The 57671-nt window shown below is 63.6% G+C and carries 47 protein-coding genes and 4 tRNA genes (1 of these 51 running past the window's edge); 36 read left to right on the top strand and 15 right to left on the bottom strand.

Annotated features, from left to right (window positions below; all coding sequences use genetic code 11):
* Window positions 1-160 precede the first annotated feature (160 nt).
* The 3 genes from PFU01S_RS16785 to PFU01S_RS16795 all read left to right on the top strand — a co-directional run bounded on the left by PFU01S_RS16785 (window position 161) and on the right by PFU01S_RS16795 (window position 2192).
* A complete protein-coding gene (locus PFU01S_RS16785) occupies window positions 161-595 on the top strand; it encodes an acyl-CoA thioesterase (protein WP_027916481.1) in 435 nt (144 codons plus the stop codon).
* A 50-nt stretch (window positions 596-645) separates the two neighbouring features.
* Window positions 646-1617, top strand: coding sequence for a tRNA dihydrouridine synthase (locus PFU01S_RS16790; RefSeq protein ID WP_027916482.1), 972 nt, complete (start codon window positions 646-648; stop codon window positions 1615-1617).
* Window positions 1618-1748: 131 nt separating this feature from the next.
* Complete coding sequence (locus PFU01S_RS16795; protein WP_027916483.1) at window positions 1749-2192, top strand: Hsp20 family protein; 444 nt, start codon at window positions 1749-1751, stop codon at window positions 2190-2192.
* A gap of 66 nt (window positions 2193-2258) precedes the next feature.
* On the opposite strand, the gene PFU01S_RS16800 is transcribed toward PFU01S_RS16795, so the two are convergent.
* Both PFU01S_RS16800 and PFU01S_RS16805 read right to left on the bottom strand, forming a co-directional pair.
* The gene (locus tag PFU01S_RS16800) at window positions 2259-5543 is read right to left on the bottom strand and encodes a sensor domain-containing protein (RefSeq protein ID WP_028688129.1); all 3285 of its coding nucleotides are present in this window, start codon (window positions 5541-5543) and stop codon (window positions 2259-2261) included.
* A 56-nt stretch (window positions 5544-5599) separates the two neighbouring features.
* Window positions 5600-6478 (bottom strand): LysR family transcriptional regulator, encoded by an 879-nt coding sequence (locus PFU01S_RS16805; RefSeq protein ID WP_028688130.1) that lies wholly within the window; start codon window positions 6476-6478, stop codon window positions 5600-5602.
* A gap of 130 nt (window positions 6479-6608) precedes the next feature.
* Here PFU01S_RS16805 and leuC point away from each other — a divergent pair, with 130 nt between their 5' ends.
* The 21 genes from leuC (at window position 6609) to PFU01S_RS16910 (ending at window position 26655) form a co-directional block, all read left to right on the top strand.
* Complete coding sequence (gene leuC, locus PFU01S_RS16810; protein ID WP_027916486.1) at window positions 6609-8042, top strand: 3-isopropylmalate dehydratase large subunit; 1434 nt, start codon at window positions 6609-6611, stop codon at window positions 8040-8042.
* A complete protein-coding gene (leuD, locus tag PFU01S_RS16815; protein ID WP_027916487.1) occupies window positions 8039-8683 on the top strand; it encodes a 3-isopropylmalate dehydratase small subunit in 645 nt (214 codons plus the stop codon). Before leuC ends, leuD begins: the two co-directional genes overlap by 4 nt.
* Before the next feature lie 139 nt (window positions 8684-8822).
* Window positions 8823-9587 (top strand): class I SAM-dependent methyltransferase, encoded by a 765-nt coding sequence (locus PFU01S_RS16820; RefSeq protein ID WP_028688131.1) that lies wholly within the window; start codon window positions 8823-8825, stop codon window positions 9585-9587.
* A gap of 54 nt (window positions 9588-9641) precedes the next feature.
* Window positions 9642-10724, top strand: a complete 1083-nt coding sequence (gene leuB / locus PFU01S_RS16825; protein ID WP_028688132.1) for a 3-isopropylmalate dehydrogenase — start codon at window positions 9642-9644, stop codon at window positions 10722-10724.
* Between the two features lie 62 nt (window positions 10725-10786).
* A complete protein-coding gene (gene asd / locus PFU01S_RS16830) occupies window positions 10787-11899 on the top strand; it encodes an aspartate-semialdehyde dehydrogenase (RefSeq protein WP_027916490.1) in 1113 nt (370 codons plus the stop codon).
* Window positions 11900-12092: 193 nt separating this feature from the next.
* Window positions 12093-13097 carry an aspartate-semialdehyde dehydrogenase gene (locus PFU01S_RS16835; protein ID WP_028688133.1) on the top strand — a complete coding sequence of 335 codons (1005 nt, stop codon included), beginning with the start codon at window positions 12093-12095 and terminating at the stop codon, window positions 13095-13097.
* Window positions 13098-13168: 71 nt separating this feature from the next.
* Window positions 13169-15787: a motility hub landmark protein FimV gene (locus PFU01S_RS16840; protein ID WP_028688134.1), complete on the top strand. Its 2619-nt coding sequence runs from the start codon at window positions 13169-13171 to the stop codon at window positions 15785-15787.
* A 111-nt stretch (window positions 15788-15898) separates the two neighbouring features.
* A complete protein-coding gene (truA, locus tag PFU01S_RS16845; RefSeq protein WP_027916494.1) occupies window positions 15899-16753 on the top strand; it encodes a tRNA pseudouridine(38-40) synthase TruA in 855 nt (284 codons plus the stop codon).
* A 58-nt stretch (window positions 16754-16811) separates the two neighbouring features.
* A complete protein-coding gene (locus tag PFU01S_RS16850; protein ID WP_027916495.1) occupies window positions 16812-17432 on the top strand; it encodes a phosphoribosylanthranilate isomerase in 621 nt (206 codons plus the stop codon).
* A gap of 221 nt (window positions 17433-17653) precedes the next feature.
* Window positions 17654-18547, top strand: coding sequence for an acetyl-CoA carboxylase, carboxyltransferase subunit beta (gene accD, locus PFU01S_RS16855; protein ID WP_023535975.1), 894 nt, complete (start codon window positions 17654-17656; stop codon window positions 18545-18547).
* Entirely contained in the window at window positions 18547-19854 is a 1308-nt protein-coding gene (gene folC, locus PFU01S_RS16860) for a bifunctional tetrahydrofolate synthase/dihydrofolate synthase (RefSeq protein WP_028688135.1), read from the top strand. Before accD ends, folC begins: the two co-directional genes overlap by 1 nt.
* Window positions 19838-20494, top strand: coding sequence for an SPOR domain-containing protein (locus tag PFU01S_RS16865; protein WP_028688136.1), 657 nt, complete (start codon window positions 19838-19840; stop codon window positions 20492-20494). The genes folC and PFU01S_RS16865 overlap by 17 nt, the downstream gene beginning before the upstream one ends.
* A 159-nt stretch (window positions 20495-20653) precedes the next feature.
* Entirely contained in the window at window positions 20654-21211 is a 558-nt protein-coding gene (locus tag PFU01S_RS16870) for a CvpA family protein (protein ID WP_028688137.1), read from the top strand.
* A 42-nt stretch (window positions 21212-21253) separates the two neighbouring features.
* On the top strand, window positions 21254-22759 hold the full coding sequence (purF, locus tag PFU01S_RS16875) for an amidophosphoribosyltransferase (RefSeq protein WP_023535974.1): 1506 nt from the start codon (window positions 21254-21256) through the stop codon (window positions 22757-22759).
* 17 nt (window positions 22760-22776) lie between these two features.
* Entirely contained in the window at window positions 22777-23988 is a 1212-nt protein-coding gene (locus PFU01S_RS16880; RefSeq protein ID WP_027916499.1) for an O-succinylhomoserine sulfhydrylase, read from the top strand.
* The gene (locus PFU01S_RS16885) at window positions 23985-24758 is read left to right on the top strand and encodes an SDR family oxidoreductase (protein ID WP_027916500.1); all 774 of its coding nucleotides are present in this window, start codon (window positions 23985-23987) and stop codon (window positions 24756-24758) included. Before PFU01S_RS16880 ends, PFU01S_RS16885 begins: the two co-directional genes overlap by 4 nt.
* Window positions 24759-24965: 207 nt before the next feature.
* Window positions 24966-25041: transfer RNA gene (locus PFU01S_RS16890), tRNA-Val, on the top strand.
* 66 nt (window positions 25042-25107) lie between these two features.
* Window positions 25108-25184, top strand: a tRNA-Asp gene (locus tag PFU01S_RS16895).
* A 98-nt stretch (window positions 25185-25282) separates the two neighbouring features.
* Window positions 25283-25359 (top strand) — tRNA-Asp (locus tag PFU01S_RS16900).
* Between the two features lie 132 nt (window positions 25360-25491).
* Window positions 25492-25568, top strand: a tRNA-Asp gene (locus tag PFU01S_RS16905).
* 196 nt (window positions 25569-25764) lie between these two features.
* On the top strand, window positions 25765-26655 hold the full coding sequence (locus PFU01S_RS16910) for a DUF2242 domain-containing protein (RefSeq protein WP_042139716.1): 891 nt from the start codon (window positions 25765-25767) through the stop codon (window positions 26653-26655).
* A 49-nt stretch (window positions 26656-26704) separates the two neighbouring features.
* Here PFU01S_RS16910 and PFU01S_RS16915 read toward each other — a convergent pair whose 3' ends face one another.
* The 4 genes from PFU01S_RS16915 to PFU01S_RS16930 form a co-directional block, all read right to left on the bottom strand.
* A complete protein-coding gene (locus PFU01S_RS16915; RefSeq protein WP_028688138.1) occupies window positions 26705-27364 on the bottom strand; it encodes a 3-oxoacid CoA-transferase subunit B in 660 nt (219 codons plus the stop codon).
* Between the two features lie 9 nt (window positions 27365-27373).
* The gene (locus PFU01S_RS16920; protein WP_028688139.1) at window positions 27374-28066 is read right to left on the bottom strand and encodes a 3-oxoacid CoA-transferase subunit A; all 693 of its coding nucleotides are present in this window, start codon (window positions 28064-28066) and stop codon (window positions 27374-27376) included.
* Between the two features lie 440 nt (window positions 28067-28506).
* On the bottom strand, window positions 28507-29547 hold the full coding sequence (locus tag PFU01S_RS16925; RefSeq protein WP_028688140.1) for an AraC family transcriptional regulator: 1041 nt from the start codon (window positions 29545-29547) through the stop codon (window positions 28507-28509).
* A 4-nt stretch (window positions 29548-29551) separates the two neighbouring features.
* Window positions 29552-30670 carry a nitrilase-related carbon-nitrogen hydrolase gene (locus PFU01S_RS16930; RefSeq protein WP_028688141.1) on the bottom strand — a complete coding sequence of 373 codons (1119 nt, stop codon included), beginning with the start codon at window positions 30668-30670 and terminating at the stop codon, window positions 29552-29554.
* A 186-nt stretch (window positions 30671-30856) separates the two neighbouring features.
* Between PFU01S_RS16930 and PFU01S_RS16935 the strand changes: the two genes are divergently transcribed.
* Entirely contained in the window at window positions 30857-32893 is a 2037-nt protein-coding gene (locus PFU01S_RS16935; RefSeq protein ID WP_028688142.1) for an NADPH-dependent 2,4-dienoyl-CoA reductase, read from the top strand.
* 42 nt (window positions 32894-32935) lie between these two features.
* Window positions 32936-33826 (top strand): 1-aminocyclopropane-1-carboxylate deaminase/D-cysteine desulfhydrase, encoded by an 891-nt coding sequence (locus PFU01S_RS16940; protein ID WP_028688143.1) that lies wholly within the window; start codon window positions 32936-32938, stop codon window positions 33824-33826.
* Here PFU01S_RS16940 and PFU01S_RS16945 read toward each other — a convergent pair.
* Both PFU01S_RS16945 and PFU01S_RS16950 read right to left on the bottom strand, forming a co-directional pair.
* Entirely contained in the window at window positions 33817-34362 is a 546-nt protein-coding gene (locus PFU01S_RS16945; RefSeq protein ID WP_028688144.1) for a cytochrome b, read from the bottom strand. The genes PFU01S_RS16940 and PFU01S_RS16945 overlap by 10 nt on opposite strands.
* Window positions 34363-34490: 128 nt before the next feature.
* Window positions 34491-35420, bottom strand: a complete 930-nt coding sequence (locus PFU01S_RS16950) for a DUF1853 family protein (protein WP_104926003.1) — start codon at window positions 35418-35420, stop codon at window positions 34491-34493.
* A 90-nt stretch (window positions 35421-35510) separates the two neighbouring features.
* Here PFU01S_RS16950 and PFU01S_RS16955 point away from each other — a divergent pair, with 90 nt between their 5' ends.
* The 10 genes from PFU01S_RS16955 (at window position 35511) to PFU01S_RS17000 (ending at window position 47194) form a co-directional block, all read left to right on the top strand.
* Window positions 35511-36401 carry an NAD(+) kinase gene (locus tag PFU01S_RS16955; RefSeq protein WP_027916509.1) on the top strand — a complete coding sequence of 297 codons (891 nt, stop codon included), beginning with the start codon at window positions 35511-35513 and terminating at the stop codon, window positions 36399-36401.
* Complete coding sequence (locus PFU01S_RS16960) at window positions 36401-37372, top strand: metallophosphoesterase (protein WP_027916510.1); 972 nt, start codon at window positions 36401-36403, stop codon at window positions 37370-37372. Before PFU01S_RS16955 ends, PFU01S_RS16960 begins: the two co-directional genes overlap by 1 nt.
* Window positions 37369-38256: a rhomboid family intramembrane serine protease gene (locus PFU01S_RS16965; RefSeq protein ID WP_028688146.1), complete on the top strand. Its 888-nt coding sequence runs from the start codon at window positions 37369-37371 to the stop codon at window positions 38254-38256. The genes PFU01S_RS16960 and PFU01S_RS16965 overlap by 4 nt, the downstream gene beginning before the upstream one ends.
* A 13-nt stretch (window positions 38257-38269) precedes the next feature.
* A complete protein-coding gene (locus PFU01S_RS16970) occupies window positions 38270-38530 on the top strand; it encodes a YeaC family protein (protein ID WP_023533690.1) in 261 nt (86 codons plus the stop codon).
* Window positions 38527-39357, top strand: a complete 831-nt coding sequence (locus tag PFU01S_RS16975; RefSeq protein WP_027916512.1) for a DUF2797 domain-containing protein — start codon at window positions 38527-38529, stop codon at window positions 39355-39357. The genes PFU01S_RS16970 and PFU01S_RS16975 overlap by 4 nt, the downstream gene beginning before the upstream one ends.
* Before the next feature lie 13 nt (window positions 39358-39370).
* Window positions 39371-42028, top strand: coding sequence for an aminopeptidase N (gene pepN, locus PFU01S_RS16980; protein WP_028688147.1), 2658 nt, complete (start codon window positions 39371-39373; stop codon window positions 42026-42028).
* Window positions 42029-42309: 281 nt separating this feature from the next.
* Window positions 42310-43335, top strand: a complete 1026-nt coding sequence (locus PFU01S_RS16985; RefSeq protein WP_027916514.1) for a WD40/YVTN/BNR-like repeat-containing protein — start codon at window positions 42310-42312, stop codon at window positions 43333-43335.
* Window positions 43336-43355: 20 nt separating this feature from the next.
* The gene (locus PFU01S_RS16990; protein WP_028688148.1) at window positions 43356-45731 is read left to right on the top strand and encodes an efflux RND transporter permease subunit; all 2376 of its coding nucleotides are present in this window, start codon (window positions 43356-43358) and stop codon (window positions 45729-45731) included.
* A gap of 76 nt (window positions 45732-45807) precedes the next feature.
* Window positions 45808-46098, top strand: coding sequence for a DUF5629 family protein (locus PFU01S_RS16995; protein ID WP_027916516.1), 291 nt, complete (start codon window positions 45808-45810; stop codon window positions 46096-46098).
* The gene (locus PFU01S_RS17000) at window positions 46064-47194 is read left to right on the top strand and encodes a lactonase family protein (RefSeq protein WP_028688149.1); all 1131 of its coding nucleotides are present in this window, start codon (window positions 46064-46066) and stop codon (window positions 47192-47194) included. The genes PFU01S_RS16995 and PFU01S_RS17000 overlap by 35 nt, the downstream gene beginning before the upstream one ends.
* A gap of 24 nt (window positions 47195-47218) precedes the next feature.
* Here PFU01S_RS17000 and PFU01S_RS17005 read toward each other — a convergent pair whose 3' ends face one another.
* The 7 genes from PFU01S_RS17005 to PFU01S_RS17035 form a co-directional block, all read right to left on the bottom strand.
* Window positions 47219-47812, bottom strand: a complete 594-nt coding sequence (locus tag PFU01S_RS17005; RefSeq protein ID WP_028688150.1) for a glutathione S-transferase — start codon at window positions 47810-47812, stop codon at window positions 47219-47221.
* Entirely contained in the window at window positions 47809-51453 is a 3645-nt protein-coding gene (locus PFU01S_RS17010) for an AAA family ATPase (protein WP_028688151.1), read from the bottom strand. Before PFU01S_RS17010 ends, PFU01S_RS17005 begins: the two co-directional genes overlap by 4 nt.
* Complete coding sequence (locus PFU01S_RS17015; RefSeq protein ID WP_028688152.1) at window positions 51450-52685, bottom strand: exonuclease SbcCD subunit D C-terminal domain-containing protein; 1236 nt, start codon at window positions 52683-52685, stop codon at window positions 51450-51452. The genes PFU01S_RS17010 and PFU01S_RS17015 overlap by 4 nt, the downstream gene beginning before the upstream one ends.
* 132 nt (window positions 52686-52817) lie before the next feature.
* On the bottom strand, window positions 52818-54446 hold the full coding sequence (locus PFU01S_RS17020; protein ID WP_027916521.1) for a BatD family protein: 1629 nt from the start codon (window positions 54444-54446) through the stop codon (window positions 52818-52820).
* Entirely contained in the window at window positions 54443-56161 is a 1719-nt protein-coding gene (locus tag PFU01S_RS17025) for a tetratricopeptide repeat protein (RefSeq protein ID WP_027916522.1), read from the bottom strand. The genes PFU01S_RS17020 and PFU01S_RS17025 overlap by 4 nt, the downstream gene beginning before the upstream one ends.
* Complete coding sequence (locus tag PFU01S_RS17030; protein ID WP_027916523.1) at window positions 56158-57234, bottom strand: vWA domain-containing protein; 1077 nt, start codon at window positions 57232-57234, stop codon at window positions 56158-56160. Before PFU01S_RS17030 ends, PFU01S_RS17025 begins: the two co-directional genes overlap by 4 nt.
* Window positions 57227-57671 carry the 3' portion of a DUF4381 domain-containing protein gene (locus tag PFU01S_RS17035; protein ID WP_027916524.1) on the bottom strand. 50 nt of this gene lie beyond the right edge of the window, so the window shows 445 of its 495 coding nt (coding positions 51-495); its start codon lies beyond the right edge, outside the window; its stop codon occupies window positions 57227-57229. Before PFU01S_RS17035 ends, PFU01S_RS17030 begins: the two co-directional genes overlap by 8 nt.

Consider the following 57671-nt stretch of genomic DNA (forward strand, 5'->3'; position numbering starts at 1 on the left):
CGTTTACCCGCGTTTTGCGGGACTTTAAAGGCTCATTCGCATATTGAATGGGCCTTTTGTTTTTTCTACCAAAAAATCCCTAACGCCGCTCTCCCTTCTGGGGTGGACATTTCTGGTCCGCTCACTGCTAAATCCCCTTTTTGCCCCATGGGACATGAACATGAGCTGGGACCTGCCCACACCTTTCATAATCGACGTGCTTGTCGGCAGCGAAGACATCGATGGACTGGGGCATGCCAACAATGCCGTCTACGTCACTTGGCTGGAACGTTGCGCCTGGCGACATTCCCAACGCCTGGGGTTGGACCTTGCGGCGTATCGCCTGCTTGATCGCGCCATGGCGGTGGTCCGTCACGAAATCGATTACCTCGCCGCCGCTTACGAAGGTGACGAATTGGAGTTAGCCACCTGGATCGTCGACTGGGATCAGCGTCTGCGCATGACCCGACGGTTTCAGCTGCGTCGTGCGCGTGATGGGATGACCTTGCTTCGCGCCCGGACCACCTTTGCGTGTATCGAGCTGTCTACTGGCAAACCCAAGCGCATGCCTGCCGAATTTCTGGACGGCTACGGGCCAGCGCTGATGCCCGCCTGAAGCACGCCTAAATTTTGCTAGACTGCCGCCTTTTGCGCCGAGATCATTCCATGCAAATTGCCCTGGCCCCCATGGAGGGGCTGGTCGACAACATTCTGCGAGACGTACTGACCCGCGTAGGCGGCGTCGATTGGTGCGTCAGTGAATTCATCCGCGTCTGTGATCGCCTGCTGCCAGCCTCCTCGTTCCATAAATTGGCCCCCGAGCTGAGCAACGGCGCGCATACGGCGGCAGGCGTGCCCATGCGCGTGCAACTGCTGGGGTCCGACCCAGCGTGCCTTGCCGATAACGCTGCATTGGCCTGCGAGCTGGGCGCCCCGGTCATCGACCTCAACTTTGGCTGCCCCGCCAAGACGGTGAACAAGTCCCGGGGTGGGGCGGTGCTGCTCAAGGAGCCTGAGTTGCTCCACGCCATTGTCCGCGAGGTCCGGCGCGCGGTGCCTGCCGCGATCCCCGTCACCGCCAAGATGCGCCTGGGTTTCGACACCCCGGATGGGGCGCTGGACTGTGGCGTGGCCCTGGCTGAGGGCGGGGCGGCCCATTTGGTGGTACATGCCCGGACCAAGGTTGAAGGCTACAAGCCGCCTGCGCACTGGGAGTGGGTGGCGCGCGTGCAGGACGTGGTCAAGGTGCCGGTGTTCGCCAATGGCGAGATATGGACGGTCGACGACTGGCGTCGCTGCCGGGAAGTCAGCGGCGCTGAGCACATCATGCTGGGGCGTGGCCTGGTTTCTCGCCCTGACCTGGGTGTGCAGATTGCCGCAGCCAATGCCGGAACGCCCTACCAGGCCATGGGTTGGGAGCAATTGCTGCCGCTACTTCAGGCGTTCTGGCTTCAAGCCCAGGCCAAACTATCACCCCGATACGCCCCGGGACGAATGAAGCAATGGGTCGCCATGTTGACGCGCAGCTACCCTGAGGCCGTGCTGCTGTTCGCCGAGCTGCGCCGCGAAGATGACTGCGCGCGCATCGGGCGCTTGCTTGGCGTGGCGTCGACGGCAGATCAAGCGCAGGTGGCGTGACCACCTGGCACAGGCGAAATTTTTTTTGCACGGCCCTTGAAAGCGCCTTGATGGACCTTATCTCTTGAGTACGCGATGCCGAATTCGGGTCGCGTAATGACTTACTTGCTGATATCTCAGGAGTTATGACCATGACTACCGCTTTCTCTCTTGCACCACTGTTCCGCCACTCCGTTGGTTTCGACCGCTTCAATGACCTGTTCGAATCCGCGGCACGTAATGAGGCTGGTAGCAGCTACCCGCCCTACAATGTGGAAAAGCACGGTGATGACCAGTACCGCATCGTGGTTGCCGCGGCTGGTTTCCAGGAAGAGGATCTCGACCTTCAGGTCGAAAAAGGCGTGCTCACCGTGACCGGTGGCAAGCGTGACAATGGCTCGGCAGAAGTGACATACCTGCACCAGGGCATTGCCCAGCGCGCCTTCAAGCTCTCCTTCCGTCTGGCTGACCACATCGAGGTCAAGGCTGCGGGCTTGGCCAACGGTCTGCTTAGCATCGATCTGCTGCGTATCGTGCCTGAAGAAGCCAAGGCCAAGCGCATCCCGATCAACGGCGAGCAACCCGCGCTGAACTGATCCAGCGCATCACCAAGAAGGGCACCCCAGGGTGCCCTTCTTGCGTTGTGCAGGCGCGCGGTCACTTCAGGGCGCTTGCAACAGTTGCCGGAACGCCTGCAGCGGCAAAGGCCGGCTGTGCAGGTAGCCCTGGTACAGGTGACACCCCAATTTTTCCAGAAACGCCAGCTGTTCGGTCAGCTCTACACCCTCGGCGATTACCGCAAGCCCGAGGCTAAGCGCCATGGCCACGATGGCGCGGACGATTTCAGCATCGTTGGGGTCTATCGTTACGTCACGGACGAATGTCTGGTCAATCTTCAGTGCATCGACGGGCAGGCGTTTGAGGTAGGTCAGCGAGGAATACCCCGTGCCGAAGTCGTCCATGGCAAACGTTACCCCGTGGCTTTGCAACGCCCGCATCTTGGCAATGGTGTCTTCCAGGTTCTGAATGACGATACCTTCGGTGATTTCGAGCTTGAGCACTTTCCTGGGCAACTGACTGTCGTCGAGGCTGCGCAGGACGCGGCCAACAAAATCTTTCTGGCGAAATTGCCGCGGGCTGATGTTGACGCACAGGCTGAAATCGTCGGCATCTATCAAGCCGTCGGCCAGCAGGTGGGCGCAGGCAACGCAAGCCTCATCGAGTACCCAATTGCCCACCTCCAGAATCAACCCGCTTTCCTCAAGGACCTGAATGAACTGGCCCGGCGACTGCTGGCCGAGTTGAGGGTGGTGCCAGCGCAGCAGCACCTCGGCACCGACGATCCGGTTGTCGCGGGCGTCGATCTGCGGTTGATAATGCAGGGCCATTTCGCCACGGGCCAGCGCCAGGCGTAAATCACTCTCCATGCGCAGGCGTTCGCTGGCCGCCTTCTGCATGCTGGCATGAAACAGTTGAGTCGTATTGCGCCCGGAGTCCTTGGCGCGATAAAGCGCGATGTCGGCGCGTTTGAGCAGGTCGGCAGGCGTTGTGCCGTGGTCCGGGATCAAGGCCACGCCAATGCTGGGTGTCACCTGCAGGCGTTGGCCGTCGAGTGACATGGGCTGGGCCAGCAGCGCGCGTAGGGTGTCAGCCAACTGGCGAACCGTATCCTCGACCTCATCACGATCGCCTTCCAGGCCGCTGAGCAGTACCACGAACTCGTCACCGCCCAGCCGTGCCACGGTATCCTCTACACGTACACTGGCCTCTAGTCTGGCCGTGATGATCTTGAGCACTGCATCACCGACCGGATGGCCCAGCGAGTCGTTGATGTGCTTGAAATGGTCCAGATCGAGGAAAAGCAGGGCGCCGCGCAGATTGCGCTGCTTGAGCAAGGCGATCTGCTGACCCAGCCGCTCCATCAGCAGAGCACGGTTCGGAAGATTGGTCAGCGGGTCGTGGTAGGCAAGGTGACGGATCTGTGCCTGGGCGTGTTTCAGTTGGCTGACGTCCCGCGCGGTCATCAGCAGGCACTGCACGTCGTTGAGCAGGATCTGCTCCACGGACACCTCTACCGTCAGGAGATCGCCGCGCTTGTTGCGCCCCAGCATTTCTCGGTGGTGTACCCGGCCATGCTCGCGCAGTTCGGCCAGCAGGGTGGTTCGCTGTTGCGCATCGGTCCAGATGCCGATGTCGAAAACGGTGCGCCCGACGACCTCGCCCGCCGAGTATCCGGTCAAACGGCAGAAACCGTCGTTGATTTCCAGGTAACGCCCGGTTGCGCATTCAGTGATGGTGATGGCGTCCGGGCTTGAGTGAAACGCCTTGGCGAATTTCTCTTCGCTGGATTTGAGCGCTGCCTCTGCCCGCTGTTGTTGGGTGATGTCGCGCAGCGTGGTGACGCTGCAGGGTTGGCCGTCCACTGTGATCAGGCGGCTGGAGATCAGGCAGGTCAAGGCGTCGCCACTGCGGTGATGGACGACCAACGCAACATTGCTCAGGGCCTGCTCGCGGATGACCCGTTCGATGCGGTGCGCACGCAGGGCCGATTCGGCCCACAAGCCTATTTCTTGGGCCGTGCGGCCGATCAACTGCTCGGTCGTCCAACCGAAGGTATGGGTGAAGGCGGGGTTGATCTCGATGAATTGTCCCGTGTCCTGGCGCGTTACGCAGATAGGGTCGGGGCTGACTTGAAACAGGCTGGCAAACTTTTCCTCCGAGGCACTCAGGCGAAGCTCGCGCTCAACCTGGTCGGTGATGTCGAGCAGGGTGCCGGCCATGCGCAGAGGGTTGCCGTGATCGTCGCGATACAAGCGCGCACGGCTTTCGATATACCGCGAAACGCCATTCTCCAACTGTACCCGGTAGGTGAACTGATAATTGCCAGCCGGCCCTTCGCGCAGGCTGCTGTAGGCCTTGCGCATGGAGAGGCGTTCCTGTTCCGGAACGCCTTCAAAAAACGCATCGAAGGACTCGTGAAAGGCTACTGGCGGCAGCCCGTGTAATTGTGCAGCCCGGGCCGAGCCGTAGAGCATGCCGCTAGGAATGTGCCAGTCCCACGTGCCTAGCTGGGCCGAATCCAGCGCAAGGTCCAGGCGCTCCTGGCTGTCCTTGAGGGCAAGATCCGCGCGCTTTCGCTCGGTGGTGTCGACGAAAGTACTGAGCTGATAGGTGGTGCCTTCAAGCTCGATGCCCTGGGTGCAAAGGATGCCGTCGTGGACCTTGCCGTCGCTGCCGCGAAACTGCACCTCCATGGTCAGCGGGCCGCCGTTAAGGCGCGAAGAATCGAGCATGTGCTGGCGTTGCGCGGCGTCGGCCCACAACCCCAACGCCACGCTGGTACGGCCGATGACCTGGCTGGCGGGCCAGGCGAATGTATCCTCGAAGTGCCGATTGACTTCGAAGATCATGCCGTCGTGACGTCGGGTCAACAAGATGGCATTGGGGCTCAGGTGGAAGAGGGTGGCAAGGCGCTTTTCAGAGTTCATCAGCGCAGTTTCCCGCTCGCGCTGGCGCGTGATCTCGCGTACCACCCCAATCATCTGCGGCCTGCCGTGCGGGTCGCAGGTCAGGCTGCCATTGATCTCCAGCCAATGCAGGCTGCCGTCTGGCCAGCGAATGCGGTGGCGCATGGCCCGCCCTACCGGTTCGCCATCGAACACCGCCTGGAACGCCTTGCGTGTTCGCGCGCGGTCCTCTTCGGCAAGCAGGTCCAGGTAATCGATGTCTCCGGGCAGGGCGCGCAGCGGGTCGAAACCGAACAGGGCCTGGGTGCCCCGGGACCAGCTTACCCGGCCGCTTTCAATATCCCAAAGCCACGCACCCAGGCGCGCACCATTCAAGGCGGCCAACAGCTGCGGCGCACTCTGCCAGGCCTGCTCCGACGCCTCGGGGTCTGCCGCATGGATTCGCGGCAGGCGCATGAAGCGGTTTGCTGATTTGGGCATGGTTACCAGACCTTTGGCATGGGGCACATCCTTGAAGGGGCCGGGCAGACGGCTGTTCAGACGCTTGCGGCATGGCCATCGAGCAGGGCCATGAACGCCTTGGCGGCGTTGGACAGGGTCCGCTCGGTGTGCAGAATGTAGCCTAGCTGGCGGGACAACCCAATGCCGGGCAAGGCGATGGGTGCCACCTGGTCGTCAAGCATCGTGCGCGGCAGCACGCTCCAGGCCAGACCGATCGATACCATCATCTTGATGGTTTCCAGGTAGTTGGTGCTCATGGCGATGTTCGGTGTCAGGCCTTGGCTTTCGAACAGACGCTGGACAATGTGGTGGGTGAACGTATTGCCTCCTGGAAACACCGCAGGGTGGCAAGACACATCGGCAAGGGTAACGGCGTCGTTGTTGGCCAATGGGTGCTCGGGGGCGGCTACGAAATCCAGCGCGTCCTGCCATACCGGTACCGCGTTGATCAGGGGGTGGGGCTCAGGTGCGAGGGTAATGACCGCCAGTTCGGCACGACCATGCAGAATCTCATCGTAGGCCTGTTCCGAATCCAGAAACTGAATATCCAACGCCACTGCCGGGTATTGGCGGGTGAAAGCCCGCAATAATGGGGGAAGGCGGTGCAGGCCGATGTGGTGGCTTGTGGCCAGGGTCAACCGCCCCCCCACTTCCCCTGACAAATTGGTCAGCGCCCGTCGGGTATCCTCAAGCACGTTGAGAATTTGGTAGGCCCTGGGAAGCAGTGCACGCCCGGCTTCGGTCAATGTCACCTCGCGGCCCAGGCGGTCGAACAACCGTGTGCTCAACTGCTGCTCCAGGCCAGCAATGCGCTTGCTGACGGCAGGCTGGGTCAGGTACAGACGCTCGGCTGCACTGGAAAAGCTGCCGATTTCCGCAATGGCGATAAATGCACTGAGATTGGCCAAGTCCATTGGGAGAATTCCTTTCGGTTATCCAAAGGATAAAAATTATGAATTTGAGTTATTCACTCTAACCCCCTAGCATCGCCCATACAAGCCAAGGGGTCTTTGGCATAGAAAGACGCTGATGAGGAACAGTCTGATGGCTGGCAAAACGCTCTACGACAAACTCTGGGAAGCCCACGAGGTCAAGCGCCGTGATGACGGCTCGTCCTTGATCTACATCGACCGTCACATCATCCATGAAGTGACCTCGCCGCAGGCTTTCGAAGGGCTGCGCCTGGCCAAGCGCAAGCCATGGCGTATCGATGCCAACATCGCCACGCCCGACCACAACGTGCCGACCACCCCGGAGCGCAAGGGCGGGATCGAAGCCATTGTCGACCAGGTGTCGCGCCTACAGGTGCAGACCCTCGACGAGAACTGTGATGAATACGGCATCGTCGAATTCAAGATGAACGACGAGCGCCAGGGCATCGTCCACGTCATCAGCCCCGAACAAGGCGCTACCTTGCCAGGCATGACCGTGGTCTGCGGCGACTCACACACCTCCACCCACGGCGCCTTCGGTGCGCTGGCCCACGGCATCGGCACCTCCGAGGTCGAACACGTACTGGCTACCCAGTGCCTGGTGGCCAAGAAGATGAAGAACATGCTGGTGCGCGTCGAAGGCCAGCTGCCGCCGGGTGTCACGGCCAAGGACATCGTCCTGGCGGTGATCGGCAAGATCGGCACTGCCGGTGGCAACGGTCACGCGATGGAGTTTGCGGGCAGTGCCATTCGCGAGCTGTCGATGGAAGGCCGCATGACCATCTGCAACATGTCCATCGAAGCCGGTGCCCGTGTTGGCTTGGTGGCCACCGACGCCACCACCATCGCTTATGTCGAAGGCCGCCCTTACTCGCCCAAGGGCGAGCAGTGGACGCGTGCTGTCCAGGCGTGGAAAGACCTGGTGTCCGATGAGGATGCCGTTTTCGATACCGTGGTCGAACTCGATGCCACGCAGATCAAGCCGCAGGTCAGCTGGGGTACCTCGCCAGAAATGGTGCTTGCCGTCGACCAGCGGGTGCCGGACCCGGCTGCCGAAGCCGACCTGGTCAAGCGTGGCTCCATTGAGCGCGCCCTGAAGTACATGGGCCTGAAGGCCAACCAGGCGATCACCGATATCCACCTGGATCGCGTGTTCATCGGCTCGTGCACCAATTCGCGCATCGAAGACCTGCGCGCGGCAGCGCAGATCGCCAAGGGCCGCAAGGTGGCGAGCAGCGTCAAGCAAGCCATCGTCGTTCCCGGCTCGGGCCTGGTGAAGGCTCAGGCCGAGCGTGAAGGCCTGGACAAGATATTCGTCGAAGCCGGCTTCGAATGGCGCGAGCCAGGCTGCTCGATGTGCCTGGCCATGAACCCGGATCGGCTGGAAAGCGGCGAGCACTGTGCATCCACCTCCAACCGTAACTTCGAAGGTCGTCAGGGCGCAGGTGGCCGCACGCACCTGGTGAGCCCGGCCATGGCCGCCGCGGCCGCCGTCACCGGCCACTTCATCGATGTCCGCGAGTTGATCCAAGGGAGCGCAGCATGAAAGCTTTCACTCAGCACATAGGCCTGGTTGCGCCGTTGGACCGTGCCAACGTCGATACCGACCAGATCATCCCCAAGCAGTTCTTGAAGTCGATCAAGCGCACAGGCTTTGGCCCCAACCTGTTCGACGAGTGGCGTTACCTGGACGTAGGCCAGCCCTATCAGGACAACAGCAAGCGCCCGGTAAACGAAGAATTCGTGCTCAATCATCCGCGCTATCAAGGCGCCAGCGTGTTGTTGGCGCGCGAGAACTTCGGTTGCGGGTCCAGCCGTGAGCATGCCCCCTGGGCCCTGGACGAGTACGGCTTTCGGAGCATCATCGCGCCAAGCTTTGCCGATATCTTCTTCAACAACAGCTTCAAGAACGGCTTGCTGCCGATCATCCTCAGCGATGAAGAAGTCGATGAGCTGTTCAAGCAGGTAGAAGCCGCGCCAGGTTACCAGCTGACCATCGACCTGCAGGCCCAGGCGGTGACACGTCCGGACGGCAAGGTGCTGCACTTCGAGATCGACGCATTCCGCAAGCATTGCCTGCTCAATGGCCTGGACGACATTGGCCTGACCCTGCAGGACAGCGATGCGATCAAGGCGTTCGAGGGCAAGCACCGTGCTGCGCAACCCTGGCTGTTCCGTGACGCCTGACTGAAGCGAACGCGCTCACCGGCCTGCTTGCCAGCAGGTCGGTGCAAGCCGGATCGCCCACGCTCTCTGGCGACAGCCTGTACCACTGCCGCCATGGTCGATCCCGTATCGGCAACTCCTCCATCACCAGGACATCCCAATGACTCGTACACAGCATACCGATGTGGTTCAGCGCCAATTTGGCGATCAGGCGGGTGCCTACCTCAGCAGCGCCGTGCATGCTCAAGGCAGCGAGTTCGCGCTGTTGCAGGCCGAGTTGCAGGGGCAGGGCGATGCACGCGTGCTGGACCTGGGCTGCGGGGCAGGTCACGTCAGCTTCCAGGTTGCGCCGCTGGTGGCGCAGGTGGTCGCGTACGACCTTTCCCAGTCCATGCTGGACGTCGTCGCCAACGCTGCCGCCGATCGCGCGCTGACCAATATCATGACCGAGCGTGGCGCGGCAGAATCGCTGCCATTTGCCGATGCGTCGTTCGACTATGTGTTCAGCCGCTACTCAGCCCATCACTGGAGCGACCTGGGCCTGGCGCTGCGCGAGGTGCGCCGCGTGCTCAAGCCGGGCGGCGTGGCGGCATTCATCGACGTCATGTCGCCTGGTAGCCCGCTGCTGGACACGTACCTGCAAGCGGTAGAAGTGCTGCGCGACACCAGTCATGTTCGCAATTACTCTGCTGCCCAGTGGCAGCGCCAGGTCAGCGAGGCTGGCCTGCGTGTTCGCAGTCATGCCCGGCAGTCACTGCGCCTGGAATTCGGCAGTTGGGTCGAGCGCATGCGCACCCCTGAGCCGATGCGCCTGGCCATCCGCGAACTGCAGCAAGCCATGGGCGAAGAAGTACGGCAGTATTACCAGATCGAGGCCGATGGCTCGTTCAGCACGGATGTGCTGGTGCTGTGGGCAGAACGTTAAGCCTTTTTCGGCGCGGCCCGATTCGCCGCGCTGCGTGAATGCATAGAGGAAAGCATGAGCAAGCAGATTTTGATTCTTCCGGGTGATGGCATCGGTCCTGAAATCATGGCCGAAGCCGTCAAGGTGCTGGAGTTGGCCAATGACAAGTACCAGCTCGACCTCAGCCTGACCCATGACGTGATCGGTGGCGCAGCCATCGACAAGCACGGGGTGCCGCTGGCCGATGAAACCCTGGAGCGTGCACGCCAGGCCGATGCCGTGCTGCTCGGCGCCGTAGGCGGTCCCAAGTGGGACAAGATCGAGCGTGACATTCGTCCTGAGCGCGGCCTGCTGAAGATCCGCTCGCAACTGGGGCTGTTTGCCAACCTGCGCCCGGCCATTCTCTATCCGCAGCTGGCCGATGCGTCCTCGCTCAAGCCGGAAATCGTCTCTGGCCTGGACATCCTCATCGTTCGCGAGCTGACCGGCGGCATCTACTTCGGTGCCCCACGTGGTCAGCGCGAGCTTGAAGGTGGCGAGCGCCAGGCCTATGACACCTTGCCCTACAGCGAAAGCGAAGTGCGGCGTATCGCCCGCGTCGGTTTCGACATGGCCCGGGTGCGTGGCAAGAAACTGTGCTCGGTGGACAAGGCCAACGTTCTGGCTTCCAGTCAGCTGTGGCGGGAAGTGGTCGAGAGCGTGGCACAGGATTACCCGGATGTGGAACTGAGCCACATGTACGTCGACAACGCGGCGATGCAGCTGGTGCGCGCACCGAAGCAGTTCGACGTCATGGTGACCGACAACATGTTCGGCGACATCCTGTCGGATGAAGCTTCCATGCTGACCGGTTCCATCGGCATGCTGCCATCGGCGTCGCTGGATGCCAACAACAAGGGCATGTACGAGCCCTGCCACGGCTCGGCGCCGGATATCGCCGGAGCAGGCATCGCCAACCCGTTGGCCACCATCCTGTCCGTGTCGATGATGCTGCGCTACAGCTTCGACCAGTCGGCTGCTGCCGAGGCCATCGAGCAGGCTGTCAGCCTGGTGCTCGACCAGGGCTTGCGCACTGGCGACATTTTCTCCGAGGGCTGCCGCAAGGTCGGCACGCAGGAAATGGGCGACGCAGTAGTCGCAGCGCTGCGGAATCTGTAATCTCTCTGGCCCGCCATCCCCAATCCCGATGGCGGCCCACTTTTAGCAAAGGTGTAGTTGCGATGAAACGTGTAGGTCTGATCGGTTGGCGCGGCATGGTTGGTTCCGTGCTCATGCAGCGAATGCTGGAGGAGCAGGATTTCGACCTTATCGAGCCCGTGTTCTTCACCACCTCCAATATTGGTGGCCAGGGCCCGAACGTGGGCAAGGATACCGCGCCGCTCAAGGACGCGTATTCCATCGAAGAGCTCAAGACCCTCGACGTGATCCTGACTTGCCAGGGCGGCGACTACACCAATGAAGTGTTCCCCAAGCTGCGCGAAGCAGGCTGGCAGGGCTACTGGATCGATGCGGCCTCGTCCCTGCGGATGCAGGATGATGCGGTCATCGTGCTCGACCCGGTCAACCGCAAGGTCATCGACCACCAGCTTGATGCCGGTACCCGCAACTTCATCGGCGGCAATTGCACGGTCAGCCTGATGCTGATGGGCCTTGGCGGGTTGTTCGAGGCCGGTCTGGTGGACTGGATGAGCGCCATGACCTACCAGGCAGCGTCCGGTGCAGGGGCGCAGAACATGCGCGAGCTGATCAAGCAGATGGGTGCCACCCATGCGGCGGTCGCCGAGGACCTGGCCAACCCGGCCAGCGCCATCCTCGACATCGACCGTAAAGTGGCCGAAGCCATGCGCAGCGATGCCTACCCGGCTGAAAACTTCGGCGTCCCATTGGCCGGCAGCTTGATCCCCTGGATCGACAAGGAGTTGCCCAACGGCCAGAGCCGCGAAGAATGGAAGGCGCAGGCCGAAACCAACAAGATTCTGGGTCGCTTCAAGAACCCGATTCCGGTGGATGGCATCTGCGTGCGCATCGGTGCAATGCGTTGCCACAGCCAGGCGCTGACCATCAAGCTGAACAAGGACGTGCCGATCGCCGACATCGAAGGCATGATCAGCCAGCATAATCCTTGGGTGAAGCTGGTACCCAACCAGCGCGAAATCAGCATGCAGGAACTGACCCCCACCAAGGTGACCGGCACGTTGAACATTCCGGTTGGTCGTCTGCGCAAGCTGAACATGGGTTCCCAGTACCTGGGGGCGTTCACGGTAGGTGACCAACTGCTGTGGGGCGCTGCCGAACCGCTGCGTCGTATGCTGCGGATCCTGCTGGAACGTTGATACGGCCCCATCTGTACCCGAACCCGCGCTGCTCCCAGCGCGGGTTTTTTATTTTGAGGCGTGCGGTGAAGGTGGCAGGGGATACGAGGCTGCGCACAGGCAGGTGGCGACTACCTGCGACGGGTCGGCGTTGGCCTCGCTTGTGTAATGCGGGTAAAGTGCCGCTCCCGTTTCGCCAGAGGCAGCCTGCAATATGAAACCTTCATTCGATATCGCCGTCGTCGGTGCCACCGGCAGCGTCGGTGAGGCGTTGGTCCAGATTCTCGAAGAGCTGGATTTCCCGGTCGCCACCCTGCATCTGCTCGCCAGCATCGAATCGGCGGGCAGCAGCGTGATGTTCGCCGGGAAGAAGCTCAAGGTACGTGAAGTCGAGGGGTTCGATTTCGCGCAGGTCAAGCTGGCGTTCTTTGCAGCCGGTGCCGCGGTCAGCCGCAGCTTCGCCGCCCGAGCTGTGCAAGCGGGCTGCACCGTCATCGACCTGTCCGGTGCCCTGGACAACGCCTTGGTTGTCGTTCCAGAGGCCAACGCCGAGCAGGTGGCGGGGCTCAAGCGGCCCGCGCTGATCACAAGCCCCTGTTCAGGAGCCGTGGCCGCCGCCGCCGCGCTGGCCCCGATCAAGCATTTGCTGGACATCGAGCATGTTCAGGTGGTGGCGTCTTTGGCGGTATCGGCTCAAGGCCGTGAGGCAGTCAACGAGCTTGCGCGGCAAACGGCCGAGTTGCTCAATGCCCGTCCGTTGGAACCGCGTTTCTTCGATCGCCAGGTCGCCTTCAACGTGCTGGCCCAGGTCGGCAAGGTCGACGAGCAGGGTCATACCGCCGTGGAGCGGCGGATGGTGCAGGAGCTGCGCGAGCTGCTGGGCCAGCCTGAACTGAGTATTTCAGCAAGCTGCATTCAAGTCCCGGTGTTTTTCGGCGATAGCTTCAATGTGGCGGTGCAGTGCCGCCACGCCGTGGATTTATCGGCCGTCAACCAGGCCTTGGACGTGGCGGCAGGCATCGACCGGGTAGATCCGGACGACTATCCAACACCGGTTGGCGACGCAGTGGGGCAGGACGTGGTCTATGTTGGACGTGTACGCCATGGCGTTGATCAAACCCGGCAGCTCAACCTCTGGTTGACCACCGACAATGTGCGCAAGGGCGCGGCGCTCAACGCTGTGCAGGTGGCACAATTGTTGATTAAACACGGTCTGTAAAAGATACTGGCAGGCACTTTTGTCCTGCTCTGCCTGCACGTTTCGGGACGATCCATACAAGGGAAGAGTTCATGCTTCGAATCCGCAAACTGGTTCTGGCCATGGCAGCAGCCTCGGCGCTGTCCTCGGGCATGGCCAACGCTCTGGGCTTGGGAGAGCTGACCCTGAAGTCGGCGCAGAACCAGCCACTGGAGGCCGAAATCGAACTGCTCGATGTGCGTGACCTGACCGCGGCGCAGCTGGCACCAAGCCTGGCCCCGCCTGAAGAGTTCGCCAAGGCAGGCGTGAACTTCTCCAGCGCCTTGCAGGACTTGCGCTTTACGCCTGTGATCAACCCCAATGGCCGAAGCGTGCTTCGCGTGACCTCCAGCCAGCCCATGCCGGGGCCGGTGGTCAAGTTCCTGGTACAGGTGATGTGGCCTCAGGGCCGCCTGTTGCGTGACTACAGCGTCCTGTTGGATCAGGCCAAGGCCCAGGGCCCGCAGGCCGCAACGGGCACTGTCGCCGCTGCGACCACCGGCCCTGGCAGCTATACGACCCAGCGCCGCGATACCCTGTGGCAGATCGCGGCGCGCAACGCCCAGGGCGGGTCGATCCAGCAAACCATGATCGCGATCCAGGCGCTGAACCCGGATGCGTTCATCGGCAACAACATCAACCAGCTCAAGGTAGGCCAGGTATTGCGCCTGCCCGATCAGCAACAGATCCAGAGCATCGCCCAAGGTGAAGCCAATCGCGAGGTCGCCGAGCAGTACGCGGCCTGGCGCGAGGGTAGACGCCTGGGGCCACGTGCCCGCCAGCTCGACGCCACCCGCCGTGGTGCAGCAGACGCCGCACCCGCTGCCATCGCCCAAGGCGACAACCTGCGCCTGGTCAGCCCTGGCAACCAGCCGGGTACCGGTCAGGCCAAGGCGCTGAATGACAAGCTGGCAGTGGCGCAGGAAAGCCTGGACACCAGCCGCCGTGACAACGAAGAACTCAAAAGCCGCATGTCCGACCTGCAGAGCCAGCTGGACAAGCTGCAGCGCCTGATCGAGCTCAAGAACGATCAGTTGGCCCGGCTGGAAGCTCAAGGTGCGGCTACCCCTGCGCCAGCAGCGGCGGTCCCTGGCGAACCCGGTCAGCAGGCCCTGGCGCCTGCGCAGGCGGCTGTGCCTGTGACCGACCCGGTCCCGACGGCGAGCCAGCCGGCCGTTCCCGATCAACCCGTGATCGCGCCAGCGCCCTCGGCTGCGCCAGACGCCCAACCCGCGGCCGCAGACACCCAGGCGGACAGCAGCCTCGACGACGTACTGGCAAGCCGCTGGTTGCTATGGCTGATCGCCGGTTCTACCGTCCTGGTCCTGGCGCTGCTGCTCTGGCTGCTGGCGCGTAAGCGCAGGGCCCAACAGGAAGCCGAGAAGCATTTGCGCATGGCGCGCGCTCTGGAAGAGGAGCAGATCGAGGGTTTCGATCCAGAGGATGACAGCCTGGATGGCGTCGAAGTCGTGTCCCCGACCGTTACGCTCTCGCCAGCGGCGGTCGCCGCCTCGGCGGCAGCGGCAGCGGCCTCTGAAAAACCCGTTGCACAACCTGTGCGTGAGCCCGCGGCAGACCCTTATGGGCCCTTGTTGGCGCAGGCCGAGGTGTGCATTGCCGAGGGTCGCCTGAACCGTGCCACGGAGCTGCTGGAGCCTGCAGTTGCCAGCGCGCCCAGGCGCGATGACCTGCGCTTGAAATTGATGGAGGTCTACGCTCGCCAAGGTGATCAAAGCGCCTTCGCCGAGCAGGAGCGCCAGTTGCCGGCGACGGCGGGGAACACCGCAGAAGTGGCCGGCCTTCGCGAACGTTACCCGGCGATGCTGGCCTTGGCGGCGGCCGGTGTGGGCGCTGCTGCCTTGGCTGCCAAGCTGGACGAGCAGTATGTGCAAGGGCTGCTCGATGATCAGCCGGTTTCATCACCTGCAGTGGCAGCGGAGCCGCAGGCTCAGGCCGCTGCCGATTCGGACGCCTTCGGGGATATTCCGACGCTCGATACTGCGCAGCTGGATGATCCGGCGCTGGATGACGATTTCGACTTGAGCCTGGACGAGCCTTCTCCCGAGCCCGCGACATCGGCTGCCAGCCCGACCACTGATGCGCTCGCTTCAGAGGCCCAAATGCAAGACCCGGCCGATGCAGACTTCGAAACCTTGCTGGCGCAAGCCAGCGCTGAAGCCACGCCAGCCCAGGATCTGTCCGATTTCGACCTGGACATCGGTGAACCCGAGGGGACGGGTGGTCGGGATGACGCAGCGCCCAGTGCAATCGATCCGGTACCGGCCTTTGATCCGGCCACCGATTTCGACCTGCCGGCCGATTTTGATCTCTCCCTGCAGGACGATTCGCCAGGCGCGCAACAGTTCGCCTCCGAACTCGATGACGTCAACGCCGAGCTGGACAAACTCTCGCAAAGTCTGGAGTCGCCCTCCCTGGAGCCGCACTTCACTGAAGAGGATGCCGCCGCGCAACCTGAACTCGAACCGATCGACGACCTGGATTTCGACTTCTTTTCGGGCGCCGACGAGGTGGCCACCAAGCTCGATCTGGCCCGCGCCTACATCGACATGGGCGATCACCAAGGCGCCCGCGACATCCTCGACGAAGTGGTCAAGGATGGCGATGAACGTCAGCGCGAAGAAGCAGAGGATATGCTTTCGCGTCTGGTCTAGGCCTTCGCGTGGAGCCCTTTGGTCGTAACCCGTGAACCCGATGGCAGCCCTGTACGGCTGCCATTGTCGTTATAATCCCCGGCATTTCGTACACCAACAGGTTGCAGATTCTTGGACATCATCGACACCGCCTCGGCCGAATCCGCTGCCGAAGGCTGCACGCGTATCGCCTTGGGTGTGGAATACAAGGGCGCCCGCTACCGCGGCTGGCAACGCCAGGCCAGCGGCGTGCCCAGTGTTCAGCAAGCCTTGGAACAGGCACTTTCCAAAGTGGCCAACGAGCCCATTTCAGTCGTCTGCGCCGGCCGTACCGATGCAGGCGTACATGGCTGTGGGCAGGTCGTGCATTTCGACACCCATGCGGTGCGTGACGAACGCGCCTGGACCATGGGCACTAATTTCAACCTGCCCCATGACATCAGCGTCGTATGGTCCAAGCCCATGCCAGCCGATTTCCATGCGCGCTTCAAGGCCTGTGCCAGGCGCTATCGCTACGTGATCTACAACGATCCGATTCGGCCTGCTCACCTGGCCGAGGAGGTGACCTGGAATCATCGTCCGCTGGACATCGAGCGCATGGCGCAGGCCGCTTCGAGCCTGCTTGGCACCCATGATTTCAGCGCGTTCCGCGCTAGCCAATGCCAGGCCAAGTCGCCGATCAAGCACATCTATCACCTGCGGGTTACCCGTCACGGGCAGATGATCGTGCTGGATATCCGGGCTACCGCGTTCCTGCATCACATGGTACGCAACATCGCCGGCGTGCTGATGGCTATCGGCGCGGGCGAACGGCCGGTGGAGTGGGCGCGTCAGGTGCTCGAGGGGCGGGACCGCCGCGAAGGTGGCGTCACGGCCCACCCCTATGGGCTTTATCTGGTCCAGGTGGAGTACCCGGAGGCCTTTGCGCTGCCCGAGCGTTACATTGGCCCGCACTTTCTGACGGGCTACGACGCATTGGCTGACTGACGCACGAAGCGCCATTTGCTAAGATTCCGCCTTTGACCGCGCAAACAGGTTGCTGTCCATGAGCATCGTTCGCAGTAAAATCTGCGGGATCACCCGCATCGAAGACGCACTGGCGGCTGCCGAGGCTGGGGCCGATGCCATCGGGCTGGTCTTCTATGCCAAGAGCCCGCGTGCCGTGACCGTACAGCAGGCACGCGCCATCATTGCCGAGCTGCCGCCCTTCGTGACCACGGTCGGGTTGTTCGTCAATGCCACGCGTTGCGAGCTGAGTGAAATACTCGAAGCGGTGCCACTGGACCTCTTGCAGTTCCATGGTGATGAAACCCCGCACGATTGCGCAGGCCATCACCGGCCGTGGATCAAGGCCTTGCGGGTACGTCCGGGTGACGACCTGAAGCTTGCGTGCCGGCAATATGCCGACGCATCCGGCATCCTGTTGGACACCTTCGTGCCGGGTATCCCTGGAGGCACGGGCGAAGCGTTCGACTGGTCACTGGTGCCTGCCGGCCTGGGCAAGCCGATCATTCTGGCCGGTGGTCTGTCGGCGGACAACGTCGGGCAGGCGATCGCCCAGGTGCGCCCGTACGCGGTCGATGTCAGCGGCGGTGTCGAGCAGGCCAAGGGCATCAAGGACGCGGCCAGGATCGAAGCATTCGTACGCGCGGTGAAACAGGCTTGAGCAGATGTGACGGCAGGCAGCGCGCCATCGTCCATAGCTATCTCAGCCCCATGGGCCAGCCGGCCCTGCGTGGGGCGGTCAACCGAATTGTTCAGGGTGGTGCGGCAGGGGTGATGAACCCGGGTTGCCGCATCACCTACGTTTCATAAGCATTTGAGCTCAAAAGGGCAGGGCAGGCCGGCTACGCTGGTCCCCTCCCGCCGATACTGGAGAAAGAAAGCATGAGCAACTGGTTAGTCGACAAACTGATCCCTTCCATCATGCGTTCCGAGGTGAAGAAGAGCTCGGTACCTGAAGGCCTGTGGCACAAATGCCCGTCCTGTGAGGCCGTGCTGTACCGTCCGGAGCTGGAAAAGACCCTGGACGTATGCCCCAAGTGCAACCACCACATGCGCATCGGCGCACGTGCACGCATCGATATCTTCCTGGATGCCGAGGGCCGTGCCGAGCTGGGCGCCGACCTGGAGCCGGTCGACCGGCTGAAGTTCCGCGACGGCAAGAAGTACAAGGACCGTCTGACCGGCGCGCAGAAGCAGACCGGTGAAAAAGACGCCCTGATCTCCATGAGCGGCACCCTGATGGGCATGCCGATCGTGGTCAGCGCGTTTGAATTTTCCTTCATGGGCGGCTCCATGGGTGCCATCGTCGGCGAGCGTTTCGTGCGCGCAGCCAACTATGCCCTGGAACATCGCTGCCCGATGGTGTGTTTCTCGGCTTCCGGGGGTGCCCGCATGCAGGAAGCGCTGATCTCGCTGATGCAGATGGCCAAGACCTCTGCGGTGCTGGCGCGTCTGCGTGAAGAAGGCATCCCGTTCATCTCGGTACTGACCGACCCCGTCTACGGCGGCGTGTCCGCCAGCCTGGCGATGCTGGGCGACGTCATCGTTGGCGAGCCCAAGGCCCTGATCGGCTTTGCCGGCCCACGCGTCATCGAGCAGACCGTACGCGAGAAGTTGCCTGAAGGCTTCCAGCGTAGCGAATTCTTGCTGGAGCACGGTGCCATCGACCTGATCATCTCCCGGGGCGACCTGCGTCCACGGCTGGCGCGCCTGCTGGCCCAGATGACCGGCCAGCAGACCCCGGTCGAGGCCCTCGAGGCGGCTGCTGTCGCGTGATGACCCAACGGACCCTTGGCGAGTGGCTCGCCTATCTCGAGCAGCTGCACCCCTCTGCCATCGACATGGGGCTGGAGCGTTCGCAAGCGGTGCTGGCGCGCCTGGCACTGGGCAAGCTTGCCCCGCGTGTGGTGACAGTAACGGGCACCAACGGCAAGGGTTCGACTTGCGCGTTCCTCGCTTCGCTGCTGCGCACACAGGGGCTGAGGGTCGGCGTGTACAGTTCGCCGCACCTGCTGCGCTACAACGAGCGCGTGCTCATTGACGGCGTTGAAGCCAGCGATGCGCAGTTGTGCGAGGCGTTCGCAGCGGTCGAGGCGGCGCGCGGCGAAATCTCCCTGACCTATTTCGAGATGGGTACCCTGGCGGCGTTCTGGCTGTTCGAGCGATCGCAGCTCGATGCGGTGGTGCTGGAAGTCGGGCTGGGTGGGCGGCTGGACACGGTGAATGTCGTGGACGCCGACATCGCGCTCGTGACCAGCATCGGGGTCGATCACATCGATTACCTGGGCGATACCCGCGAGCAGGTGGCTTTCGAGAAGGCAGGTATCTTCCGTGCCGGCAAGCCCGCGCTCTGTGGAGACCTCGATCCGCCCCAGCCGTTGCTCGACAAGGCCAGTGAACTGGCAGCTCCGCTGCGGTTGCGGGGCCGCGACTTCGACCTTCAGGTGGCCGAGCGTGGCTGGAGCTGGCACGGCACATCCGGCGAAGGTGAAAAAGTCGTCTTGATGGACCTGCCCCTGCTGGATCTGCCCATGGAAAACGCCGCCTTGGCCCTGCAGGCCTACCTGCTGAGCGGCTTGCCCTGGCGTCCTGCGCAGCTGCGCCAGGCACTGGTCGATACGCGCATCACGGGTCGCCTCGATCGGCGCGTGATCCACTGGCGTGGCGCTGCGGTTGAGCTGCTGCTGGATGTCGGGCACAACCCACATGCAGCTCAGTACCTGGCCCGGCGTCTGGCATCCAGGCCACTGGCTGGCCGGCGTCTGGCCGTGTTCGGCTTGCTGTGCGACAAGGACCTCGAGGGTGTGATCGCGCCCTTGCAGGCCCTGGTCGATGAGTGGGCCGTTACACCGCTTGCCACCCCGCGTAGTCGGCCTGCTGCTGAATTGGCACAGGCCCTGACGAACCTCGGCGCCACGGTGAAGTCTTATGCCAGCGTCGACGCTGCCCTGGAGGGGCAGTGCGCGAACGCCACGGCAGATGATCAGATCCTGCTGTTCGGTTCGTTTTTCTGTGTCGCTCAGGCGCTGGAATGGTTGCAGCGGCATCCCCAGGAGGGTGGGATAGATGGCAGTGCTGGATAAAGGAATGAAGCAGCGCATGATCGGTGCGCTGGTGCTGGTCGCGCTGGCGGTGATTTTCCTGCCAATGCTGTTTTCGCGGCAGGATGAAATGCGTGAGGTGCACGTCGATGCCCCTCAGGCGCCTGTTGCACCGTCGGTGCCTGAGGTAAAGGTCGACCCTGTTGCCGTGCCCGAACCCCAGGCCTTGCCAGAGCAAGCGGATCCGGCGCCGGTGGTGGTAGACGAGTCGTCCGCGCCAGCGCGTGCGCCCAGCCAGCCCATCACGCCGTCGCCGCAGGCCCAGCAGGCCCAACCTGCTCCGCCGGCCGTGGCCAAGGTAGAGCCCAAGGCGCCGGCCGCTTCTGCGCCAGCAGCAACGTCGACCAAGGCCGGCGCGCCGTCCAAACTGGACGCCAACGGCCTGCCGGTCAGTTGGTCGATTCAATTGGCGAGCCTGTCCAATCGGGCAGGCGCCGAGAAGCTGCAGCAGACCCTGCGTAGCCAGGGCTACAACGCCTATATCCGCGCAGCCGGTGGCATGAATCGGGTGTATGTCGGCCCGCTGATCGAGCGTGCCGACGCCGAGCGCACCCGCGATGCCATCAACCGCCAAAACAGCCTCAAAGGCTTCGTCGTGCGCTTCCAGCCGGAACGCAGCTGAAGGAGAGGGGCGGCATTGCCGTCCCGTCCCAGTCAGCGAGCATATTGGCGGTGCCCAGCAGGCTTGCTGTCCTGGCTGGGCGATCCACTGACATTCCGCTTACCCAAGCCCTCGTCGCTCTGGTAAAATCCGCCGCCTCAACGATCTGCAGGCAGCACCGTGGCATTTACCCTGGTTGATTGGGCGATCATCGCGATCATCGCCGTCTCCACACTGATCAGTCTCAAACGCGGCTTCGTCAAGGAAGCCCTGTCCTTGCTCATCTGGATCATTGCCGGTGCGGTGGCGTGGATGTTCGGTGGCTCGCTCTCGGTGTACCTGGAGAGCTATATTCAGACGCCCTCCATGCGTGTGATCGCCGGCTGCGGTATCTTATTTGTCGCCACCTTGCTGGTGGGGGCGATGCTCAACTTTCTCATCGGCGAACTGATCCGTGTTACCGGCCTATCGGGCACCGATCGTTTTCTGGGCATGGTCTTCGGCGCCGCCAGGGGCGGCCTGCTGGTGGTCGTGGCACTCGGGCTGCTGAGCCTGGGGCCGGTTCAACAAGACGCGTGGTGGCAGGAGTCTCGCCTGATCCCACGGTTTCTACTGGTAGCCGACTGGTCCAAAAACCTGGTCGTGGGCTTCACCAGCCAATGGATGTCCAACGGAGCGATCAGCACACCGGCCGATCTTCCGTTCAAGGAGCAGCTGCTCGGGCCGACCCGGCCTTGAGCGCTATTCACTCAAGTTTCATCAAAGTAGGGGTTGCGTCGCATGTGTGGCATCGTCGGTATCGTCGGTAAGTCGAACGTCAATCAGGCGCTGTATGACGCGCTTACGGTCCTCCAGCACCGCGGCCAGGACGCTGCCGGTATCGTGACCAGCCATGACGGCCGGTTGTTCCTGCGCAAGGATAATGGCCTGGTGCGCGATGTGTTCCAGCAGCGCCACATGCAACGCCTGGTGGGGAGCATCGGCATCGGCCATGTGCGCTACCCGACAGCCGGCAGCTCGACCTCCGCCGAGGCCCAGCCGTTCTACGTCAACTCGCCATACGGCATCACCCTGGCTCACAACGGCAACCTCACCAACGTCGAGCAGTTGGCCAAGGAGATCTACGAGTCGGACCTGCGTCACGTCAACACCAACTCCGATTCCGAGGTGCTGCTCAACGTATTCGCTCATGAGCTGGCCGTGCGCGGCAAGCTGCAGCCTACCGAGGAGGACGTGTTCGCCGCGGTCTCCCATGTGCACAGCCGCTGCGTCGGCGGTTACGCCGTCGTTGCCATGATCACGGGCTACGGCATCGTCGGTTTCCGCGACCCCAACGGTATCCGTCCGGTCGTCTTCGGTCAGCGCCACACCGACGAAGGTGTGGAGTACATGATCGCGTCGGAAAGCGTTGCGCTCGACGTGCTCGGGTTCACCCTGATTCGCGACCTGGCGCCAGGTGAAGCGGTGTACATCACCGAAGAAGGCCAGCTGTACACCAAGCAGTGTGCCCAGGCCCCGAAACTGCAACCCTGCATTTTCGAACACGTCTACCTGGCCCGCCCGGACTCGATCATGGACGGTGTCTCGGTGTACAAGGCGCGTCTGCGCATGGGCGAGAAGCTCGCCGACAAGATTCAGCGCGAGCGCCCGGATCATGGCATCGACGTGGTCATCCCTATCCCGGACACCAGCCGCACTGCCGCGCTTGAGTTGGCTAACCACCTGGGCGTGAAATTCCGCGAAGGCTTCGTCAAGAACCGCTACATCGGCCGCACCTTCATCATGCCGGGCCAGGCTGCCCGCAAGAAGTCCGTGCGCCAGAAACTCAATGCCATCGAGCTTGAGTTCCGTGGCAAGAACGTCATGCTGGTTGACGATTCGATCGTGCGCGGCACCACCTGCAAGCAGATCATCCAGATGGCGCGCGAGGCCGGCGCCAAGAATGTCTATTTCTGCTCCGCAGCACCTGCAGTGCGCTACCCCAACGTCTACGGCATCGACATGCCGAGCGCTCACGAACTGATCGCCCACAACCGTACCACCGAGCAGGTGGCCGAGTTGATCGGCGCTGACTGGCTGGTCTATCAGGACCTGCCTGACCTGATCGATTCGGTCGGTGGCGGCAAGATCAAGATCGAGCATTTCGATTGCGCGGTATTCAACGGTGAGTATGTCACTGGCGATATCGATGAAGCCTACCTTGACCGTATCGAGCAGGCCCGCAATGACCTGGCCAAGGTCAAGACCCAGGCAGTCAGCGCAATCATCGACCTCTACAACAACTGATTTCAGGGAGCGATGGCATGACCGATCAATGGGATGCCGGGCGACTGGACAGCGACCTGGAGGGTGTCGGCTTCGACACCCTGGCAGTGCGCGCCGGTCAGTGCCGTTCACCGGAGGCCGAGCACAGCGAAGCGCTGTTCCTGACCTCCAGCTACGTATTCCGTACGGCTGCCGATGCGGCTGCGCGCTTTGCCGGTGAAACCCCAGGCAATGTCTATTCGCGCTATACCAACCCGACCGTACGGGCATTCGAAGAGCGCCTGGCGGCAATGGAAGGTGCCGAGCAGGCCGTGGCCACCTCCACTGGCATGGCGTCGATTCTGGCCGTGGTCATGTCGCTGTGCAGTGCAGGCGATCATGTACTGGTGTCTCAGAGCGTGTTCGGGTCGACCATCAGCCTGTTCGAGAAGTACTTCAAGCGCTTCGGCTTGCAGGTGGACTACGTGCCGTTGGTCGATCTTGCTGGCTGGGAGCAGGCCATCCAGGCCAATACCAAGCTGCTGATCGTCGAGTCGCCTTCCAACCCACTGGCCGAATTGGTCGATATTGCTGCGCTCAGCGAAATCGCCCATGCCCGTGGGGCCATGCTGGTGGTGGACAACTGCTTCAGCACACCGGCCTTGCAGCAACCGCTCAAGCTCGGTGCCGACATCGTCTTCCACTCCGCAACCAAGTTCATCGATGGCCAAGGCCGTTGCATGGGCGGTGCAGTGGCGGGCCGCGCCGAACAGATGAAGGAAGTGGTCGGTTTCCTGCGCACGGCGGGCCCGACGCTCAGCCCCTTCAACGCCTGGGTATTCACCAAGGGCCTGGAGACGCTGCGCCTGCGTATGCGCGCACACTGCGAGAGTGCTCAGGCGCTGGCGCAGTGGCTGGAGCAGCAGGACGGCATCGAAAAAGTGCATTACGCCGGCCTGCCGAGCCATCCGCAGCACGAATTGGCCAAGCGCCAGATGAGTGGCTTCGGCGCTGTAGTGAGCTTTGAGGTCAAGGGCGGCAAGGAAGGGGCCTGGCGCTTCATCGATGCTACCCGGGTCGTCTCGATCACCACCAACCTGGGTGACAGCAAGACCACCATTGCTCACCCGGCCACCACCTCCCATGGCCGCTTGACGCCGCAGGAGCGTGCGGCTGCCGGCATCCGCGACAGCCTGATTCGTGTCGCTGTGGGCTTGGAAGACGTGGCGGATCTACAGGCTGATCTGGCGCGTGGACTGGCGGCATTGTGATCGAAATTGGCCTCAACACGCCCGGCCATAACGGCCGGGTCGCTTTGGTCACCGGTGCCGCGCGCGGTATTGGACTTGGTATTGCCGCCTGGCTGATCTGCGAAGGTTGGCAGGTGGTGCTCAGTGACCTCGACCGCCAGCGGGGGGCGAAAGCGGCCAAGGCACTGGGGGACAATGCCTGGTTCATCACCATGGATGTAGCAGACGAGTCCCAAGTCAGTGCCGGGGTGTCCGAGGTGCTCGGGCAATTCGGCAGGCTTGACGCGCTGGTGTGCAATGCTGCGATTGCCAACCCCCACAGCCAGACGCTTGAAAGCCTGAGCCTGGCTCAATGGAATCGTGTGCTGGCAGTCAATCTCAATGGCCCGATGCTGCTGGCCAAGCACTGTGCGCCTTACCTGCGCGCGCACAATGGCGCCATCGTCAACCTGACGTCCACGCGGGCGCGGCAGTCCGAGCCTGACACTGAAGCTTATGCCGCCAGCAAAGGGGGCCTGGTGGCACTGACCCATGCGCTGGCCATCAGCCTGGGCCCGGAGATTCGTGTCAACGCCGTGAGCCCGGGGTGGATTGATGCCCGAGATCCCTCCCAGCGCCGTGCCGAGCCCTTGAGCGATGCCGACCACGCCCAGCACCCCACCGGTCGCGTGGGCACCGTCGAGGACGTTGCAGCCATGGTCGCCTGGCTGCTGTCCCGGCAGGCAGCGTTCGTGACCGGTCAGGAGTTCGTGGTCGACGGCGGTATGACCCGCAAGATGATCTACACCTGAAGGCCCTCGTGGGCAGGTAGGCAGAGGAGGGACCGCAAGGTCCCTTTTTCATGTCCAGGCTTGGCTTGGGTCTGAATCAGGGTGTGCTCGGCTTTGCACTGGGCACCAGCGACTTGGAAAAAAACTCAACAGGGCTATTGACTTAGCGTCGTCACCTGCGTAAATTTCGCGGCCTCAGCGAAGCAAACGCAACAAGCAACATCGCGAGGGTGATTAGCTCAGCCGGGAGAGCATCTGCCTTACAAGCAGAGGGTCGGCGGTTCGATCCCGTCATCACCCACCACTTCCTGAGATGTTCCTGACGCTCAAGGCTTTGCAAGAAGCTGACAGCCAGAGAGGAATGCACTGCGCAGCGGTAGTTCAGTCGGTTAGAATACCGGCCTGTCACGCCGGGGGTCGCGGGTTCGAGTCCCGTCCGCTGCGCCATTTTGATTAACAGATGGGTGCTTGTCACCGGTCTGAAGCCACAAGGTCGAGCGCCTTGGGCTGACCCAGTTTCAATCGGGCGCAAGCCTGAACGATACGCAGCGGTAGTTCAGTCGGTTAGAATACCGGCCTGTCACGCCGGGGGTCGCGGGTTCGAGTCCCGTCCGCTGCGCCATCTTCGCATCAAGGTCCCTAGAACACCTTGAGGCAACCATGACGAATGGTCATTGAGCCGTTTTTCATGCCTTCCCCCAGGCTGTCTGGTGGGTAGACCCAAGTTTCAATCGGGCGCAAGCCTGAATGATACGCAGCGGTAGTTCAGTCGGTTAGAATACCGGCCTGTCACGCCGGGGGTCGCGGGTTCGAGTCCCGTCCGCTGCGCCATCTTCGCACCAAGGGCCTTTGAACACCTTGGCGCTACGCGAAAGCGACCTTCGGGTCGCTTTTTGCGTTTTTGGCGTTTGCCGTATTGACCTTGCCGCCTGCATGAAACCTTGCGGGTACTTCACCGACCAGCGGTTCCTGTACCTGGCTGCTGTGTTGCACAATAGGCACCTTCTTGAAATACCCGGAACCCTCGATGACAAGATCTTCCGTTTCTGGTGCGCTCGTGCTGGCCGCCCTGTTGGCCGTGTCGAGCGGTTGTGCGTCCAAGAAACCTGCGGTGTACGAGCATGAGAACTTCGACGACTCAGGCACGTTCTCGCGCAGCTTTCCCGTAGGGGATGCCAACTCCTGCGAAGCCGCACGCCGTGCGCTGCTCAGCCAGGGCTATATCATCACCAGCAGCGGCCCTAACCAGGTGGTCGGCAACAAGAGTTTCCAGCAAAACAGCGATAACCACCTGCAGATCAGCTTCAATGTCACGTGTGCGCCCGATGCGAGCGACGAGCAGCACTCGACCATGTTCGCCAACGCCTTGCAGGACCGCTATGCCCTGAAAAAGTCCAATACATCGGCAAGCCTGGGAGTAGGGGTGCTGGGGTCGGTGTCGATGCCGATTGGCTCGAGCGATGACTCCATGGTGAAAGTGGCCAGTGAGACAGTCACCGCCGCGCAGTTTTACGACCGCTACTTCGCGTTGGTGGAAAGTTACCTGCCCAAGACCAAGCCCAAGGCCCAATCCTTGAGCCAGCCCAAAGCTGAACAACCCGCGCCCAAGGCTGAGAAGCCTGCGGTGGAACTGGGCTTGCCGGAGCAGGCTGCGGCAAACCCAGCGCCAGTCCCGGTCGAGGCTGCACCTGCACCTGCACCGGCTGGGCCAGACACTGCGCCCAAGGACGGTGCATCGCCCGCGGCCGTCGCGCCTAGCCAGCAGGCTCTCCAGGCACCTGACAGTGGGGATGAATTGAGCTCGCAGCCCGTTGCGCCCCCGGCCGATGCGGCGCCCATCGAGGTGCAGCCGGCTGAGCCGGCCGTGCCAGCCCCGCAGGATCAAACGGCTACACAGGGCCAGCCCTCTACCCCATGAGGCCGTAAAGCCGGCGCCGCCACGCTTCGGGCGTCAAATCGGCCAGGCGCTAGCGATGTTTGACAGACCGGTCGATCAGCGGTACGCCACTGAGCGCCTGCAGCGTTTGGAAGGTGATGGCCGCGCAAATCTCGACCACTTCGAGCCCTGCCGGCGTTACGTCCAGTACCGCGAGGTCCGTGTAGATGCGGCTCACGCACCCGATGCCCGTCAGAGGGTAGGTGCATTCGCTCACCAATTTGCTTTCGCCGGTTTTGGTCAGGTGGTCCATCATCACGAAGACTTGCCGGGCGCCGGTGGCCAGGTCCATCGCGCCGCCCACCGCGGGGATCGACCCCTCGGCGCCGGTGTGCCAGTTAGCCAGGTCGCCGTTCACCGAAACCTGAAAAGCACCGAGCACAGCGATGTCCAGATGCCCACCGCGCATCATCGAAAATGAATCGGCGTGGTGGAAATAGGCACCACCGGTCAGCAGGGTCACGTGCTGCTTGCCAGCATTGATCAAGTCGTCGTCTTCCTCGCCTGGCGCAGGGCTGGGTCCCATGCCCAGCACTCCATTTTCACTGTGCAGGAACACTTCCTTGTCGCCCAGGTAGTTGGCGACCAGTGTGGGGGCGCCGATGCCCAGGTTGACGTAGGCACCTTCCTCAATGTCGGCTGCAACACGCTGGGCCATGGCGGTACGCGAGAGTCGTTGGTTGATGGTCATGGCCAGGCCTCAGAATGGGTGGGTGGTCTGATGGGCGGCGGCGGGGGCCGCTACCACGCGTTGCACGAAGATGCCCGGCGTGACGATATGCTCCGGGTCCAGCTCACCCAGCGCGACGATCTGGTCGACCTGGACGATGGCGGTCTTGGCAGCCATGGCCATGATCGGCCCGAAGTTGCGGGCGGCCTTGCGGTAGATCAGGTTGCCCCAGCGATCACCCTTGTGAGCCTTGATCAAGGCGAAATCGGCGTGCAACGGCATCTCCAGTACGTACTGGCGGCCGTCGATCTCCCGCGTTTCCTTGCCTTCGGCGAGCAAGGTGCCATAGCCGGTAGGTGAAAAGAAGGCGCCGATGCCAGAGCCTGCTGCGCGAATGCGCTCGGCCAGGTTGCCTTGCGGTACGACCTCCAGCTCGATCTTGCCAGCCCGGTACAGGGCGTCGAAAACGTACGAGTCCGATTGGCGCGGGAACGAACAGATGATCTTGCGCACACGCTCGGCCTTGAGCAATGCAGCAAGGCCAGTGTCGCCGTTGCCAGCATTGTTGCTGATGATGGTCAGGTCGCGTGCACCGGTGGCGATCAACCCGTCGATGAGTTCAGAGGGCATGCCGGCCGTACCGAAACCGCCGATCAGCAGGGTCGAGCCATCGGTGATGCCCGCCACGGCGCTGGCAATGGTTGCGTGGGTCTTGTCGATCAAGGCGTAGCTCCCGTCGATGCTTTTGAAAAAAACGCCACCTGTGCAGTGCTCCATGCTCCGAGCACTGACTGGCGCTTGATGGGGAATGAACGTGAAGCTAGCTTGCCGCAAGCCGAGCCGTGGGCGCAGGGGGCAAGGCAATATCTGGGCGATTACCGAACCCTTGTTGCGAGCGCGGTGGCGTCGGCTGTGTGAGGGGCGAATTGGATTAAACGAACGAGCCGGTCCACAGGTCCATGATCCTGACACGCGAGGGCGCGCTGCGCGAAAAGCATCGTCACGTCACCCTCCTGTCACGTCATCGCGCTAGGGTGCCGATGAACTCAGCAAACCGTATTCGGATAAGGACGCAGGAAGATGGACGACTACCAGGAAGAGCTGCTGGAATTTCAGGCCCACGAGATGGACACGCCTGAACCGGCCGAAGACGCTACCGAACTTTAGTCCCCGCGTCGCTGCGTGCGGCGGTAACCGCCAGGCGTGAGCCCAGTCCAGCGCTTGAACGCGCGCTGGAAAGCCTCTGCCGAAGCGAACCCCAGCAGGTAGGCGATTTCGCCGAAGCTCAACTGGGTGTCGCGGATATAGGTCTCGGCCAGGTCGCGTCGGGTGCCGTTCAACAGGTCACGAAAACGCGTGCCTTCTTCTGCCAGCCTGCGACGCAGCGTCCAGGGCGGAAGTTGGAGCTGCAGGGCAATTTCGTCGAGCTCTGGTTCACGTCCACCGTTTAGCAGCGGCCCTAGCAAATGGGTTATACGCTCGCCTAGGCTGCGCACGCGGGTCAGCTGATCCATGTGCGCCTCGCTCAGGGCCAGCAGTTGGTGCCAGGTGCTGGGGCAATGCCTGGGGTTTGACAATTGCAGCGTGGCGCGGCTCAGGCGCAACTGGTTGCACTCGGCGGCAAAGCGGACCGGCGCGCTGCACAGGGGCTGATAGAGGGCGGCGTAGCTTGGGGCTGCGAACTCGATGTCCATCCGCTCGGCCACCACTGGCGTACCGACCAGGTCGCCCAGCTGGGCCAACCAGCCGGCGAGCAGCGAGTCGACCACAAAGCGGTTGTAGGCGTTGTAGGGGCTGATGGAGTAAAAACGCAGCCAAGCGCCTTCGCCATCTTCGCAGTAAGTGCAATGGCCTCGATAGTTGGACGCGTACAGCGGCTCGAAGCGTAGCAGGGTGCGCGCCGCCTCGCCCAGGGTCGGCGCTTGCCCTGCCGTGACCCCGGCCAGCCCGGTATGGGCCAGCCGGCTCAACTGGCCAATCTGCAAACCCAGTGCAGGCTCGGCGCACAATGCGATGGCGGCGTGGCCCAGGTGCATGTAGCGCGGTATCGACAGGCGCGCATTGGCCTGGGCCAGCCGCGCCGGGTCCAGGCCATAGCGTTCGAGCAAGGGTGCAGGGTCGTGACCCAGCCGTCGAATCGCCTCCGCCAAGGGTTGCACAAAGCCTACCGACAGGTCGCCCAGCCTTACCTGCGGGCGGCTCATGGTGCTAGAGCCATATGTTCAGCAAGCGGGCACCTGGGCTGGGTGGCCCAGCCAACAGGTCGCCGGCTTGCCAGACGAAACCCTGGCCATCGGCGCCGTGCTCCCAGAACTGGCCGCGCATGAAGACGCTCACACTGCTCACCTGGTGACCGATAGGCGCGGTCAGCCGGTGCCAGGCGTCCTGCTCGCTGACTTCGCCACGCTTGACGGCCAAGCGCGTGCTGACAGGCTGATGGCGATTTCCCCGCCAGGGCTCCAGCCAGCTGTGCCTGCCGCTCAGGAAGGCAGGGATGGCCACCAGTTCGACCGACTGGGCCAGCAACTGGTGGTGATTCTCCGGATACCAGCTGTCGCTTCCCACCAATACGCCAAGCCGCCCCGCAGGCGTCTGCAGCACCTGCAGAGGCTGGTCCACACCCGGGTGTATGAACCGCCTGTTCTCGCTGTCCGGATAGTGCTGGGGCTGGGGTTGGCCCAGGATGGTGCCGTCGCCGGCGAACACCACGCTGCTGTTGAACAACGGGCCGCGCCCGGGGTGCAATGCACCCTCGCTGACGTAGGGTTGCGGCAGCACGATCGAGCCGGCTACCAGGGTTACGCCGAATTCCTTGGCCAAGCCGCCGAACACCTGCTGGTAATCGGCGGCCATCTGATCGGCCTTCATGCGCAGATGAGCATCGGCCCGTCGGTCATCGCCCTCGGCCGCGAGCATGGCCCAGCCATAGCGAAGCGGATTGCTCAGTTCGAACCATTGCAGGGCCTCACGCTGGTGGGTCACCTGGTACAACGCGTTCTTCTCGCCGCGTGCCCACAGCCAGGTTCCGATGTGCTCAGGCAATACCACCACGGTGCGAGGCGTGATCAGGCCCAGCGTGCGCGCCTGCTCGAGGTAGGCGGCAAGCTTGCGGTGCAGACGTTGCAGGTCCTGGTAGTCCCCTGGGTACAGCAGCGGCTCGACGCCCAGCAGGTTGCCGTGTTCACCGGGTTGCCCGTGGTTGACTGCCAGCTTGATGCGCAGGTCGGACAGGTAGTGCCCCTGCGGGCGCTGTTGGGTCCAGAAGGCATAACCACACAAGGCGGCGATCACCACCAGCAGCAGGGCAGTTGTCAGGAGTTTTTTCATGAAACAGTAGAAGGCAATGGGCATGAGGGAGCCCTAGGGTAGACGCGCTGTTCGTGATGATCAATAACTTGTCAGTTCCGGTCATTGAGCCGGTTCAAACGGCTGTTTACTGTCTGCTTCATATAACGACAAGGCCGCCTTTAGGCCAGATGCCCGTTTACCGTGATCACCTTGGGAATCCGAACCATGACAGACACCCCTTACCCGCACCTGCTGGCCCCGCTGGACCTGGGCTTCACCACGTTGCGTAACCGTACCCTGATGGGCTCCATGCACACGGGTCTTGAGGAACGTCCTGGCGGGTTCGAGCGCATGGCTGCCTATTTTGCCGAACGGGCGCAGGGCGGCGTAGGGCTGATGGTCACAGGCGGCATTGCACCCAATGACGAGGGCGGTGTGTACGCAGGCGCCGCCAAACTCAGCACCGATGCCGAAGCCGAGCAGCACCGCATCGTCACCGAAGCAGTGCACGCCGCCGGTGGCAAGATTTGCCTGCAGATCCTGCATGCCGGGCGCTATGCCTACAGCCCGCGTCAAGTGGCGCCAAGCGCCATTCAAGCGCCGATCAACCCGTTCAAGCCCCGGGAACTGGACGAGGCGGGAATCGAAAAACAGATTGCCGACTTCGCCCACTGCGCGCTGCTTGCGCAAAAGGCAGGTTACGACGGCGTCGAGGTCATGGGCTCGGAAGGCTATTTCATCAACCAGTTCCTCGCCGCCCACACCAACCACCGCACCGACCGTTGGGGTGGCAGCTACGAAAATCGCATGCGCCTGGCCGTGGAAATCGTCAGCCGGGTGCGCGGCGCGGTGGGCCCGAATTTCATCATCATCTTCCGCCTTTCGATGCTCGACCTGGTCGAGGGCGGCAGCTCCTGGGACGAGATCGAGACCCTGGCCAAGGCCATCGAGCGGGCGGGGGCCACGTTGATCAACACGGGTATTGGCTGGCACGAGGCGCGCATTCCCACCATCGCCACCAAGGTGCCGCGGGCAGCCTTCAGCAAGGTCACCGCCAAGTTGCGTGGAGTAGTGGGTATTCCTTTGATCACCACCAACCGTATCAATACCCCAGAAGTGGCCGAGGCGGTGCTGGCCGAAGGGGATGCGGACATGGTGTCCATGGCCCGGCCGTTTCTGGCCGATCCTGCCTTCGTCAACAAGGCTGCCGCCGGGCGTGCTGATGAAATCAATACCTGCATCGGCTGCAACCAGGCGTGCCTGGACCATACGTTCGGCGGCAAGCTGACCAGCTGCCTGGTAAACCCACGGGCCTGCCATGAAACCGAACTCAACTACCTGCCCGTGCGCATGGCCAAGCGCATTGCCGTCGTGGGTGCCGGCCCAGCAGGCCTTGCCGCTGCAACAGTGGCCGCTGAACGTGGCCATGTGGTGACCTTGTTCGAATCGGCCAGCGAAATTGGCGGCCAGTTCAATGTTGCCAAGCGCGTGCCAGGCAAGGAGGAATTCAACGAGACCCTGCGGTATTTTCGCAACAAGCTACGCACCACGGGCGTTGACGTACGCTTGAACACGCGCGTCGACGTGCCAGCGCTGGTGGCCGGCGGCTATGACGAAATCATCCTCGCTACTGGCATTCTGCCCCGCGCGCCGGCGATCCCGGGGATTGGGCACCCCAAGGTGCTCAGCTACCTGGATGTGCTGCTTGAGCGTAAGCCTGTGGGCAAGACAGTGGCTGTGATCGGCGCCGGGGGCATCGGTTTCGATGTATCCGAATACCTGGTGCATCAGGGCGTATCCACCAGCCTGGACCGCGAAGCATTCTGGAAGGAGTGGGGTATCGATACCCACCTCCAGGCGCGCGGTGGTGTGGCGGGTATCACGCCACAGCCCCACGCACCCGCCCGGCAGGTGTACTTGATGCAGCGCAAGACATCCAAGGTAGGGGATGGCTTGGGCAAGACCACTGGCTGGATCCACCGCACCGGGTTGAAGAACAAGCAGGTGAAGATGCTCAATGGCGTCGAGTACCTGGCCATTGATGACGCGGGCCTGCATGTGCGAATTGGCGGCGGCGAGCCGCAGGTGCTGGCGGTGGACAACGTGGTGATCTGCGCAGGCCAGGACCCGCTGCGCGAATTGCAGGACGGTCTGGTGGCTGCGCGGCAGTCGGTACACTTGATCGGCGGTGCTGACGTGGCGGCAGAGCTCGATGCCAAGCGGGCGATCGATCAGGGATCGAGGTTGGCGGCGCAGCTTTGATTCACGGCCCACACCAGTGGCTGTGCTGATAGACTGGCGCCCATGCCTGTCGAACTCCCCCTGGCCCCTCTGCAACGCCTGACATTGCCCTGGCTGGCGAGGGGGCAGGTCGAGACCGCCATCCTGCGCCTTGACCTGATCGACCCTCTGATCAGCGGCAACAAGTGGTTCAAGCTTCGCCATCACCTTGAGCAGGCGCTCGATGCCAAGGCCCCTGGCCTGGTGAGCCTGGGCGGCAACCATTCCAACCACCTTCATGCTCTGGCCGCTGCCGGCAAGCGGTTGGGCCTGGCCACGGCCGGCCTGCTGCGGGGGCACCCGTGCCAAACACCCACCGTGCAGGACTTGCAGGCAATGGGCATGCAACTGCACTGGCTGGGTTACGAGGGCTACCGACAACGTAACGAGGTGGGGTTCTGGACGCCCTGGCACGCGCGCTATCCCGGCTGGCACTGCATCCCCGAAGGGGGAGGCGGGCAGGCCGGCGCCCAGGGGTGCGCGTCGATCGTGACCCACCTGCACGCGCAGCTTGCGACACTGGGCTGGCCGGACTATGACGCCTGGTGGCTGGCCGCGGGCACCGGCACCACGCTTGCAGGCCTGGTGCTGGCCGAGTCAGGGGCCCATGCCGTGCATGGGGCGTTGGCCGTACCCGACCACTATGGCGTGGCCGAGACCGTGGTGGCACTTGCCGGCACCCAGGGTTACCGCCTGCACAGTGCCAGCCGGGGCGGCTTCGGCAAGTTCGACGAACAACTGCTGGCCTTCATTGCCGACTGCGAGCAGCAGGCCGGGATCCCTTTCGAGGCGCTCTATACCGGCAAGGCATTGCTCGCGCTCAAGGCTCAGGTCGAAGCCGGATTGTTCGCGCCCGGCACTCGCTTGGTGTTCGTCCATACCGGCGGTTTGCAGGGCCGTCGGGGTTACTTGTAAGGCAGCATGCGCAGCAACGTATTGTCGCGTTTGACATAGTGATGATAAAGGCCGGCCAGCGCATGCAGGCCGATCAGCCAGTAGCCCCAGGTACCCACACGCTCATGCCAGCCCTTGATGAACTTGGCCAGGTCTACGTCAGGGCCGATCAGGTGCGGCAGCTCAAGGCCATAGAACGGTATCGGTTTGTCGGCGGCGCTGAGGATCAGCCAGCCGGCCAGCGGCATGCCGATCATCAGCAGGTACAGCAGCAGGTGAACCAGATGGGCCAGGCCGGTTTGCCAGGCAGGGGGTTTGGGTGAGATGGGAGGCGCGCGATGGACCACGCGCATGGCCAGGCGCAGCCATACCAGCACGAACACGCTCAGGCCCAACATGAAATGCAGGTCTTTCATCAGGTTGCGCTCTGCGCTGTCGCGCGGGAAGATCCCGCGAAACTCGATACAGGCATAAACGGCGGCCAGCAGCACCAGCATCAGCCAGTGCAGGACAATGGACACGCGCGCGTAATGGGGCGCTGGGGTGCTCGAAACCATGGTTGATCCTCATCGGTCGGTGGGGCAGCGCTCTTGGTGGCGCTCAGGTCCAGTTTACGGGTTACCCGGGCTGCATCATTGCTCCAGGTCGGTGAAAAATATGTTGCCGCCTATGGGAGGATCTGCGGTCAGAGAGCCAGCGCGCCTGGCCACTGATCGGCAACCAGGAACACCCGCTCTACCTCTTGCCAGCTGCCGTCCTGCTGCCGTTGCATGTTGACGAGCAACTGCGCAGGCGCATCGGGCGCCAGCAGGTGCAGCCACGCGGCGAACTGAGCAGCGCTCCAGACCTCGCAGGCCGCACACCGTGCGGGGGCCAGCCAAGCGCTGCGCGCCAGCGGTTGCCAATGCCCGTCTGGTGCGCTGATCCAGTCCTTGCGATGCAACCACCGGCCACGCAAGTGCTGGGGGTGGACGCCCTGCGGCGCCTGGCTCGCGGCCAGCGTCGGGTAGAACAGGTAGCCCCCCATCCACATGCTGGCCTGCACCGTAGGCAGGTCGAGCCGCTCGAGGGCGGTACGGCCCTGGGTGCTGGCTGACATGGGCAACTGGTGGCGGCGGGTGTGTTCCAGCTTGGCTTGCAGGCGATCGTGGCAGCCAGGCCCCAGCCAGCCCCCAGGGTCGGTACCGAAGCGCTCAGGGCCCAGGTACAGCTTGATGGCCAGTTCCAGGTGATGCACCCCATCGCGATCACGCAGCACCACATCCAGCTCGCCCAAGGTCCGGCCGTCTTCGCGGATAGCCAGGTTGGCCGCCAACAGTTCGACGCCGGGCGCCTGTTGCAAGGCAAACTGCCACAGGCGTTCGTAATACAGCCCGAGGCGGCGGCTGCCAAGGCCCTTGAGCCAGTGCTGCAAGGGCGTGTCATCGGCGTCCAGCCCGTGCAGCCAGGCCTGTAACGCCTGCGGCCGCTCCACCCAGAGGCTGCCTGCCAGCGGGTGGCGCTGGGGGCAGCCTGCGTTCTCCAGCAGCGGCGGCGAGAGCAGGGTCCAGGCAAGGTCACGCACCGCGGGGCGCTGGAACAGCCGGGGCAGGTGCACGAGCGAAGGAAATGGCATCATCCTGCGAGCATAGCCGGTTTGCCGCTGCTTCGTGGTTCGCCCATAATCGCTGCATCGTCACCCGTCGCAGAGCCTTGCAGGAGCCCCATGGAGCAATTTCGCAATATCGGTATCATCGGTCGTCTCGGCAGCTCGCAGGTGCTGGACACCATCCGCCGACTGAAAAAATTCCTCCTCGAGCGCCACTTGCATGTGATCCTCGAAGACACCATCGGTGAAGTCCTGCCCGGCCACGGGCTGCAGACTTCCACCCGCAAGCTGCTGGGCGAGGTCTGTGACCTGGTCATCGTGGTCGGCGGCGACGGCAGCCTGCTGGGCGCTGCGCGTGCCCTGGCGCGTCACAATATCCCGGTACTGGGCATCAATCGGGGCAACCTGGGCTTTCTCACTGACATCCGTCCGGATGAACTGGAAGAGAAAGTCTCCGAGGTGCTCGAGGGTCACTACCTGGTCGAGAACCGTTTCCTGCTGCAAGCCGAAGTGCGCCGTCATCAGGAGGCGATCGGCCAGGGCGATGCGCTCAACGACGTGGTCCTGCACCCCGGCAAGTCCACCCGCATGATCGAATTCGAGATCTACATCGACGGCCAGTTCGTCTGCAGCCAGAAGGCCGACGGCCTGATCGTCGCCACCCCGACCGGCTCCACCGCCTACGCATTGTCCGCAGGTGGCCCGATCATGCACCCCAAGCTCGATGCAATCGTCATCGTGCCCATGTACCCGCACACCTTGTCAGGGCGGCCGATCGTCGTCGATGGCAACAGCGAACTGAAGATCGTGGTGGCCAAGGACCTGCAGATCTACCCGCAGGTGTCGTGTGACGGTCAGAACCACTTCACCTGTGCACCCGGTGACACCATCACGGTGAGCAAGAAGCCCCAGAAGCTGCGCCTGATCCACCCGCTGGACCACAACTACTACGAAGTCTGCCGCACGAAGCTTGGCTGGGGCAGCCGCCTGGGGGGCAGGGACGACTGATGCTGGATCCGGCGCGCAGTTTCGACATCATCGGTGACGTTCACGGCTGTGCCTTGACCCTCGAGCGTTTGCTCGACGCCCTCGGTTACCAGCGCATTGCCGGCGTCTGGCGCCACCCTCGGCGCCAGGCGCTGTTTTTGGGCGATATCGTGGACCGCGGCCCGCGTATCCGCGAAGCCCTGCACATCGTTCACGACATGGTCGCCGCCGGGCAGGCGCACTGCATCATGGGCAATCACGAATACAGCGCCCTAGGGTGGGTGACGCCGGCACTGCCGGGCAGTGGCAAGGCCTTCGTGCGCGAACACACCCCTCGCCACGCCAGGCTCATCGACGAAACCCTCACCCAGTTCGCCCATCACCCTGCGGACTGGCAGGCGTTTCTCGACTGGTTCCAGACGCTACCCCTGTTCATCGATGCCGGTCGCTTTCGCCTCGTACACGCCTGCTGGGATGCACGCCTGATCGAGCCTCTGCGTCGCCAGTACCCCGACGGGCGCGTCGACCGCCACTTCGTCCAGGCGTCGGCGGTGAGCGGCAGCTTTGCCGCCAACGTCTGCAACCGCCTGCTGCGCGGCACCGACATGCGCTTGCCCGATGGCCTCACCCTGACCGGTGGCGATGGCCTGACCCGCGCCTTCTTCCGCACCAAGTTCTGGGAAGACGACCCGCAGACCTACGGGGACATCGTCTTCCAGCCCGATGCGCTGCCAGCGGAGGTGGCCAACACACCGCTGAGCCACAGCCAGAAGAGCGCGTTGCTGCGCTACGCCGAGGACGAGCCCATGCTGTTCGTTGGCCATTACTGGCGCAGCGGCCGGCCCGCCCCGATTCGCAGCAACCTGGCCTGCCTGGACTACAGCGCCGTGTTGTACGGCAAGCTGGTCGCCTACAGGCTGGACGATGAAACCCGTATCGACCCCCGCAAGTTCGTCTGGGTGGATGTCGACCGACCACAGGCTAGCCAATGAACATTATCCAAGTGATGCGCCTGCCGCTGACGGTGGACCTCAGCGGTTTCGTGCAGATGCTGCAACGCTTGCAGGTACCGCACCGGGTCAGCGAGGAGGGCGAGGACCAGGTACTCTGGGCGCCTGATACCCTGGCCGACGAGGTGTTGCACCTCTACCAGCGCTACCCCGATGGCAACGCCGACCTGCAGGCCGAGCCTGACCCCGCGTTGCCCGACCAGCAGGTGCAAGAGGTGCCACAGCCGTCGCTGCTGGCCCAGGCAAAGGCTTGCAAGGTCACTGCCCTGACGCTGCTGCTGACCTTCATGGTCGCTGGGCTCACGGGCTTGGGCGACAACTTCACCACCATCAGCTGGTTCACGTTTCTCGATTTTCACGTGCAGGGCGATTACCTGTACTTCGCGCCCCTGGCCGAGGGCCTGGCGCACGGGCAATGGTGGCGGCTGGTCTCGCCCATGCTGCTTCATTTCGGCGCGCTGCACCTGGCCATGAACAGCCTGTGGTTCTGGGAGCTGGGCAAGCGCATCGAACTGCGCCAGGGCCCGTGGACGTTGCTGGGGCTCACCCTGCTGTTCAGCCTGGTATCGAACCTGGCCCAACACTACACCACGGGGCCTGGCCTGTTCGGTGGGCTTTCAGGCGTGCTTTATGGCCTGCTCGGGCACATCTGGCTGTATCAATGGCGGGCGCCAAACCCGCACTTCAACCTGCCCAAGGGCGTGCTGGTGATGATGCTCCTCTGGCTGGTGGTGTGCCTGACCGGCGTCGTCGGCACCCTGGGCCTGGGCCAGATCGCCAACGCCGCGCACGTCGGCGGGTTGCTCATCGGATGCCTGACCGGGCTCTTGGGTGGGGCGCTCGCCCGGCGTAAACTGTCGGCTTGAATCAGGAGACAACATGTCCACTTTCGCGCAAATGATCGAAAACATCACCCCGGAAATCTACGAGAGCCTGAAACTGGCCGTGGAAATCGGCAAATGGTCGGACGGCCGCAAGCTGACTGCCGAGCAGAAAGAGCTGTCCCTGCAAGCGGTCATCGCCTGGGAGATGAAAAACCTGCCCGAGGACCAGCGCACCGGTTACATGGGCCCGCAGGAATGTGCGTCCAAGTCCGCCCCCGTTCCCAACATCCTGTTCAAGTCGGACTCGGTACATTGATCGAACTCGCTCGTGGCTCGTTGAGCAAAATGGCCGTCAGCCTGGCGGCCCCCGTGGTGCAATACAGCTTTCGCCTAGGCGATACCCTGGTGCCAGTCAACCCGCTGATCGGCAAGCCGCTGCGCCTGCACTACCTGGGCGCCATCCACTGCAGCCACTGCGGCAAGCGCACCAAGAGCAGCTACAGCCAGGGTTACTGCTACCCCTGCATGACCAAGCTGGCCCAGTGCGACATGTGCATCATGGCCCCGGAGCGCTGCCACTACGACGCAGGCACCTGCCGCGATCCGTCCTGGGGCGAGCAGTTCTGCATGACCGACCACGTGGTCTACCTGGCCAACTCCTCCGGTATCAAGGTCGGTATCACCCGCGCCACCCAGTTGCCCACCCGCTGGCTCGACCAAGGTGCCAGCCAGGCCTTGCCTATCCTCAGGGTGGCCACCCGGCAGCAGTCCGGGCTGGTCGAAGACCTGCTGCGCAGTCAGGTGCCGGACCGCACCAATTGGCGCGCCCTGCTCAAGGGTGACGCCGCGCTGCTTGATCTGCCGGCCTTGCGCGATCAGGTGCTGGAGGCGTGTGCCGAAGGGCTTGGCCAGCTGCAGGCGCGCTTCGGCCTGCAGGCGATTCAGCCCCTGACCGACGCCGAGGTCGTGCACATGACGTACCCGGTCCAGGCTTACCCCACCAAGGTGGTCAGCTTCAACCTGGACAAGACCCCGATCGTGGAGGGCACGCTGCTGGGCATCAAGGGCCAGTACCTGATCTTCGACACCGGTGTGATCAATATTCGCAAGTACACGGCCTACCAGTTGGCCGTGCTCCAGTAAAAGGGACCTGCAGATGCGTACCGAACAACCGCAAGTGATCCATCTTAAGGACTACAAGGCGCCTGAGTACCTGATCGACGAAACGCACCTGACCTTCGAGCTGTTCGAAGACCACACCCTGGTCCACGCGCAACTGATCATGCGCCGCAACCCGGTGCATGGGGGCGGCCTGCCTGCGCTGGTGCTCGACGGCCAGCAACTCGAGCTGGTGCGCGCCGCCCTCGACGATGAACCCTTGCAGGCCGGCGACTACCAGATCGACGCAGGCAGCCTGACCGTCCAGCCACGGGCAGCGCAATTCACCCTCGACACCACCGTCAAGATCCATCCGGAAACCAACACAGCGCTCGAGGGCCTGTACAAGTCCGGCAAGATGTTCTGCACCCAGTGCGAAGCCGAGGGTTTCCGCAAGATCACCTACTACCTCGATCGCCCCGATGTCATGAGCATCTTCACCACCACGGTGATCGCCGAACAGCATCGCTACCCGGTGCTGCTCTCCAACGGCAACCCGGTAGGCAGCGGCCCTGCCGAGGATGGCCGTCACTGGGCGACCTGGGAAGACCCGTTCATGAAGCCGGCGTACCTGTTCGCCCTGGTCGCAGGCGACCTGTGGTGCGTGGAAGACACCTTCACCCGCCAGTCGGGCCGTGATGTGACCCTGCGCATCTATGTCGAGCCGGAGAACATCGACAAGTGCAACCACGCCATGGTCAGCCTGAAGAAGTCCATGCGTTGGGACGAAGAGGTGTATGGCCGCGAGTACGACCTGGACATCTTCATGATCGTCGCGGTCAACGACTTCAACATGGGGGCCATGGAAAACAAAGGCCTTAACATCTTCAACTCCAGCTGCGTGCTGGCGCGCGCCGAAACGGCCACCGATGCCGCGCATCAGCGGGTCGAAGCCGTGGTGGCCCATGAGTACTTCCACAACTGGTCGGGCAACCGCGTCACCTGCCGCGACTGGTTCCAACTGTCGCTCAAGGAAGGCTTCACGGTGTTCCGCGATGCCGAGTTCAGCGCCGACATGAATTCACGCACCGTCAAGCGCATCGAGGACGTTGCCTACCTGCGCACCCATCAGTTCGCCGAGGATGCGGGCCCCATGGCCCACCCGGTGCGCCCGGACAGCTTCATCGAGATTTCCAACTTCTACACCCTGACCGTGTACGAAAAAGGCTCGGAAGTGGTACGCATGGTGCGCACGCTGCTGGGGGCCGAGGGCTTCCGCCAGGGCAGCGACCTGTACTTCGAGCGTCACGATGGGCAAGCGGTGACCACCGACGACTTCATCAAGGCGATGGAAGATGCCAACGGCGTCGACCTGACTCAGTTCAAGCGCTGGTACAGCCAGGCCGGTACGCCGCGCCTGGAGGTGAGCGATGCCTACGATGAAGCGGCGCGCACCTATAGCCTGACGTTCCGCCAGAGCTGCCCACCCACCCCAGACAAGGCCGAGAAGCTGCCCTTCGTGATTCCGGTCGAATTGGGCCTGCTCGATGCCCAGGGCAACGACCTGCCGCTGCAATTGGCGGGCGAGTCCTCGGCAGTGGGCAGCACCCGGGTGCTGTCGGTGACCGAGGCCGAGCAGACCTTCGTCTTCCAGGGTATTGAAGCGCGGCCGCTGCCGTCGCTGCTGCGCGGTTTCAGTGCCCCGGTCAAGCTGAGCTTCCCATACGACCGCGACCAGTTGATGTTCCTGATGCAGCACGACAGCGACGGCTTCAACCGTTGGGAAGCCGGTCAGCAACTGGCCGTTCAGGTGTTGCAGGAGCTGATCGGCCAGCACCAGCTTGGTCAGGCGCTGCAACTGGACCCGCGTCTGCTCAAGGCGTTGGATACGGTGCTGGGCGACACCTCGCTCGATGCTGCCATGGTGGCCGAAATGCTCTCGCTGCCAGGGGAGGGCTACCTGACCGAGATCAGCCAGGTGGCCGATGTGGACGCCATCCACGCAGCCCGCGAGTTCGCTCGCCGGCAAATTGCCGAGCACTTGTTCGAGCCGCTCTGGACGCGTTACCAGGCCAACCGCGCGGTCTCGCGTAACACCGCGTACGTTGCCTCTGCCGAGCACTTTGCTCGCCGAAGCCTGCAGAACATCGCCCTGTCGTACCTGATGCTCAGCGCCAAACCGCAGGTGCTGGAAGCGACCCTGGAGCAGTTCGAGCAGTGCGACAACATGACCGAGCGCCTCACGGCCCTGGCGGTGCTGGTCAACTCGCCCTTCGAGGCCGAGCGCGCCAAGGCCCTGGAAAGCTTTGCTGAACACTTCAAGGACAACCCCTTGGTCATGGACCAGTGGTTCAGCGTGCAGGCGGCCAGTACCTTGCCAGGTGGCTTGGCACGGGTGAAGGCGTTGATGCAACACCCGGCCTTCACCCTGAAGAACCCGAACAAGGTGCGCGCGGTGGTCGGCGCCTTTGCCGGCCAGAACCTGGTCAACTTCCATGCTGCCGATGGCTCCGGCTACCGCTTCCTGGCGGATCTGGTGATCGAGCTCAATGCGCTCAACCCGCAGATCGCCTCCCGGCAATTGGCGCCGCTGACCCGCTGGCGCAAGTATGACGCCGCCCGGCAGGCCCTGATGAAGGGTGAGCTGGAGCGGATTCTGGCCGCTGGTGAACTCTCCAGTGACGTGTACGAAGTCGTGAGTAAAAGCCTGGCATGACGCCCCGGGGGGCGCCTGATGGCCCCCCGATTTCGACTGCCGACGTTGTTACGCTGCACACGCAGCGCCTGCCGGGGAATCCTGTTCGCCTGCAGGCGCTGCATCTTCTGCGCATGAACCACGCGCCTTGCGCTGATAACAAAACATAACACCCCGCCCGTTGTGCTCCTCCAAATCCTCCCGTTACGATCACCGCACGCCCTTGCAGGCCTCTATTGCAGGCATTTGTGCGTTTCTGCAAGGTATTGACCCACCCAACAAAAATACAATCGGGGGCAGTCATGAGGAATTGGAGCAGGCGCGCTGGATGGCCGATGGCGGCCGCAGCAGTGCTCACCCTTGCACTGAGTGGATGGCAAGGCGCGCAGGCTGCGTCAGCCGATGAATACTCCACCGAATCGGCCAAAGCCAGTCAAAGGCTGTTGATCGACGCTGCCCATGCGGGCACGCGCGTGGTCGTGGTCGGCGACCGTGGCCATATCCTGTTCTCCGATGACCAGGGCAGCACCTGGACTCAGGCCCGCGTGCCAACCCGCCAGTTGCTGACGGCTGTCTTTTTCCTTGATGACAAGCGCGGTTGGGCCGTGGGCCACGATGCGCAGATCCTCGCCACCGGCGACGGCGGGGCGACCTGGAGCAAGCAGTTCGAAGACGTGTCGCGCGAAGCGCCCTTGCTCGACATTGTGTTCCTCGATGCCCAGCACGGCCTGGCCGTCGGCGCCTACGGCGCCTTGCTCGAAACCACGGACGGGGGCCAGCATTGGCAGGACGTGGCCGAGCGCCTCGACAACCCCGACCAGTTGCACCTCAATGCCATCACCCAGGTGCGTGACGCTGGTTTGTTCATCGTCGGGGAGCAGGGCAGCATGTACCGCTCCGAGGACAACGGGCAGCACTGGCAGAAAGTGGAAGGGCCTTACCAGGGGTCGCTGTTCGGCGTGATCGGCACTGCCCAGGCGCGTACCCTGCTGGCGTTCGGCTTGCGCGGCAACCTGCTGCGCTCCACCGACTTCGGCGACACCTGGCAATCGATCCCCTTGCAGGCTGCGCGAGGCGAGCTCGAATTCGGCCTGGCCGGTGCCACCTTGCTCGATGACGGCACCGTCGTGGTGGTCGGCAACGGCGGCAGCGTGTTGCGCAGCACCGATGCCGGCCAGACCTTCAGCGTCCACAACCGCCCGGACCGCATCGCCCTGTCCGGCGTCAGCGGCCTGCCCAACGGCGAGCTACTGCTGGTAGGGCAGGGCGGCGCCCACATCGCCAATGCCAAGGGGCTCGATGCCGCCGGCAGTGAGGCACAGCCATGAGCAGCCAGGAGCACATTCCCATGCAGCCGCATCATCAGGACAAAGCCACACTGCTCGAACGCCTGATCTTCAACAATCGGCCGGCGGTCATCATCCTCTGTGTGTTGGTCAGCCTCTTCCTGTTCTGGCAGGCCACGCAAATTCGCCCCTCCACCAGCTTCGAGAAAATGATCCCGTTGCAGCATCCGTTCATCGAACAGATGATGGAGCACCGCAACGACTTGGCCAACCTGGGCAACACCGTGCGCATCTCGGTCGAGGCGGTCAATGGCGACATCTTCGACAAAAACTACATGGAGACCCTGCGCCAGATCCACGACGAGGTGTTCTACATCCCAGGCGTCGATCGGGCCGGGCTCAAGTCGCTGTGGAGCCCGAGCGTGCGCTGGAGCGAAGTCACCGAGGAGGGGTTCTCCGGTGGCGAGGTGATTCCCAACACCTACGACGGCTCGCAGGCCAGCCTCGATACCCTGCGCGACAACGTGCTGCGGTCCGGGCAGATAGGGCGGCTGGTGGGCAACAACTTCAAATCCAGCATCATCGACGTGCCACTGCTGGAAAGTTACCCCGACTCACAGGACCCAGGGCGGGTGGTCAAGCTCGACTACCAGCAGTTCTCCCACTTGCTCGAAGAAAAGATTCGCGACAAGTTCCAGGCTCAGAACCCCAATGTGAAGGTGCATATCGTCGGGTTCGCGAAGAAGGTCGGTGACCTCATCGACGGGCTGGTCATGGTGGTGATGTTCTTCGGCATCGCCCTGCTGATCACCTGGGTGCTGCTGTACTGGTTCACCTGGTGCATCCGCAGCACCATCGCGGTGCTCATTACCACATTGGTGGCGGTGGTGTGGCAACTGGGGCTGATGCATGCGGTCGGCTTCGGCCTGGATCCGTATTCGATGCTGGTGCCGTTCCTGATCTTTGCCATCGGCATTTCCCACGGTGTGCAGAAAATCAACGGCATTGCCCTGCAATCGAGCGATGCAGACAACGCCCTGACGGCGGCCAGGCGCACGTTCCGGCAACTGTTCCTGCCAGGCATGATCGCCATTCTCGCCGATGCCGTGGGCTTCATCACCCTGTTGATCATCGACATCGGCGTGATCCGCGAACTTGCCATCGGTGCATCCATCGGCGTCGCGGTGATCGTCTTCACCAACCTGATTCTGCTGCCGGTGGCCATTTCCTATGTGGGTATCAGCAAGAAGGCCATCGAGCGCAGCAAGCGCGACGCCACCCGCGAGCACCCGTTCTGGCGGATGCTGTCGCGCTTTGCCAGCCCCAGAGTGGCGCCGGTTTCCATCGCCCTGGCCCTGGTCGCCTTCGCCGGGGGGCTGTGGTACAGCCAGAACCTGAAGATCGGCGACCTCGACCAGGGCGCACCGGAGCTGCGGCCCGACTCGCGCTACAACCAGGACAACAACTTCATCATCAGCAACTATTCCACCAGTTCCGATGTGCTGGTGATCATGGTCAAGACGGCCGCCGAGCAGTGTTCGGTGCATTCGACCCTGGCGCCGATCGACGAGCTGATGTGGACCATGGAAAACACGCCGGGTGTGCAGTCGGCCATTTCCCTGGTCAGCGTGTCCAAACAGGTGATCAAGGGCATGAACGAGGGTAGCCTCAAGTGGGAAACCCTCTCGCGCAACCCCGATGTCCTGAACAACTCCATCGCACGGGCCGATGGCCTGTACAACGGCGATTGCTCGCTGGCCCCGGTGCTGGTGTTTCTCAATGACCACAAGGCCGAGACCCTCGAGCGGGTGACGGCCGCTGCCAAGGCGTTTGCCGACAGCCACGACAGAGAAGGCTTGCAGTTCCTGCTGGCTGCCGGCAACGCCGGTATCGAAGCGGCCACCAACGAGGTGATCAAGTCGGCCGAATTGACCATTCTGATCCTGGTGTACCTGTGCGTGGCAGTCATGTGCCTGATCACCTTCCGTTCCTTCGCCGCGACCCTGTGCATCGTGCTGCCCTTGGTGTTGACCTCCGTGCTGGGCAACGCGCTGATGGCGTACATGGGCATCGGTGTCAAGGTGGCGACGCTGCCGGTGGTTGCGCTGGGGGTAGGCATTGGCGTGGACTACGGCATCTACATCTACAGCCGTCTGGAGAGCTTCCTGCGCGCCGGGTTGCCGCTGCAGGAAGCCTATTACCAGACGCTGCGCTCCACCGGCAAGGCGGTGCTGTTCACCGGCCTGTGCCTGGCCATCGGGGTATGTACCTGGATCTTCTCGGCGATCAAGTTCCAGGCGGACATGGGCCTGATGCTGACCTTCATGCTGTTGTGGAACATGTTCGGTGCGCTGTGGCTACTGCCGGCGCTGGCGCGGTTCCTGATCAAGCCCGAGAAGATGGCAGGCAAGGCGGGGGGCTCGATTTTCGCCCATTGAAACGACCGGGCGTTGCGCGGCCATGGGGGTATAATGCAGGGCTTTTCCACATGCAATGTCCCGTACAGGTACCCCCATGTCACCACTTGCCAGCGCCTTGCAACACTGCGACATGCTTCTGATAGACGGCCTTCACGCGTTCGATTTCACCTGCGACGAGCAGGGCCTTGCCATCGAATGTATGGACGGCCGCCAACTGCGGCGTTGGGTATTCACCGCCGCGCAGGTCGATGCGGCCAGTAAAGAAGTGAACGACTGGCGCATCTGCACTGCCGAAGGTGAGCACCGACTGATCTGTCTGGATGCATTTCGCGCACCGGAAGAAGAAGACCATGAACCGGACCTGGAAGACTCTGCTGACCGCTAGCTGCATGACCCTGACCTACACTGCCCAGGCTGCCACTCTGCTGGTTGGCACCTACACAGACGGTGCCAGCCAAGGCATCTACCGCTACGCCTTCGACAGCGAAGCCGGCACAATCCGCCCCGAACCGCTGCAGGTGGTAGAGAGCGTCAGCCCCTCGTGGCTGGTGCTTTCCGAAGACAAGCGCCTGCTGTTTGCCGTCAATGAAACCGCAGACGGTCACGTCAGCGCATTCAACATTGCCAGCGATGGGAGTGTACGCCTGCTCGATCAAAAGCCCAGCCAGGGCGACGAGCCGACCCACGCCAGCCTCAGCCAGGACCAGCGTTATCTGTTCGTGGCCAACTACGCGGTCGACCCCGACCCAGGCGGCGGCCTTTCGGTGTTGCCAGTCGACAGGCAAGGCGCCTTGCAGTCGGTGGTCCAGCAGGTGCGTCATCAAGCCAGTGGGGTCAACCCCGAGCGGCAGGCCAGTGCCCATGTCCATTCGGTGGTGCCGTCTCCAGACGGCCAGCATGTCTATGCCAGCGACCTGGGTGCAGACAAGGTGTTCGTCTACCGCTACGACGGGGCGAGCACGAAAAAGCCACTGACCCCGTCCCAGCCTGCCTCGGTGTCGTTGCCTGCGGGCAGTGGGCCACGGCATTTGCTGTTCGACGCCAGCGGCAAACATGCCTACCTGACCTTGGAAATGCATGCCGAAGTGGTGGTGTTCGATATCCAGGAGGGCAACCTGATCGAACGTCAGCGTCTGCCATTGACCGAACGCCAGGAGGCGGCTGCCAAGGCAGGCGCGGGCCTGCACCTGTCGGCGGACGGTCGCTTTCTGTACGTCAGCAACCGCGGCACGGCCAATGAGATCGTCGTGTTCAGCGTGGGCAAGCAGGATGGACGGTTGGCGTTGGTGCAACGTCGCTCGGTCGAAGGTGACCACCCCCGTGAATTCGCGCTGGACCCCACTGACAAGTTCCTGCTGGTTGCCAATCAGAAGAGCAACCAGATCAAGGTCATGCGCCGCGATCCGCTCACGGGCAAGCTGGGGGAAACGGTACAGACCTTCGATCAGCCGGCACCGTCGGACCTGAAGTTCATACGATGACGTTCAAGCGGTACGGCGCTTGAATCACTTGGCCATAATGGCCTTGAACACGTCCGAGGCCAACCAGCCTTGCAGCCAACCACGAACCCTCGGATAGGGGGCTGTGGCAAACCAGTCGGGCTGGACTGCGGCAAACTGCCGGATCAGCGGCAACAGGGCGGCATCAGCGATGCTCGGGTGATCGGCCAACAGGTAGGGGCGGTTTTGCAGCAGGTGCTCCAGATGCTCCAGCCAGGGGTGCGTAGCGTCGCGGTAGTCGTGCTGTGACTGCTGGGGATACCGCTCGGCATACTTGTACAGGTTCACCTGGGCCTTGAAGGTGGTGTCGTTCACGGCGATCAGTGCATCGGCTTGCTGCGCCGCTTCGGGCGAGCTCGACAGGCGCCAGTCTTGCGGGTCGTTCTGCGCCAGTGCCCAGCGCATGATATCCAGGCTTTCATCGATTACCTGATCTCCGGTGTCCAGCACCGGGACGGTGCCCTTGGGTGACAGTGCCAGCAGGGCGGCGGGTTTGTGCTTCATGGCCACCTCCTGCACGGTCACCTCGCAGCCGGCATAGCGCAACGCAAGCCGGGCACGCATGGCCCAAGGGCAGCGGCGAAACGAATAGAGGATCAACCGCACACCTCAACGTCACTCAAGCCGTTGCCCAGGCGCCGGACTTGAATCTGCACCGGTATGCGTTCATGCATTTCCTGCACGTGGGAAATCACAGCCACTTTGCGACCTTGGGCCTGCAAGCCGTCCAACGCATCCATGGCCAGTTGCAAGGACTCGGGATCGAGGCTGCCGAAGCCTTCGTCGATGAACAGCGACTCGATGCGCAAGGTGCTCGATGCCATCGAGGCAAGCCCCAGGGCCAGGGCCAGGGAAACCAGGAAGGTCTCACCGCCTGACAGCGAGTGCACCGAGCGCAGTTCATCGCCCATTTCGGTGTCCAGTACCAGTAACCCCAGCGCACTGCCGCCGCGCTTGAGCCGATAGCGCCGCGCCAGTTGACGCAGCTGAGCGTTGGCATGGTGCAGCAGCAGATCGAGGTTGTAGCCCTGGGCGATCTTGCGGAACACGTCCCCCGAAGCCGAGCCGATTAGACCACTGAGCCGCGCCCAGCGCTGCCACTGCTGTCGGGCTTGCTCCATCTGCTCGGCCAGGGCCTGCGAGGCGTGCTGTCGCCGCTGGTCATCCGCCTGTTGGGCCCGCAGCTCGGCGCAGGTCTGCTCGTGAACGACCAGACGCTCACGCAGTTCGAGCAGCGCCTGGTCCACAGCCTGGACCGAAGTGTCCAGCGTGATCAGCGCCGCGTGCTGGTGCAGGCGCTGCTCGCGTTCCTGAAGCAGCACACGGCTCTGCTCGAGGGTTTTTTCAGCGCCCTGCAGGCGCTGGCGCAGTTCACCGACCTGAGTGTCGTCCATGGCCAGCAGGCGATCGAGCCCTGTATCGTCCAGCTCCGGGTGCGCGTCGCGCCACTGGGCGATCTGATCATGCAGCTGCCTGGCTTCTTGCTCCAGCGCCTGCAACTGCTCGGTGCTGGCCTTGAGCTCACCGGCCACTTGCACAGCCTGGGTATGCAAGCCTTGCAGGCGCTGGGCGAGGTCCGCCTCGACCGCGCGCGCGTGCTCCAGCGCGGTGTCCATGTGCTGTTGCCAGGCCTCGGCACTGATGTGCTCGCCCAGTAATTGCGCGAGCATGGCCATTGCGTGCTGGCGCTGCTCCTCCAAGGCTCTGAGCTGCTCACCAAGCTGCGCGAGGCGTTGCACACGCACCTGGTGTTGATCGTGCAGTTTGTCCAGCTGGACCTGGCGGGCTTGCTGTTCTTCCAGCTCATCGTTGCGTTGGTCGAGCTGGTGCAGGCGCTGGGCGATCTGTTGGTCGAGGGCAAGAAACGCATTGGCCGGATCGTCTTGCAGGGCCTTGAGCGCTTCGTCGGGCAGTACCCCGGCCAAGTCCGCGAGCCCTTGCTGAAGGAGGCGCTCGTCGTTTTCCAGTGCCAGGTGCTGTTGCTCCAGATGGCGCTGCGCTTGTTGGTGCGCGTCCTGGGCGGCTTGCAGCTGCTGGTTGAGGCGAGCGGCCTCTTTTTGCAGGGTGAGCAAGGCCCGCTGGCGCGTCTCGTCGTTGCCGATTTCGGTATCCAGGCGCCGTAGTTGGCCGTCGAGCCAGCTGCTGCGGGCATGATCGTCCTGGGGTGCCAATGCAGGCCAGAGGGCGTGCTCATGAAGCTGCGCGACCAAAGGCTGCAAGTGTTCGTCCAATACCGGCAGCTGTTGCTGATAGTCCTTGAGCTGGGCATTGACCACCCCTAGCTGGGTGCGCAGTTCCACCAGGCGCGTATTGAGCGCTGTGACCTGACGCTGGGCAGCCGCTTCTTCGGCCTGGTCATGTTCGCCCAGGCTTTGCAGCAACACCTCGGGTTGGTGGAACGGGTGTTCGGCGCTGCCGCACACCGGGCAGGGCTCGCCGCCCCGCAGTTGCTCACGCAGGGCTTGGACCGTGGTGTTGCGGGCCAGCCGCTGGCGCTCCAGCAGTTGGCGCGTCAGGTTCAGTGCCTGCTCGGCGCTTTCCAGCTCAGCCTTGGCGGCCGTGCCTTCGCCGATCAGGCGCTGGCGCTCGACCATGGCTTGCTGCTGACGTTCACGCAGGGTGGCCTGTTGCTGATGCAACTCAAGCACGCGGGCGTGTACAAGCGTCAATTGCTCCACGGCGCGATGCTGCTTGCGGTTGTCCTGCAGCATGCTGCCGAGCAGGTCGATTTGTTCTGCCAGGGCGTCGGGCTGCGCCTTGGCTTCCCGGAACAGGGCGTCATGGGCGTCGCGTTCGGCCTGAAGGTGCGCAGTGGCCTGGCTGGCTTGAGCCTGCAGGCCGGGCAGTTCCTCGCGGCCTTTGCCCAGGCGGCCGCCGATCAGCATCACCTGCTTGAGCTGCGGCAGATAGGCATGCCACGCGCTGGCCAGCCCGGCCAGGTGCTGGCTGTGGGCCAACGCCGTGTCGATCTGGGCCAGTTGCTGTTGACTGCGTTCTTGGCTGGCGTGCAGTTGCTGCAACTGCTGTTGGGCCTCAGCCACCTGATGTTCGGCCTGCTGGCTGTCGCTGCGCTGGACGGCCAGTTGCTGATCGAGCCGGGCCAAGTTGTCCTGGGCCGTGAAGGCTTGACGCAGCAAGGGACCGGCGTCGCTATGGGCGGCCTGGGCGGCGGTCAACGCAAGACGGGCTGTTTCCAGCGCCTGCTGCTGCTCGGCCGTACGCTGCTGCAGCTCGGCGAGCTGCCGGGTGTGTTCGTCAAGTTTGGCGGTGATCGGCGCGCGCTGCGCTGCCAGTGCCTGCTGGCGGTGAAACTGATGGCGCTGCGGGGCAAGACGCTCAAGGCGCGCCAGGTCCAGGCGCGGCTCGGCCAAGGCTTGCCAGTCCTGCTCGGCAGCCTCCAGGGCAGTGCGGGCCTGCGCGTGCTGGGCTTGAAGCTGCTCCTGCTCGATCAACCCGCTGCGTTGCTGCTCCAGCTGTCGCTCGCCAGCCTGGTCGGCTTTGAGCTGGTGCTGCGCCTGTTCCAGGCGTTGGTCCAGTTCGGCGCGGGCGTCTACTGGCATGGGCAACAGGTGGCTAGCTCGCTCTTTCAAGGCGGCATGCGCCTCGCCGGCCTCGCGGGCTCGGGCAAACGCCCGTTGGCCCAGCCGCGAATAGATCGAGGTGTTGGTCAGTTTCTCCAGCAGTTCGCTGCGCTCGCGGTCGTCGGCCTTGAGAAACGCGCTGAACTCGCTTTGCGCCAGCATCACGGCGCGGGTGAACTGTTCGAAGTTAAGGCCCAGGCGCGTCTCGATCAGCTGCTTGTATTCGTTCTTGCCGCTGCCCAGCACCTGCTCGCTGTCCAGGTCGTAGAAGCTCTGGCGGCTGAGCTGGAGTTTGCCATTGGCCTTCTCGCGGGCGCGGTTCGCTTCCCAGCGCGCCCGGTAGCGGCGCCCGTCCACGCCGACGAAATCCACCTCGGCAAAGCCACTGCCGGTACCGCGGCGCAGCAGGTTGCGCGGGTCCGAGGTGGGTATCTCGCCATCGCCGTCCGGCACCTTGGCCTCACGGCCGATGTCATTCAGGCGTGGCACCGTACCGAACAGCGCCAGGCACAGCGCGTCGAGCAGGGTGCTTTTACCCGCCCCCGTGGGGCCGGTGATGGCAAACAGACCCGCGCCTGCCAGGGGCTCCTGGGTGAAGTCGATATCGATCGGGCCCGCCAGCGATGCCAGGTTCTTCAGGCGAATGGCAAGAATCTTCATGGTTGCTCTTCTTCGTGCTGTACGTCCTGCAGCAGCAGGGCGAAATCGGCCAGCGTCTGCTCATCGGCAGGGTCGCCATAGGCTTGCGCCCAGGCACGGCTGAACAGGTCTTGCGGGGTCATCTGGGCCAGCTCGACGAACGCCGGGCCTTCGTCATCGGCCGTTCGGCCGGCGTACTCGGCACCTATGCGAATCAACCGTACCGCCTTTTCGTGCAGGGCGGTTTCGATCTGCTGGCGCAGGTCGGGCTGCGGCTCGTTCAGCACGACGCGCACCTCCAGCCAAGGCTGGCGGTTGGGATCATCGAGCAGGTCCACCACCGGTAAGTCGGCCAGTTGCGTCAGGACCTCGTCAAGTGGGGCCGGCCCTATGCGTTGCAACGGCACCGCACGCGGAACTGGGCGAGCCTCGACACTGGCCAGCGCCGCGCCGTCGAAGGTGACTTCCAGCACCTGGTGGGGGTAGTTCACCTCGGCAAACGACAACGGGATGGGCGACCCGCTGTAGCGGATCCGTTCTTCGCGATTGACCTTCTGGGGCTTGTGCAGGTGGCCCAGGGCGACGTAGCTGATGGCTTTGTCGAAGAGCTTGGCCGGCAATGCCTCGGCGTTGCCGATGATCAGGCTGCGCTCGGAGTCTTCGGAGACCGCACCGCCGGCCATGTGGGCGTGGCTGATGGCGATCAGCGCCTGGTCCTTGCGCTGCCTGGCCTGTGCGGCGGCGATCAGTTGCTGGTGGACCCGGGTGATGCCTTGCAGGTAGTCGTCGCCCAGTTGCAGGCCGGTCACCTCCGCCGGCCGCAGGAACGGCAAGGCCAGGCACCAGGCGGTCACCTTGCCGCGCGCGTTGGTCAGCGGAATCAGCAGCCGCTCGACATCCAGTTGTCCATCGTCCAGCCAGTGCACACGGCCCAGTGCATGGGTGCGCAGGCGGCGCATCAAGGGTGCAGGCAGCTCGATGCGCGAGCCGGAGTCGTGGTTGCCGGCGATCATCACGATGTCGAGTTTCGGCTGCTGTTCGTGGGCCCTGACGATGAAATCGTACAAGCGCTCCTGGGCTTTGACCGGCGGGTTGACGGTGTCGAAGACGTCGCCTGCGATCAACAGCGCATCAGGCTGGCGCAGGTGCAGCTGGCCGAGCAACCACTCGAGGAAGCAGGCGTGTTCGAAGTCGCGTTCCTGGCCATGGAGACTTTGGCCTAGGTGCCAATCGGAAGTGTGAAACAGACGCATGGATGACCTGTGGGTATGAAGTCGGGCGAGCGGGCAAGGGCGTTATGGTACCCCATGGGCGCGGCGCTGTGCGGGCCGGTAAAGCCGGTCGGTACACGGCGCGAACCCGGTCGATGACGCGCCGCCACATGCTCACTTGGGATACAGCGGTGGCAGGCTGGCGCTCTCGCCGGTGGGCAGCAGCACCTGTTCGGCCGGTGGAATGGTGCCGATCGCCCGCCACAGGTCTTCACCTTGCCAGTGCTGGCCGCTTTCGCTGTACAGCGCGCCGTTCAACCCATCCAGGGCGTCGGACAGGGGTACGAAGCGCGCCGCCATCTCGGCCAGGGTCTGCGGCTGTTGCCGCGCCCAGGCATCCAGGGCCTGGCGCGTGGCCTGGGGGTCGTTGGCCAGGCAGGCGCGCTTGAGGTCGTCCAGCAGGGTGCGCGGGCTCGGCCCTGTCTGCGCCGCACGCAGCACCGCTGGCTGCGAACGGGCGCGCCACCACAGGGTGAAGCCCAGCAGCGTGGTCAACGCAAGCACCAGGGTCGCCAGCTGCCAAGGCCACAGCAGTGTGCTGCTGCCATTGCCCACCACCGGGGCCTCGGCCACCAGGGCAGGGTTGTCCTGCACGGTGATCGAGCGTGCAGGCAGGCCACTGTGCTCGAGGTGATCTTCGCGGGTGTTCCACCATGTCACTTCCAGCGCAGGCAAGGCCAGCGGGCCGCTGTGGGTGGGAATGAGCGCCTCGCGTTCCTCGCGGGTGGCGGTCATGCCCCGTTCGCTGATCTCGTTGCGCAACAACGGTTGATCGGGGTAGCGGCGCAGGCCATTGGCTTCGGTGGGCGGCACTGGCGGCAACTGAGCGCTGGACAGCCCTTCGGCGCGCAGGGTGACGGTGCGGGTCAACGAATCGCCGATCTGGGTCTGCTGGGCGGCAGGATCGGGGCTCCAGCGTTCCTCCAGGGTCAGGCTACGCGCGGGCAGCCAGGGCAGCCCGGCCGGCCACTGGGCCGGGACGGGCCGTACCGTCAGACGCAGCGGCGTAGAGCTTACCTGTACCTGGCGGCCGGCACGGGCAGCGCCGTTGCCGTTCTGCTCGCCCTGGCTATTGGCCGCAGCCGTGGCGGTGAAGGTCAGCGAAGGAATGTCCAGGGTGCCGCTTTGCTGGGCATAGACGGCATAGCGCGTTTCGATCACGCCATGGCGCACACCCTGAATTTCCTTTTCGTAGGTGCGCGATTCGCCCAGGGGCTCGACCTTGGCGTTTTCCAGTTGCAGCGGGCTGAGGCTGCTGTCGTCATACAGCGCAACCGAATGGTAGATGCGCAGGGTCAGTACAGCCTGGGCCTGCACGTAGACATCGGTGCTGTCCAGGGTCGCCTCGATGAACACCTGGGCGTTGTCCTGGCGGTTGGCATCGGCTTGCAGCACTTGCAGGTCTACCGGCTGGCTGAACGACTGCCCCAATTGCAGGGCAGGGATCTGCAGGCTGCCGCTGCGCCGGGGCAGGAGCGTGATGATCCAGCGGGTGCTGGCGCGGGTCTCGCCATCGAGGGTGTGCAGGCTGTTCAACTGCCGGGTACTGCGCACCTCGAAGTCACCTTCCAGTGCCCGCAGGTCAGGCTTGCCGAACTCGGTCACATCCTGGCTTTCGAGGGTCAGCTCCAGGCTCTCGCCGGCTTCCAGACGTGTACGGTCGACACTGGCCTTGAGCGACGGCTCGGCGTGAGCCAGCACGTTCCAGAGCAGCATGAGGAGAAAGACGCCGCAGCGACTCATCGTGGGGTTTCCTGTTGCAATTGCTGTTCGTACCAGAATTTGCGCCGTAGCAACTGCGCGGGATTGTCGGGGATTTCTCGGAGCCATTGTTCCAGCGCCTGGCGTTGCTCGGCATCGAGCGCGGTGGTGACAGGCGCGTGGGGTGGGTCGACCACATCGTCATCCTCGCCTGGCGGGTTGCCAGATGCACCCTGGTCACCGCCGTCGCCTTGGGCCGAGGCGCCGTCCCCCGCCTGCTCGTCGGAACCGGGCGCAGGCTCTGCCGGGCTACCTTGCGCGCTGCTGTTGCCCTCGGTTTCACGACCAGGCGAATCCTGGGCGTCGGTGCTGCCGGGCTGTTCGGCAGCCTTGCCTTGGCGCTGGGCCAGCATTTGCTCGACCAGTGCCTGGTTGTCCAGCGCCGCCTGCAGGTCTGGCTGACGCTCCAGGGCTTGATCATACGCGTCCAGCGCCGCTTCCAGTTCACCACTGTATGCCAGAGCATTGCCGCGATTGTAGTGCGCGGCGGCCGTGTCGACCTGCAGAAACGCCTCGGCAGCGCCGGCATAGTCACCCGCCTGGTACAGGGCCATGCCTCGCCATTGCGGGTCACGGAAGCGGCCGGCCGCTTCGGCCGCTCGACCCTGCTCGAGCAGGCGCTGGCCTTGCTGGTCGGGGCGCAGCCACAGATCGTCGAGCTCGAACGCCTGGCCGGGCTGGGGCAGGGCCAGCAACAGCGGCAGGCAGAACAGCCAACCCCGCCGACCGGCACAGGCCGCCAGCAGCAGCAACGGAATCAGCAACCAGTAGCCTTGGTCGGCCCAGCTGTCCAGTTGCAGGGTCTGGCCTTCGCTGCGTGTGCTGCGCGGGTTGTCGAATAGCCCTAGGCCGCGCAGGTCCAGGTCATCGATGCGGGCATGCCGGTAACGCCCGCCAGTACCATTGATGAAGCCTTTGAGCGCCGCGCCGTCCAGCCGTGGCAACAGGATCGCGCCCTGGTCGTCCTTGAGAAATTCCCCGTTGGCTTGGCGCACTGGCGCCCCGTCACGGCTGCCGATGCCCAGCATCAGCAGGCTTGGGCCATGGCGACCCAGGGCCTGGCTGATGCCTTGGCGCTCGGCGGCGCTGAGCGAGGACCCGACCAGCAGCAGTCGGCCCTGGCCAAGGCCGCTCTGGGCGAGCAGGGCCAGGCCCTTGTGCACGGCAAGGTCTGCCCGCTGGCCGGGCTTGGGCATGATCGAGGGGTCGAGTGCTTCGAGCAGGTTGCGTGTTGTGGCCAGGTCGTCGGACAGCGGCACCAGGGTATGCGCCGACCCTGCGTAGACCACCAGTGCGGTCTGGCTGTCACGGCGGTGCTCGAGTACGTCGAGTATCTTGCGACGCGCCTGCTCAAGACGATTGGGCGGGCTGTCCTCGGCCAGCATCTGCGGGGTCAGTTCCAGCAGGATGACCAGAGGATCGGCAGGCCGCTGGCGGCTTTCCTCCACGCGTTGCCAGCTCGGGCCCAGCAGGGCCAGCACCACCAGCAGCCAGGCAAGGCCCAGGGCTATCCAGGGTAGCTTGCTGGTGTTGCCACTGCCGCCACCGAGCAGCACGTTATGGAAGGCCGGGGGCAGGATCATTTGCCAGCGCCCGGCGCGCCTGCGCCGGTGCCAAAGCTTGAACAGCAACCAGCCGAGCACGGGAATGCTCAGCAACCACAGCGGGCGCAACCATTGGGGCCATAGATCGATCATCGCGGCCTCCTCAGGCGCAGGCGTTTGAGGCGCTGCCGCCATTGTGGGTGCGGTTGCAGAAAGCGCGGCTTGCGCAATTGTCGTTGCAGCGGGTTGTCCGGCCACTGCACGCTGATCACCAGCAGCACGCTCAGCAGCAGCGCCAAGGCCAGTGGCCAGGCATACAAGGCCTTTGCCGTACGCGCCTGGGTCGGCTGTTGCGCCACCGGTTCAAGCCGGTCAAGCGTGTCACCGATGGCATCGAGTTCGGCGCCATCATGGGCGCGGAAGTACGCGCCCTGGGTGGTCTCGGCGATTTCGCGCAAGGACGCTTCATCCAGGTCCAGGCTTGGGTTCAGGCCCAGTAGGCCAGGGGTGCCGGTGGCTTGCGGATCGGCGCCAATGCCGATGGTGTAGATGCGCACGCCCTCCTGAGCGGCCAAACGGGCGGCGGTGAGGGGGTGGATCAGCCCGCCATTGTTGGCCCCGTCGGTGATCAGCACCAGCACTCGGCTCTGCGAGGGCCGCTGGCGCAGCCGCTTGACGGCCAGGCCGATGGCATCGCCAATGGCGGTGTTCTTGCCGGCGATGCCGATCTGGGCTTCATCGAGAAAGGTGCGCACCGTGCGCCTGTCGAAGGTCAGCGGGGCCTGCAGGTAGGCTTGGCTGCCGAACAGGATCAGCCCCACCCGGTCACCTTCACGGTCCTGCAAGAAGTCGCCCAGCAGCGCCTTGACCAGGTCGAGCCGGCTGATGTCTTCGCCCTGCCACTGCATGTCCGGGAAGTCCATCGAGCCGGACACGTCCACTGCCACCAGCAGGTCGCGCCCACTGGCTGCCACCGGCATCGGCTCGCCCAGCCATTGGGGGCGAGCGGCGGCGCACAGCAACAGCAGCCAGATCACGACGAACGGGGCCTGCTGGCGCCAGGTCGGCAGGTTCAGGCGGGCGCGGCGCCCCGCCAGGCTTTCAAGCTCTTGCAGGAAGCCGACTTTGAGGACAGGCTCTCCACTGTCGGCGGCAGGCAGCACGAGCCGTGCCAGCCAAGGCAGGGGCAGCAAGGCGAATATCCACGGCCAGGCCAGTTCAAACATGCTTGCGAATCCAGGTTTCCACCGCCTGGCTAAGCCCGGCGATGGCCTTGTCGTCCAGGCGGCATTCGGGCTTGTAGGCCCCTTCGACCAACACCATCCAGCGGGTCAGGCCTGCTGCCGGGCAGCGGTTGTCAAGAAAGGCCAGCCATTGCCGGCCATTTAGCGTGTGGCTATTGGCCAAGGGGTAGTGACTGCGACACAGCCGTTTGAGCAGGGCATTGATCTGCTGCAGCCAGGCGCCGGCAGGCGCTTTGTCGTAGGGGCGGGGCAGACGCGCCAGTTCCTCGAGCGCCGCCACGCGCACCGGGTCGAGCGGCTGCTCGGTGCGTGGTAGGGGCCGTTTGCGTGGGCGCCAGCGACGCACGCGCCACAGGCCCCAGGCCAGCACGGGCAACAACGCCAACAGCAGCCACCAGCCAGGCGCCGGTGGCCAGGGG

Origin of the sequence: Pseudomonas fulva NBRC 16637 = DSM 17717 (assembly GCF_000730565.1) — a bacterium.
In the GTDB taxonomy this organism is placed as follows: Bacteria; Pseudomonadota; Gammaproteobacteria; order Pseudomonadales; family Pseudomonadaceae; genus Aquipseudomonas; species Aquipseudomonas fulva.

Coding starts and splice junctions, on each gene's coding strand:
- PFU01S_RS16785 (WP_027916481.1), top strand. CDS start 161: ATGAGCTGGGACCTGCCCACACCTTTCATAATCGACGTGCTTGTCGGC.
- PFU01S_RS16790 (WP_027916482.1), top strand. CDS start 646: ATGCAAATTGCCCTGGCCCCCATGGAGGGGCTGGTCGACAACATTCTG.
- PFU01S_RS16795 (WP_027916483.1), top strand. CDS start 1,749: ATGACTACCGCTTTCTCTCTTGCACCACTGTTCCGCCACTCCGTTGGT.
- PFU01S_RS16800 (WP_028688129.1), bottom strand. CDS start 5,543: ATGCCCAAATCAGCAAACCGCTTCATGCGCCTGCCGCGAATCCATGCG.
- PFU01S_RS16805 (WP_028688130.1), bottom strand. CDS start 6,478: ATGGACTTGGCCAATCTCAGTGCATTTATCGCCATTGCGGAAATCGGC.
- leuC (WP_027916486.1), top strand. CDS start 6,609: ATGGCTGGCAAAACGCTCTACGACAAACTCTGGGAAGCCCACGAGGTC.
- leuD (WP_027916487.1), top strand. CDS start 8,039: ATGAAAGCTTTCACTCAGCACATAGGCCTGGTTGCGCCGTTGGACCGT.
- PFU01S_RS16820 (WP_028688131.1), top strand. CDS start 8,823: ATGACTCGTACACAGCATACCGATGTGGTTCAGCGCCAATTTGGCGAT.
- leuB (WP_028688132.1), top strand. CDS start 9,642: ATGAGCAAGCAGATTTTGATTCTTCCGGGTGATGGCATCGGTCCTGAA.
- asd (WP_027916490.1), top strand. CDS start 10,787: ATGAAACGTGTAGGTCTGATCGGTTGGCGCGGCATGGTTGGTTCCGTG.
- PFU01S_RS16835 (WP_028688133.1), top strand. CDS start 12,093: ATGAAACCTTCATTCGATATCGCCGTCGTCGGTGCCACCGGCAGCGTC.
- PFU01S_RS16840 (WP_028688134.1), top strand. CDS start 13,169: ATGCTTCGAATCCGCAAACTGGTTCTGGCCATGGCAGCAGCCTCGGCG.
- PFU01S_RS16850 (WP_027916495.1), top strand. CDS start 16,812: ATGAGCATCGTTCGCAGTAAAATCTGCGGGATCACCCGCATCGAAGAC.
- accD (WP_023535975.1), top strand. CDS start 17,654: ATGAGCAACTGGTTAGTCGACAAACTGATCCCTTCCATCATGCGTTCC.
- folC (WP_028688135.1), top strand. CDS start 18,547: ATGACCCAACGGACCCTTGGCGAGTGGCTCGCCTATCTCGAGCAGCTG.
- PFU01S_RS16865 (WP_028688136.1), top strand. CDS start 19,838: ATGGCAGTGCTGGATAAAGGAATGAAGCAGCGCATGATCGGTGCGCTG.
- purF (WP_023535974.1), top strand. CDS start 21,254: ATGTGTGGCATCGTCGGTATCGTCGGTAAGTCGAACGTCAATCAGGCG.
- PFU01S_RS16880 (WP_027916499.1), top strand. CDS start 22,777: ATGACCGATCAATGGGATGCCGGGCGACTGGACAGCGACCTGGAGGGT.
- PFU01S_RS16910 (WP_042139716.1), top strand. CDS start 25,765: ATGACAAGATCTTCCGTTTCTGGTGCGCTCGTGCTGGCCGCCCTGTTG.
- PFU01S_RS16915 (WP_028688138.1), bottom strand. CDS start 27,364: ATGACCATCAACCAACGACTCTCGCGTACCGCCATGGCCCAGCGTGTT.
- PFU01S_RS16925 (WP_028688140.1), bottom strand. CDS start 29,547: ATGAGCCGCCCGCAGGTAAGGCTGGGCGACCTGTCGGTAGGCTTTGTG.
- PFU01S_RS16930 (WP_028688141.1), bottom strand. CDS start 30,670: ATGAAAAAACTCCTGACAACTGCCCTGCTGCTGGTGGTGATCGCCGCC.
- PFU01S_RS16935 (WP_028688142.1), top strand. CDS start 30,857: ATGACAGACACCCCTTACCCGCACCTGCTGGCCCCGCTGGACCTGGGC.
- PFU01S_RS16940 (WP_028688143.1), top strand. CDS start 32,936: ATGCCTGTCGAACTCCCCCTGGCCCCTCTGCAACGCCTGACATTGCCC.
- PFU01S_RS16945 (WP_028688144.1), bottom strand. CDS start 34,362: ATGGTTTCGAGCACCCCAGCGCCCCATTACGCGCGCGTGTCCATTGTC.
- PFU01S_RS16950 (WP_104926003.1), bottom strand. CDS start 35,420: ATGCCATTTCCTTCGCTCGTGCACCTGCCCCGGCTGTTCCAGCGCCCC.
- PFU01S_RS16955 (WP_027916509.1), top strand. CDS start 35,511: ATGGAGCAATTTCGCAATATCGGTATCATCGGTCGTCTCGGCAGCTCG.
- PFU01S_RS16960 (WP_027916510.1), top strand. CDS start 36,401: ATGCTGGATCCGGCGCGCAGTTTCGACATCATCGGTGACGTTCACGGC.
- PFU01S_RS16965 (WP_028688146.1), top strand. CDS start 37,369: ATGAACATTATCCAAGTGATGCGCCTGCCGCTGACGGTGGACCTCAGC.
- PFU01S_RS16970 (WP_023533690.1), top strand. CDS start 38,270: ATGTCCACTTTCGCGCAAATGATCGAAAACATCACCCCGGAAATCTAC.
- pepN (WP_028688147.1), top strand. CDS start 39,371: ATGCGTACCGAACAACCGCAAGTGATCCATCTTAAGGACTACAAGGCG.
- PFU01S_RS16985 (WP_027916514.1), top strand. CDS start 42,310: ATGAGGAATTGGAGCAGGCGCGCTGGATGGCCGATGGCGGCCGCAGCA.
- PFU01S_RS16990 (WP_028688148.1), top strand. CDS start 43,356: ATGCAGCCGCATCATCAGGACAAAGCCACACTGCTCGAACGCCTGATC.
- PFU01S_RS16995 (WP_027916516.1), top strand. CDS start 45,808: ATGTCACCACTTGCCAGCGCCTTGCAACACTGCGACATGCTTCTGATA.
- PFU01S_RS17000 (WP_028688149.1), top strand. CDS start 46,064: ATGAACCGGACCTGGAAGACTCTGCTGACCGCTAGCTGCATGACCCTG.
- PFU01S_RS17010 (WP_028688151.1), bottom strand. CDS start 51,453: ATGAAGATTCTTGCCATTCGCCTGAAGAACCTGGCATCGCTGGCGGGC.
- PFU01S_RS17015 (WP_028688152.1), bottom strand. CDS start 52,685: ATGCGTCTGTTTCACACTTCCGATTGGCACCTAGGCCAAAGTCTCCAT.
- PFU01S_RS17020 (WP_027916521.1), bottom strand. CDS start 54,446: ATGAGTCGCTGCGGCGTCTTTCTCCTCATGCTGCTCTGGAACGTGCTG.
- PFU01S_RS17025 (WP_027916522.1), bottom strand. CDS start 56,161: ATGATCGATCTATGGCCCCAATGGTTGCGCCCGCTGTGGTTGCTGAGC.
- PFU01S_RS17030 (WP_027916523.1), bottom strand. CDS start 57,234: ATGTTTGAACTGGCCTGGCCGTGGATATTCGCCTTGCTGCCCCTGCCT.